The sequence below is a fragment of the Parashewanella hymeniacidonis genome, assembly GCF_016900895.1.
GTDB lineage: Bacteria > Pseudomonadota > Gammaproteobacteria > Enterobacterales > Shewanellaceae > Parashewanella > Parashewanella hymeniacidonis.
On the sequence record NZ_JAFEUN010000008.1, the window covers coordinates 1 to 57,671 of the forward strand.

55 protein-coding genes and 2 pseudogenes (1 of these 57 running past the window's edge) are annotated in these 57,671 nt (G+C 39.5%); 25 read left to right on the forward strand and 32 right to left on the reverse strand.

The window, feature by feature from the left end:
• The 3 genes from JQC92_RS02910 to JQC92_RS02920 all read right to left on the reverse strand — a co-directional run.
• Positions 1–409 (reverse strand): IS4/Tn5 family transposase DNA-binding protein (locus tag JQC92_RS02910; protein ID WP_276315772.1); only part of this gene is annotated, 409 nt, incomplete at its 3' end.
• A gap of 37 nt (positions 410–446) precedes the next feature.
• Positions 447–812, reverse strand: a complete 366-nt coding sequence (locus JQC92_RS02915) for a hypothetical protein (protein ID WP_204998241.1) — start codon at positions 810–812, stop codon at positions 447–449.
• A 180-nt stretch (positions 813–992) separates the two neighbouring features.
• The gene (locus tag JQC92_RS02920) at positions 993–1,181 is read right to left on the reverse strand and encodes a LexA family transcriptional regulator (RefSeq protein WP_239480305.1); all 189 of its coding nucleotides are present in this window, start codon (positions 1,179–1,181) and stop codon (positions 993–995) included.
• A 43-nt stretch (positions 1,182–1,224) separates the two neighbouring features.
• Here JQC92_RS02920 and JQC92_RS02925 point away from each other — a divergent pair.
• A pseudogene (locus JQC92_RS02925) lies at positions 1,225–2,346 on the forward strand (IS630 family transposase).
• A gap of 98 nt (positions 2,347–2,444) precedes the next feature.
• On the opposite strand, the gene JQC92_RS02930 reads toward JQC92_RS02925, so the two are convergent.
• From JQC92_RS02930 to JQC92_RS02940, 3 genes and pseudogenes are all read right to left on the reverse strand, one after another.
• Positions 2,445–2,990 (reverse strand): hypothetical protein, encoded by a 546-nt coding sequence (locus JQC92_RS02930; RefSeq protein WP_204998242.1) that lies wholly within the window; start codon positions 2,988–2,990, stop codon positions 2,445–2,447.
• Between the two features lie 112 nt (positions 2,991–3,102).
• Positions 3,103–3,453: a DUF3147 family protein gene (locus JQC92_RS02935; protein ID WP_204998243.1), complete on the reverse strand. Its 351-nt coding sequence runs from the start codon at positions 3,451–3,453 to the stop codon at positions 3,103–3,105.
• 76 nt (positions 3,454–3,529) lie between these two features.
• Positions 3,530–3,631: pseudogene (locus tag JQC92_RS02940) on the reverse strand (DUF3192 domain-containing protein); the annotation flags it as partial.
• A gap of 20 nt (positions 3,632–3,651) precedes the next feature.
• Between JQC92_RS02940 and JQC92_RS02945 the strand changes: the two are divergent.
• From JQC92_RS02945 to JQC92_RS02960, 4 genes are all read left to right on the forward strand, one after another.
• Entirely contained in the window at positions 3,652–5,223 is a 1,572-nt protein-coding gene (locus JQC92_RS02945; RefSeq protein ID WP_204998244.1) for a recombinase family protein, read from the forward strand.
• Positions 5,224–6,411: 1,188 nt separating this feature from the next.
• On the forward strand, positions 6,412–6,636 hold the full coding sequence (locus tag JQC92_RS02950) for a hypothetical protein (RefSeq protein ID WP_204998245.1): 225 nt from the start codon (positions 6,412–6,414) through the stop codon (positions 6,634–6,636).
• Positions 6,599–7,576, forward strand: a complete 978-nt coding sequence (locus JQC92_RS02955) for a hypothetical protein (protein WP_204998246.1) — start codon at positions 6,599–6,601, stop codon at positions 7,574–7,576. The genes JQC92_RS02950 and JQC92_RS02955 overlap by 38 nt, the downstream gene beginning before the upstream one ends.
• A 3-nt stretch (positions 7,577–7,579) precedes the next feature.
• Complete coding sequence (locus tag JQC92_RS02960) at positions 7,580–8,491, forward strand: GIY-YIG nuclease family protein (RefSeq protein ID WP_204998247.1); 912 nt, start codon at positions 7,580–7,582, stop codon at positions 8,489–8,491.
• A 197-nt stretch (positions 8,492–8,688) separates the two neighbouring features.
• On the opposite strand, the gene JQC92_RS02965 is transcribed toward JQC92_RS02960, so the two are convergent.
• A complete protein-coding gene (locus JQC92_RS02965; protein ID WP_204998248.1) occupies positions 8,689–9,249 on the reverse strand; it encodes a recombinase family protein in 561 nt (186 codons plus the stop codon).
• A gap of 497 nt (positions 9,250–9,746) precedes the next feature.
• On the opposite strand from JQC92_RS02965, the gene JQC92_RS02970 reads away from it, so the two are divergent.
• Positions 9,747–9,893 carry a hypothetical protein gene (locus JQC92_RS02970; RefSeq protein ID WP_204998249.1) on the forward strand — a complete coding sequence of 49 codons (147 nt, stop codon included), beginning with the start codon at positions 9,747–9,749 and terminating at the stop codon, positions 9,891–9,893.
• 56 nt (positions 9,894–9,949) lie between these two features.
• On the opposite strand, the gene JQC92_RS02975 is transcribed toward JQC92_RS02970, so the two are convergent.
• The 4 genes from JQC92_RS02975 to JQC92_RS02990 all read right to left on the reverse strand — a co-directional run bounded on the left by JQC92_RS02975 (position 9,950) and on the right by JQC92_RS02990 (position 14,191).
• On the reverse strand, positions 9,950–10,255 hold the full coding sequence (locus tag JQC92_RS02975; protein WP_204998250.1) for a DUF3192 domain-containing protein: 306 nt from the start codon (positions 10,253–10,255) through the stop codon (positions 9,950–9,952).
• 96 nt (positions 10,256–10,351) lie between these two features.
• On the reverse strand, positions 10,352–11,125 hold the full coding sequence (gene xni / locus JQC92_RS02980) for a flap endonuclease Xni (RefSeq protein WP_204998251.1): 774 nt from the start codon (positions 11,123–11,125) through the stop codon (positions 10,352–10,354).
• A 42-nt stretch (positions 11,126–11,167) separates the two neighbouring features.
• Positions 11,168–12,523 carry a nucleotide 5'-monophosphate nucleosidase PpnN gene (ppnN, locus tag JQC92_RS02985; RefSeq protein ID WP_204998252.1) on the reverse strand — a complete coding sequence of 452 codons (1,356 nt, stop codon included), beginning with the start codon at positions 12,521–12,523 and terminating at the stop codon, positions 11,168–11,170.
• Positions 12,524–12,634: 111 nt separating this feature from the next.
• Positions 12,635–14,191: a GGDEF domain-containing protein gene (locus JQC92_RS02990; RefSeq protein ID WP_204998253.1), complete on the reverse strand. Its 1,557-nt coding sequence runs from the start codon at positions 14,189–14,191 to the stop codon at positions 12,635–12,637.
• A gap of 237 nt (positions 14,192–14,428) precedes the next feature.
• On the opposite strand from JQC92_RS02990, the gene JQC92_RS02995 reads away from it, so the two are divergent.
• Positions 14,429–16,231 (forward strand): M61 family metallopeptidase, encoded by a 1,803-nt coding sequence (locus tag JQC92_RS02995; protein ID WP_204998254.1) that lies wholly within the window; start codon positions 14,429–14,431, stop codon positions 16,229–16,231.
• A 312-nt stretch (positions 16,232–16,543) separates the two neighbouring features.
• Here the strand turns inward: JQC92_RS02995 and JQC92_RS03000 are convergent, their stop codons facing one another.
• Positions 16,544–17,347 carry a DUF4238 domain-containing protein gene (locus JQC92_RS03000; protein ID WP_204998255.1) on the reverse strand — a complete coding sequence of 268 codons (804 nt, stop codon included), beginning with the start codon at positions 17,345–17,347 and terminating at the stop codon, positions 16,544–16,546.
• Positions 17,348–18,242: 895 nt separating this feature from the next.
• Here JQC92_RS03000 and trhA point away from each other — a divergent pair.
• A complete protein-coding gene (gene trhA, locus JQC92_RS03005) occupies positions 18,243–18,899 on the forward strand; it encodes a PAQR family membrane homeostasis protein TrhA (RefSeq protein ID WP_239480307.1) in 657 nt (218 codons plus the stop codon).
• 65 nt (positions 18,900–18,964) lie between these two features.
• Here the strand turns inward: trhA and trhP are convergent, their stop codons facing one another.
• Positions 18,965–20,347, reverse strand: coding sequence for a prephenate-dependent tRNA uridine(34) hydroxylase TrhP (trhP, locus tag JQC92_RS03010; protein ID WP_204998256.1), 1,383 nt, complete (start codon positions 20,345–20,347; stop codon positions 18,965–18,967).
• 279 nt (positions 20,348–20,626) lie between these two features.
• On the opposite strand from trhP, the gene JQC92_RS03015 reads away from it, so the two are divergent.
• Both JQC92_RS03015 and JQC92_RS03020 read left to right on the forward strand, forming a co-directional pair.
• On the forward strand, positions 20,627–21,469 hold the full coding sequence (locus JQC92_RS03015) for an HDOD domain-containing protein (protein ID WP_204998257.1): 843 nt from the start codon (positions 20,627–20,629) through the stop codon (positions 21,467–21,469).
• Positions 21,470–21,596: 127 nt separating this feature from the next.
• Complete coding sequence (locus tag JQC92_RS03020) at positions 21,597–23,132, forward strand: putative bifunctional diguanylate cyclase/phosphodiesterase (RefSeq protein WP_204998258.1); 1,536 nt, start codon at positions 21,597–21,599, stop codon at positions 23,130–23,132.
• On the opposite strand, the gene JQC92_RS03025 is transcribed toward JQC92_RS03020, so the two are convergent.
• The 4 genes from JQC92_RS03025 to ettA all read right to left on the reverse strand — a co-directional run bounded on the left by JQC92_RS03025 (position 23,122) and on the right by ettA (position 26,757).
• Positions 23,122–23,550 carry a thioesterase family protein gene (locus JQC92_RS03025; RefSeq protein WP_204998259.1) on the reverse strand — a complete coding sequence of 143 codons (429 nt, stop codon included), beginning with the start codon at positions 23,548–23,550 and terminating at the stop codon, positions 23,122–23,124. The two genes, JQC92_RS03020 and JQC92_RS03025, sit on opposite strands and share 11 nt — an antisense overlap.
• On the reverse strand, positions 23,550–24,023 hold the full coding sequence (locus tag JQC92_RS03030; protein WP_204998260.1) for a LabA-like NYN domain-containing protein: 474 nt from the start codon (positions 24,021–24,023) through the stop codon (positions 23,550–23,552). Before JQC92_RS03030 ends, JQC92_RS03025 begins: the two co-directional genes overlap by 1 nt.
• Positions 24,024–24,118: 95 nt before the next feature.
• Positions 24,119–24,667: a dienelactone hydrolase family protein gene (locus JQC92_RS03035; RefSeq protein WP_204998261.1), complete on the reverse strand. Its 549-nt coding sequence runs from the start codon at positions 24,665–24,667 to the stop codon at positions 24,119–24,121.
• Between the two features lie 422 nt (positions 24,668–25,089).
• Positions 25,090–26,757 carry an energy-dependent translational throttle protein EttA gene (gene ettA / locus JQC92_RS03040; protein WP_204998262.1) on the reverse strand — a complete coding sequence of 556 codons (1,668 nt, stop codon included), beginning with the start codon at positions 26,755–26,757 and terminating at the stop codon, positions 25,090–25,092.
• Between the two features lie 230 nt (positions 26,758–26,987).
• Here ettA and glyA point away from each other — a divergent pair, with 230 nt between their 5' ends.
• From glyA to JQC92_RS03085, 9 genes are all read left to right on the forward strand, one after another.
• Positions 26,988–28,241: a serine hydroxymethyltransferase gene (glyA, locus tag JQC92_RS03045; protein WP_204998263.1), complete on the forward strand. Its 1,254-nt coding sequence runs from the start codon at positions 26,988–26,990 to the stop codon at positions 28,239–28,241.
• Between the two features lie 77 nt (positions 28,242–28,318).
• A complete protein-coding gene (gene nrdR / locus JQC92_RS03050) occupies positions 28,319–28,768 on the forward strand; it encodes a transcriptional regulator NrdR (protein ID WP_204998264.1) in 450 nt (149 codons plus the stop codon).
• 25 nt (positions 28,769–28,793) lie between these two features.
• Positions 28,794–29,909, forward strand: coding sequence for a bifunctional diaminohydroxyphosphoribosylaminopyrimidine deaminase/5-amino-6-(5-phosphoribosylamino)uracil reductase RibD (gene ribD / locus JQC92_RS03055; protein ID WP_204998265.1), 1,116 nt, complete (start codon positions 28,794–28,796; stop codon positions 29,907–29,909).
• A gap of 10 nt (positions 29,910–29,919) precedes the next feature.
• The gene (locus JQC92_RS03060; protein WP_204998266.1) at positions 29,920–30,576 is read left to right on the forward strand and encodes a riboflavin synthase; all 657 of its coding nucleotides are present in this window, start codon (positions 29,920–29,922) and stop codon (positions 30,574–30,576) included.
• Between the two features lie 172 nt (positions 30,577–30,748).
• Positions 30,749–31,849 (forward strand): bifunctional 3,4-dihydroxy-2-butanone-4-phosphate synthase/GTP cyclohydrolase II, encoded by a 1,101-nt coding sequence (gene ribBA / locus JQC92_RS03065; protein ID WP_204998267.1) that lies wholly within the window; start codon positions 30,749–30,751, stop codon positions 31,847–31,849.
• A gap of 151 nt (positions 31,850–32,000) precedes the next feature.
• On the forward strand, positions 32,001–32,477 hold the full coding sequence (gene ribH / locus JQC92_RS03070; RefSeq protein WP_129946685.1) for a 6,7-dimethyl-8-ribityllumazine synthase: 477 nt from the start codon (positions 32,001–32,003) through the stop codon (positions 32,475–32,477).
• A gap of 10 nt (positions 32,478–32,487) precedes the next feature.
• On the forward strand, positions 32,488–32,898 hold the full coding sequence (gene nusB / locus JQC92_RS03075; protein WP_129946684.1) for a transcription antitermination factor NusB: 411 nt from the start codon (positions 32,488–32,490) through the stop codon (positions 32,896–32,898).
• Positions 32,899–33,045: 147 nt separating this feature from the next.
• Positions 33,046–34,002, forward strand: a complete 957-nt coding sequence (thiL, locus tag JQC92_RS03080; protein ID WP_204998268.1) for a thiamine-phosphate kinase — start codon at positions 33,046–33,048, stop codon at positions 34,000–34,002.
• Complete coding sequence (locus JQC92_RS03085; RefSeq protein WP_204998269.1) at positions 34,002–34,496, forward strand: phosphatidylglycerophosphatase A family protein; 495 nt, start codon at positions 34,002–34,004, stop codon at positions 34,494–34,496. Before thiL ends, JQC92_RS03085 begins: the two co-directional genes overlap by 1 nt.
• A gap of 66 nt (positions 34,497–34,562) precedes the next feature.
• Here JQC92_RS03085 and JQC92_RS03090 read toward each other — a convergent pair whose 3' ends face one another.
• The 4 genes from JQC92_RS03090 to JQC92_RS03105 form a co-directional block, all read right to left on the reverse strand.
• Positions 34,563–34,964, reverse strand: a complete 402-nt coding sequence (locus JQC92_RS03090) for a hypothetical protein (RefSeq protein ID WP_204998270.1) — start codon at positions 34,962–34,964, stop codon at positions 34,563–34,565.
• Between the two features lie 95 nt (positions 34,965–35,059).
• Positions 35,060–35,464, reverse strand: coding sequence for a hypothetical protein (locus JQC92_RS03095; protein ID WP_204998271.1), 405 nt, complete (start codon positions 35,462–35,464; stop codon positions 35,060–35,062).
• A gap of 29 nt (positions 35,465–35,493) precedes the next feature.
• A complete protein-coding gene (locus JQC92_RS03100) occupies positions 35,494–36,702 on the reverse strand; it encodes an MbnH family di-heme enzyme (protein ID WP_204998272.1) in 1,209 nt (402 codons plus the stop codon).
• The gene (locus JQC92_RS03105; protein ID WP_204998273.1) at positions 36,699–37,412 is read right to left on the reverse strand and encodes an MbnP family copper-binding protein; all 714 of its coding nucleotides are present in this window, start codon (positions 37,410–37,412) and stop codon (positions 36,699–36,701) included. The genes JQC92_RS03100 and JQC92_RS03105 overlap by 4 nt, the downstream gene beginning before the upstream one ends.
• 204 nt (positions 37,413–37,616) lie before the next feature.
• On the opposite strand from JQC92_RS03105, the gene JQC92_RS03110 reads away from it, so the two are divergent.
• Positions 37,617–40,331, forward strand: a complete 2,715-nt coding sequence (locus JQC92_RS03110) for a choice-of-anchor B family protein (RefSeq protein ID WP_204998274.1) — start codon at positions 37,617–37,619, stop codon at positions 40,329–40,331.
• A gap of 303 nt (positions 40,332–40,634) precedes the next feature.
• On the opposite strand, the gene JQC92_RS03115 is transcribed toward JQC92_RS03110, so the two are convergent.
• Complete coding sequence (locus JQC92_RS03115; protein ID WP_204998275.1) at positions 40,635–41,744, reverse strand: anhydro-N-acetylmuramic acid kinase; 1,110 nt, start codon at positions 41,742–41,744, stop codon at positions 40,635–40,637.
• A gap of 19 nt (positions 41,745–41,763) precedes the next feature.
• On the reverse strand, positions 41,764–43,137 hold the full coding sequence (locus tag JQC92_RS03120; protein ID WP_204998276.1) for a peptidoglycan DD-metalloendopeptidase family protein: 1,374 nt from the start codon (positions 43,135–43,137) through the stop codon (positions 41,764–41,766).
• Positions 43,138–43,277: 140 nt separating this feature from the next.
• Between JQC92_RS03120 and tyrS the strand changes: the two genes are divergently transcribed.
• On the forward strand, positions 43,278–44,474 hold the full coding sequence (gene tyrS, locus JQC92_RS03125) for a tyrosine--tRNA ligase (RefSeq protein WP_204998277.1): 1,197 nt from the start codon (positions 43,278–43,280) through the stop codon (positions 44,472–44,474).
• Between the two features lie 114 nt (positions 44,475–44,588).
• On the opposite strand, the gene JQC92_RS03130 is transcribed toward tyrS, so the two are convergent.
• Positions 44,589–45,314 (reverse strand): YebC/PmpR family DNA-binding transcriptional regulator, encoded by a 726-nt coding sequence (locus tag JQC92_RS03130; RefSeq protein WP_204998278.1) that lies wholly within the window; start codon positions 45,312–45,314, stop codon positions 44,589–44,591.
• Between the two features lie 297 nt (positions 45,315–45,611).
• Here JQC92_RS03130 and JQC92_RS03135 point away from each other — a divergent pair, with 297 nt between their 5' ends.
• Positions 45,612–45,854, forward strand: a complete 243-nt coding sequence (locus tag JQC92_RS03135) for a TIGR02922 family protein (protein ID WP_204998279.1) — start codon at positions 45,612–45,614, stop codon at positions 45,852–45,854.
• A 42-nt stretch (positions 45,855–45,896) separates the two neighbouring features.
• On the opposite strand, the gene JQC92_RS03140 is transcribed toward JQC92_RS03135, so the two are convergent.
• The 5 genes from JQC92_RS03140 to JQC92_RS03160 all read right to left on the reverse strand — a co-directional run bounded on the left by JQC92_RS03140 (position 45,897) and on the right by JQC92_RS03160 (position 53,442).
• The gene (locus JQC92_RS03140; RefSeq protein ID WP_204998280.1) at positions 45,897–48,305 is read right to left on the reverse strand and encodes a Lon protease family protein; all 2,409 of its coding nucleotides are present in this window, start codon (positions 48,303–48,305) and stop codon (positions 45,897–45,899) included.
• A 130-nt stretch (positions 48,306–48,435) separates the two neighbouring features.
• Positions 48,436–49,866 (reverse strand): deoxyribodipyrimidine photo-lyase, encoded by a 1,431-nt coding sequence (gene phrB / locus JQC92_RS03145; RefSeq protein WP_204998281.1) that lies wholly within the window; start codon positions 49,864–49,866, stop codon positions 48,436–48,438.
• Positions 49,856–50,809, reverse strand: a complete 954-nt coding sequence (locus JQC92_RS03150) for a YbgA family protein (RefSeq protein ID WP_204998282.1) — start codon at positions 50,807–50,809, stop codon at positions 49,856–49,858. Before JQC92_RS03150 ends, phrB begins: the two co-directional genes overlap by 11 nt.
• A gap of 312 nt (positions 50,810–51,121) precedes the next feature.
• Positions 51,122–52,249, reverse strand: a complete 1,128-nt coding sequence (locus tag JQC92_RS03155; protein ID WP_204998283.1) for a VPS10 domain-containing protein — start codon at positions 52,247–52,249, stop codon at positions 51,122–51,124.
• Positions 52,250–52,527: 278 nt separating this feature from the next.
• Complete coding sequence (locus JQC92_RS03160; protein ID WP_420851287.1) at positions 52,528–53,442, reverse strand: polyprenyl-phosphate transporter; 915 nt, start codon at positions 53,440–53,442, stop codon at positions 52,528–52,530.
• A 137-nt stretch (positions 53,443–53,579) separates the two neighbouring features.
• Here JQC92_RS03160 and JQC92_RS03165 point away from each other — a divergent pair, with 137 nt between their 5' ends.
• Positions 53,580–54,056 carry a hotdog fold domain-containing protein gene (locus JQC92_RS03165; protein ID WP_204998284.1) on the forward strand — a complete coding sequence of 159 codons (477 nt, stop codon included), beginning with the start codon at positions 53,580–53,582 and terminating at the stop codon, positions 54,054–54,056.
• Positions 54,057–54,140: 84 nt separating this feature from the next.
• Positions 54,141–54,479, forward strand: coding sequence for a DUF805 domain-containing protein (locus tag JQC92_RS03170; RefSeq protein ID WP_204998285.1), 339 nt, complete (start codon positions 54,141–54,143; stop codon positions 54,477–54,479).
• An 88-nt stretch (positions 54,480–54,567) separates the two neighbouring features.
• On the opposite strand, the gene JQC92_RS03175 is transcribed toward JQC92_RS03170, so the two are convergent.
• Together JQC92_RS03175 and JQC92_RS03180 are read right to left on the reverse strand one after the other, a co-directional pair.
• Complete coding sequence (locus JQC92_RS03175) at positions 54,568–55,176, reverse strand: short chain dehydrogenase (RefSeq protein ID WP_204998286.1); 609 nt, start codon at positions 55,174–55,176, stop codon at positions 54,568–54,570.
• A 61-nt stretch (positions 55,177–55,237) separates the two neighbouring features.
• Positions 55,238–56,389 carry a WD40/YVTN/BNR-like repeat-containing protein gene (locus JQC92_RS03180; protein WP_204998287.1) on the reverse strand — a complete coding sequence of 384 codons (1,152 nt, stop codon included), beginning with the start codon at positions 56,387–56,389 and terminating at the stop codon, positions 55,238–55,240.
• 203 nt (positions 56,390–56,592) lie between these two features.
• On the opposite strand from JQC92_RS03180, the gene JQC92_RS03185 reads away from it, so the two are divergent.
• Positions 56,593–57,624, forward strand: coding sequence for an isoaspartyl peptidase/L-asparaginase family protein (locus tag JQC92_RS03185; RefSeq protein ID WP_204998288.1), 1,032 nt, complete (start codon positions 56,593–56,595; stop codon positions 57,622–57,624).
• Positions 57,625–57,633: 9 nt separating this feature from the next.
• On the opposite strand, the gene JQC92_RS03190 is transcribed toward JQC92_RS03185, so the two are convergent.
• Positions 57,634–57,671 carry the 3' end of an SDR family oxidoreductase gene (locus tag JQC92_RS03190; protein WP_338049487.1) on the reverse strand. Its footprint extends 229 nt past the window's final position, so only the last 38 of its 267 coding nucleotides appear in the window; its start codon lies beyond the right edge, outside the window — the gene reads right to left on this strand; the stop codon is at positions 57,634–57,636.

Here is a 57,671-nt window from a genome sequence, read left to right on the forward strand (position 1 = left end):
TAGTTTTTGTTGTATAACTGTCTAGTAATAGCGTTGAATGAACCCACCAACCACGGGCTTTATCTTTTACGCTTCCAAGTTTTCCTAACTCTGAGGCGACTTGGTGCTTATAGCTTAATGAGGTCGTGTCATCTACGGCTAGGATTTCTGAATAGGACTGGGCTTGTTCAGCGGTATAATCAAATCCTGAGCAGCGGATAGTTTCTGGGGCAACCTTGTCATTACGTATCAAACGATAAGCTCCTTCTTGTTTTGCTTCATCCCCCTGACATGATAAAGCGATTGATTTTCCGCTACAACGAGCCATATCTGCCGCTGTCTCGACTAACCGTTGAGTTCTTCGTTCATCACCTGTTTTTGCGTTTTCAAAGTGATTTTTTGACCATAGATCTTGGTTGAAAATTGACATGATGCGTTGCCTTATCTAGTGTAATTTACTGATCAGATCAACGAAACGATAATAAGTTCAATTTCCATAATATTTGTGTAGAAGAGTCAGGCGTAGCCGTATAAGATTTTAAGTCAGTTTCTTTTTTCGGTTGTGTTTCCGATTTTGGTTTCGATTCATTCTTAATAGTGTCCTCGAAAAACTTGTTAATGTCAGCTTTTTCAGTACCCCCCAGCTTTACAAACCTTGATGAGCCATCAACATGTCTTAATTCATAAACGTTATCATCAGCTTTCAAGTAAAGCTTTACTATCGCAAATTTACCTACAGCTGCCGATGGTTCTATTCCTGCAGCATTGCACGTTGGAAAGTATGAAGAAGCAGCAAGATCTCTTAAAGAAATTGATGCGCTGGAAGCAGCCATAGTATTAAGCCTCAGTATTGAGTTATGGCCTAAGTATAATTTTCAATCATTCGCTAATACAGTAATCTAGTACCCAAACACAATGAAGATGATCGATTGAACTCACACTAAATCTGGTATTAATTCAGTTGGAACAAGCACTGAAATACTTCGTGCAGTTTTCACTTTCTTTTTGATTAATCATTTATTCTCCAGTGTTTTTATCATTTGATTAACCGTTGGTGGAGTAACACCAAAATAATCTTGAAAATCAGTATGTGCAGGTGGAATTTTATTTAATTTCATGTACATTTTTATGAACGCTAAATACTGACCTTGTTTCTTAGTAAATGGCATTTTTTCTGATACGGGGATCGACTTATTTCTCATTTTGTGATCAATTATGGTGATTGTTAACTATCACCATAATGCCATGAACATCAAATATTTAGTAGAGCTTTCAAATGAAGGAAAAACGTTACTCGTCGACTTGATTGCTAAAGGAAAAACATCGGCTAGAAAATTGAAACGAGCCAACATCTTGTTAATGTCGAACAATAGAATGAGCCAAGATAAAGAAATAGCCTCAGCGCTTAATGTTGGTACAGCAACCATTTATAGAACAAAGAAACGGTTTGTTGAAGAAGGTCTTGACGCTGCCTTGAATGATGGGGCTCGAAGCGGAATGCCTCGGTGTTTAGATGGCAACCAAGAAGCCTTGCTAATTGCCTTAGCTTGCAGCAAACCACCTGAAGGACTTTGCCGATGGACGCTAAGTTTAATCACAGAAAAATTTGTAGCCTTAACTGAAATCGATGACGTTTCAACAGAAACCGTACGAAGACGTTTTAAAGAAAACGACTTAAAGCCATAGCAGAAGAAAATGTGGTGTGTCGGCAATATGAATGCAAATTATATCGCACAGATGGAACACATTTTAGATGTTTATGCTCGGCCTGAAGATTCAGCTGAGCCAGTGGTTAATTTTGATGAAGCGATGAAGCAATTGGTTTCAGATGTTGCGCCGCCATCCCCTGTGAAATCAAGTCAACCCGCTAGAATTGACTATGAATACAAGCGGGTTAGTGTGGCTAATATTTTTATGTTTTTCGACCGTCACAGAGGCTGGAGAAAAGCCAAAGCCACACAGAGTAAGACAGCGGTAGATTTCGCTCAGTGCATGAAAGAACTTGTAGATGAACACTATCCAGACGCACATAAAGTCCATGTAGTAATGGATAATTACACGACACATACGGCAGGCTCTTTGTATAAAGCATTTAAGCCCGAAGAGGCATTAAGGATCTTAAATAAACTTGAATTTCATTACACACCTAAACATGCCAGTTGGCTCAATATGGTTGAAATAGAAATCGGTAATATGAATCAACAATGCTTAGATCGTCGAATTGAAAGTTGGGAAATGCTGCATGCTCAATTATCTGCTTGGGAAGAGCGAAGAAACGATGCTCAGGCAAGCATAAACTGGATGTTTAATGTTGACGGCGCACGTGAAAAATTCACAAAAGCTTATGCGAACCTCAATCAATCATAACTTTTGTGTCGAGGTACTAGAAGTTCTTTCACCGAGTCGATAGTGCATTATATTATTGTAGGAGAAATCGAAATTAAGGAGCGTTAGCTCCTTAATTTTTAATTATCACTAAGCGCTGGGTTGGCGTAATTATTCTCGACAGGCTGCCCTTTAGTTGCGATGGTCACGTTTAAGGTTTCAGCTTTCGTTGATGCTTGAATTTTATAAGTCGTAAACCCTGGTTCTAAACTTGTTATGCCTGAAAAAAAACCAGAAGCTAATTCAGTTTGGAATAGATCTAATTTGGGAGTAACTTTTAAGTTTGGCGTAATTTGAGTATCTCCACACGAGGTTAATCCATCTTTACAACCTTGGGATTTAAATGAGGTGGCTTCGATGTGTAATCTATCCCCTCCTTTAAATGACTCTTTAGTAAAAGGCAAAGAAAATTGGTAGGTTTTACCATTATTGCCATCAAGCCGAAGGCATGAGTTAACAGGGATAATGTATGGTTGATCTGACGTGCCCGAACCTTTTAACCCTTTGAAGTCTTGTGCTTTAACGCAGTTGATTTTTACTGTTGAATCATCAGCCAAAGCTGGTAGAGAAAAAAGTGCTATCATCAGGGAGAATAGCGCTTTTTTATTGGAAGTCGTACGTAACATGAGTCAAATTCCTCTGTTAAAGTAACCAATTGAGTATAGCTATTGAAAGTTGTTTTGCAATTGCAATTAACAGGTTATTTATTGTGATTTGATCATAGTTATAACTGGATATTTACAGCAAATTTATCCCGAATAACTTTACAAATACAGCAAACCCAAAATAACAAACGATAGAAATTAAAGCACAAAAACCGAGTGTTACCCAAAAGCTAAATCTGGCGTGTAAAAACGGAAATGCTAAAAACATGGGGAGGGTAGGGACAACGTACCAAAAGGTGTACCAAGCATGGTTATTAAGTTTTTCTGTGCTCTGGCCTTCTACGTACATCCAGATTAAGGCCAAAATCGTTACCATAGGTAAGGCTGCAAGCAATGCGCCTAATCGATCACTTCTTTTAGCAACTTCGGAAATTGCAACGACCACGGCAGCCGTCAATAGGTATTTTGTGATCATCCAGTACATATTATATCGAATATTGAAAATTAGATATTCAATATAACATGCAGTGATAACCAATAAGCTTAACAGAGTACAACAATTATAACGTTACCTCAGAATCAAGATATTGTTGGTAAGTGTCTTCACCCCATGCAACTAATTTGTCGTTAATGAAAAGCAAAGGCGTGCATTCATCTTTTGATGGTTTCACAATAGAACTCCATGTACAATACGACTTTATTTCAATTTCAGATTAAACTCAAAATGAAGAAAGCATACTTGTACAACAGGGTCTCCAAGCTTCAACAAGCTACAGACGGTCAAGGACTCACACGACAGACTGAACTTGCAATGAATTTCCTGAAACAATTTCCAGAATACACTTTAGCGGACACAATAACAGATAGTGGTAAAAGTGGTTTCTATGGTAAGAACTTAACGGGTGATGGTGGCTTAGGTCAATTTATAGCTTCGGTGAAAGATGGGTCTATAGCTCCTGATTCCTTATTAGTGATTGAAGCTCCAGACAGATTAAGTAGACTTCCAACACGTCAAGCAAGAAAACTTATAACTACATTACTAGAACTAAAAATTAATATTGCAATTGTCAAGTACAATTTGATAGTCAAACACGATGAAGAAAACGACTTGAGCAGTGACATACTTCTGACAGTAGCACTCAATTTAGCTTACAGAGAAAGCCTTCAAAAGTCAGAACGTATTCGAGATAACATGAAACTCAAAAGGGACTCTCTTTCAAATGGTGACAAATTTACAACACAGTCTCCATTTTGGTTGACATTTGATAAAAGGTCTAATTCCTTCCCTCTTAAAAAAGATGCTGCAACTTTAATAGAACGCATATTCACAATGAAAGCTGGTGGACTCGGATTTGAAACTATAGCAAAAACACTAAACTCAGAGGGTATTATTAACATTAGCGGGAGAAGTAAATTCTGGAATAAAACAGGTATTAAAAACTTAATTACTCAGCGCAAAGTCTTAGGTGATTTTCAGCCACACACAACACAAATGAAAGATGGTAAACGCATAAATGTTCCAGTCGGTGATGTCATTCCAAGCTACTTTCCAACGGTCATTTCAGAAACATTATGGCAGTCTGCAAACAGTACAATTAGAAGGGCGACAGGTGGAAACACTGGAAACTATAGAAACTTGCTACGTGGTTTACTAAAATGTCCAGAATGTGGTGATACATTGGTTTTAAAGTCTAAGAATGCTAGTTCCAAAGTATACTTAACTTGCAATGGTAAAAAGTTCAACAAAGGTTGTTCACGTCCAAACACACATTATGCTCCACTTGAAGAATCGGTGATAAAAGCTCTTTCACATTTGACACTTCCAACGGTCGATAACACAACAGAAATTCAGTCAAAAGAGTACGAACTCCAACAGTTGTTCCTTCAACGTGACAACATGGTGACAGCAATTAGTACAGCGTCTGACAGCTCCATATTAACGATATTAACAAACAAGTTGGAAAGTATTCAAACTTCGATTAAAGTCTCTGAGAATGCTCTACAAACGCTTTTAGACACAGATTCAATTAATGGGGTCACTCTCGAACTTTCAGATGATGATAGAGCTAATTTCAACACTACTTTAAAAAGATACGTTGAATACATTAAGCCAACTTCCGAAGACTATGTTATAAAATTTAAGAATCGTGATTGGACTTGCAAAGTAAACATTTCTGACAGTGATATAAACTTAGAAGAGATGATGAAAGATTCCGAAGGACATAATTTAGAATTCGAATTCGAAACAAAGTAAGAAAAAGAAGTTTTTCTAAAATGTAAATTCTGATTGTTAATTTTGAAAGAGTCTAGACGGGGCTTTCGGAAAAGAATTTCTCAAATGAATTGTGAAACAAAAGGGTAGCATTTTTTGAAGTAAAAGTCAAAATTATTTTAAGTTTGCTACTCCTCTCCTTTTGCTGGTGATTCTTCATAAAACTTTTATTTGAACACAGCTACGCTATTTAAGAAGTTCTCACAGCTCCGTAGCGACGCTTTAAGGGCAGTCCTAATGTAATGGTAGTCTAGAGGCCTCTAAAACTCTCTCACGGCTCTCTCAGTGCCTCTCCTTAATTCTCCTTAATTTGTCACACATACTTCTTATGTAATTATTGAAGGAATTAAGGACTGTTCTAAAAGTCTGGCACTCCTCAACATACACTCTCTATAAAAGGGTGGCATTTTCCAACTTTCAATAACTTAGCTACTCCTCTCCTTTCTCCTATATTTTTGATAATTCTTTTATTGGAACACGCTAATGAGGTTTAGGAACACGCTAATGAGGCTTAGGAACACGGTAACGAGGTTTAGGGACACGCTAAATTGCGAGGTGATGCGCTGGACGCCTTGCCAAAACTGGGTTCTTCATTTTAGGAACACGCATAACACGCTCTATTTCAGTGTTAATAATTTACTCTAAAAGTCTACTACTTCTCTTCCTCCTCCTTGTTTTATTGTAAATATTCAGACAGGGGGGGGTGATTTCTGGATTCTTCAATAGTTCCAATAGCTTAACTGAAAAACACGTCAGAATTAACAATAAATTTTACTGTAAAACAGCATATTTAACTATAGATTTACTATAAGTTTACTATAAATAACTATGAAGCTTTATATAAGCAGTCGATTATGCTTTCATAATATAATACTCTGGAATTTATAAAACTTCATTATATTATACTTTACTTCTCGTTTTATATGTGTTAATTGACTTTGACTAAATGCTCTAAATATGAGATAATATTTGCAGATGTTGAGAAAAACTTCACTGTCTCTCTGATGGTGATTCACACTTCAAGCAGTTCCAACACTTAAACATAAAACACTATGTTGCACAATTCAATTCATGAGACTTTCCAATTCTCTGTAAGCCTTGTCATGTCTACGTTACAGCCATTTTTAGGTGAGACAAATTAGTGAGTTTTTCAGAGAAACTGGAAAGCCCTTGAAAGCATTTGCAAACATTCCGAAACAAACAGGAGATAACGATATGATGAAAACCAAGATTCCTCAAAGGTTAGCTGACAAATTAGCTCTAGCAGCCGATAAAGAAGGATGTTCCATAACTCATTTAGTGAACAAACTTCTAGATAAACAAATGGATACTTTCAGTCGAACAGGAGAACTGAACTATGAGAAAAACGAAACTAACAAAAGGTTCTTCAAATAAGAGTCGTAAAAGATGTAAAACATGTCGCAAGAATATTCCTAAAACTTCAAAAGGGAAATATTGCAGTGATGAATGTAGGAAAGGTTCTAAAGCTACTAAAGCTCATGTATGCACAGGTGTTATGGATTTTTCTTGCACTGAGGTTCTAACGTATAAGAATGGAGAACTTACTCCAAGTAAAACAGTCAAGAATGATGGTGATAGATGTCTCACTTGTAAAACGCTTCATAACAGGTTCAACAGGTTCTTCACTTCACGTTACGGACTCGCCATAGTCAGAGAAATTAAAAGGGCTGGACACTTGGATGTGATTCCAACTTTGGAAGATTTCGAACACTACATTCATTTGATGAAATTGCAAGGTCAAGCGAACGCTGTTAGTGGTGGAATGTCCAAACGGAATTTTCACATTAGCCATAAGATAGCGGTGAACGATACTTCCAAAATGGGTCTTCTCAATAAAGATAATTTGGTGTTAGCTCCAGCGGAATTAAATTTGCACTATGGCAACAAGTCAATATTTCAAGGTGACAATTTCGGTTTATTTCTAATTCGCAACAAACTACTTCCAACTAAAATTGATAAGTCCACTAGCACACAATTTATAAAAGACTTGCTATATAAACGCTTCGGACATGAGCTGGTGGTCAAGTGTTATGAGTGGGATTTTCCGAGATATAAGAAAAATACTAACACCGACTTTTCAAAGGATGGTCTGGAATGGTCAGAAGTTGCAGCAGAACAAGCAAGTGATTCAGATATTCCATTCTTAAAACAAGATTCACACTATGGACTAATTCGCCAAGGGATGGCTTTTAAGTGGTTCGATATGCAGCTCAAAGGTTTTGATGCACATAACTTTTATGGTGATGCAGACACTCCAACGCTACTTAAACAAGCAAGACAAAACATAAACTTTCTATTCAAAATGGAGAAATGAGAAATGACAATTAAAACGAAAACATACGAACGTAAAGACTTGAACGGTACTAAATTCAAAGTGGTGATTCAGGAGCCACCAGCAGCACTACACAGCGATAACTTGAAAACTTTATACAAAGGTGTTCTTGTAAATGGTCTTCTAATGACGTGCTATACATGGACAGGAAAACGATGGAAACAAAACACTCCAACGGGTTCTAATTATTTAAGGTTTCCAATAGTTGTGAAGCGTACTCTAAAGAACTCTCCTCATAATTCGGCAAAGGTTATTTTCAAGGTTCTAACAGGTGATGATGCTCAAGAGGTTACTGGTGGTACTTATGGTTATAAAGGTTTTTATTCAGCTTCGATAACGCAAGAACAGAAAGACAAAAGGTACTTACAAAAGTATGGCGGTGTTTACGTGCTTTCTTCTAATGTTCCATTTGGTGATTATGGTTGTAGCATAAATTACATTGGTTCTAGCTACGACATTGAAGGAAGGTTCAAGCAGCATAAGCAAAAGCTCGATAAGAACAAACATTCTAATGATATGCTTCAAGACAGGTTCAACGAACACGACAACTTTAAAAGCAACTTCTTAGTACATGTTCCAAAGTTAACTAACGATGATGGTGATTGCACTCTGGTTAAGCTGGTGGAGCGTATATTCGAAGATACATACATTCGATATTCGATGTCCGATTTAGGTAATGATTTCTTCCTAACTGAGAACGGTCAAAGATTTAAAACTGCTTCACTTTCTGCAAACAAACGAACAGAAGTAACTTTGTCTCACGATTCACAATTAGCACTTTTGAAAGATTACGCAGACAGATTAAAAAGTACACATGGTCACGATTTTAAAGGCTCCATTGATAGATGGTCTTCACTTCAAAAACGAATTGACTTTGCAACAACTTCCAAAACATAAACACTATGTTGCACATTGACTTTCATGAGAAATGTAAATTCTCTGTAAACCTTACTACGTCTACGTTACAGCCATTTTAGGGTGAGACAAAATACTCAGAACTAGGTGCAAAGATGGTGATAAACTTGTGTGGATATTCCAAAATGAGAAGAAGGAGCGATAGTCCGAAAAGACAGCTCCATTCCTCAAGTAAATTCCTACTTCTTTTCGAAACGATAGTATTGTGTGCGACTTAAGCCAACAGTTTTCAGTGCTTTTGTAACAGACATTGCTTTAGACTCCACAATTCTTTTCACGTCCTCATACTTGGCAATGGTTTCAGGTGATGCTTTTCTTCCAACATACTTTCCAGCAGCCTTCGCCGTAGCAATTCCGATTTTCTGCTTTTCTAACATTTCTGTACGCTGCATTTCTGCAATACTCGCCATAGTAGTTAAAATTAACTTTCCAGTTGGTGACGTAATGTCCACACTGTCAAGAGTCTTGATAACAACACTAACTCCTTTCTTCTGTAACATTTCCACTAGCTGCAACACTTCTAATGTATTCCTTCCAAGTCTCGATACGTCATAAGCGATGATAGTGTCTCCACTGATAACACGTTCCAACAACTTGTTAAGCTCAGGACGGTCTAGGGTCTTGCCACTAAACTTGTCTTCGAATACGTGATTAAAGTCTGGGTATGACTTCTTCAACACTTCTGTTTGCTGTTCTGCATTCTGTTCAACTGTACTAACTCGGCTATAGATATATTTCATGTGATTCTCTCCTGTTTGGGTGATTGTTTCTTTTCAACAGGGGTCATTGTGTACTATTCCTTTTAAGTTGTCAATAGGTTTAAAAGGAACAGTTTAAGCATATTCCTAAGTTGTTCCTATAGGGAGTGCTCAAAAGGTACATGTTCACACATGCTATAGGGATTTTAAATTCTCTACGGTTTTATAGATGGGTAGGTATAAATGCCTTGATGCTCCGGCACATATTCCTGAAAATTCCAAATTGTTAAAGAGCGTTCATTGAGTGATTGAATGATGGAATAGATGATACATAGATTCACTTCGGATGTCTAGACGTCTATACGGATTTTATACTCAGACATAATGATGTGATAAAACATTCATAACTGCTGGTGGGGAAAATTAGGTGATGAACACTATTTATGCTCTCCTACGTGAATACTTTGAAAGTTTGTGGGGATTTTCTCACAGAATTTAAATTTCAGAGGTGGTTCTTTCATTATGGTGGGAATTTCTCAATGAAAGATACGGATTTTATTCTCAAACAGAATGATGTGATAAAAACATTAATAGTTGCTGGTGGGGGAAATTATGAAACTGATAAAGTTTCAGGTGAATTTCTTATAGTTTCGGTGATTGAATACTTTTCATGCTCTCCTACGTGAATTCTGTAAAAGTTTGTGGGGATTTTCTCACAGAATTTAAATTTCAGAGGTAGTTCTTAGGTATTTACAACTTTTGTTGTTTTTCCATCACCCTTTTTATGGTGAGTACGGTAAAACAACACCAATAAGTTTTTTTCACCAGACGTTTTCGCTTCACTAAAGTCTGCACCACCTAAAGATTGCCTTACAGAGTCTATTGATTGCCCTAAATTTAATAGGGTCAGGCTTTGTTGATTGTGAGATTGTCTATCTTCCCAATCCATATCTTCTAATGTTGGTTCATGAAAAAACATCGTAATGCCAACAAACATTAAATATGAAATAAAAACGAAACCAATCACAACAGGGGCTTTAGAGTTCATCTTTCGATGTGTCCTTTTACGAAAGCAGATAAAATAATATTTTAAATGCAGATTCACATTCGGACAACAATATAACAAATTTAGTTACAACTAAGATCAGTTTTTACTGGTTGGATCAGTCAATCTAAACTGATTTAAACTTACTTTTAGAGGCATGTCTGTTTTTAATTGAGCGAGTTTATAGCTCAGTCTTGCCATTTCTTTTCCTGCTTCCAGTTTTTGAGCTTGTTTCTCACCCAGTTGTTCAAGAGAACCATAGATGTTTTTCACTGAGCGGAAGGTACCGAGGAGTTGGGCTGCTGATTTAGGGCCAATACCGGGAACTCCCGGGATTCTGTTGCCACTAGAGCCTGCCAGTGACCAATACTCTAGAAACTGTTCTCTTTCGACACCGAGTTTTTGTTCATAGGCTTCGATGTCAAAAAAGTGCTTTCCGAAGTGATCCCATTGAGACACCATTGGGTGATTGAGTTGACTGTAGCCATTATCTGTTGAAACGATAATAGCTTGGCCGTTTTTAGAGGCAAGCTTCATGGCCAGAGTCGCAACAACATCATCGGCCTCAGAGTCAGCATCAATATGTTGCCACTTTCTGTCGGATAACTGTTGCTTAAGTTTATCAAGCCCCTTTTGAAGAGACTCAGGCATCGGTTTTCTACCCTTTTTATAGTCTTCATAAAGGGCTTTACGCCAAGAGTCTCCATCTCCATCCCATACTAAAACCATGTGGGTTGGTGCATGGAATTTTATCAATTTATTAATGGCTGATGAGATACGAAGTTCAAGAGCATCCATATCACTTTCGTCAGGCTGAGTTGCATGCATTCTTCTAACAAGATTCAGCGCATCAATAATTATTAAACGGTTCACTCTCTCTTTCCCTACCTTAAACTCGTAATACCAATTTCGCTTTTACGAGTGTGTTACGTTATAGCAAGGAACGTATTCGCTCCCCGGTAGTTTCATTCTTTGCTGAGCCACAAATGCTGAAAGTAGATTATCCATCATTTCCATTAACTTAGCATCACCATTAATTTCAAAAGGACCATGCTTTTTAATCAACTGGATCGTTTCACCTTTCACATTACCTGCAACCACAGCTGAAAATGCTCTTCTAAGATTTGCAGCCAGTTCTGGTTTATCCATATCAAATTCAAGTTTCAATTGTTTGACATTTTCATGATCGGGCACAAAAGGGTGTTGGAATGGAGAGTCGATTTTTAGAGACCAAGCATACTGATAGGAGTCGCCTACGGTGCGACGAAAAGCTTTACTGTCTTCCATATTCTTCGACATATAACGAGCAACTTGTTGAGGATCATCAATAATAATTTGATACTTGTCTTGGGCTTCTTTACCTAGAGTTTGACCAATAAATTTGTCGATTTCTTCAAAGTAATTAGCTGCTTCTTTAGGGCCTGTCAGTACAACAGGAATGTGATATTCGGCATTATCAGGGTTAAGTAAAATGCCTAACAAATAAAGGAGCTCTTCAGCTGTGCCTGCACCGCCAGGAAAAATGACAATGCCGTGTCCAATGCGTACAAAAGCTTCGAGTCGTTTTTCAATATCCGGCAAAATGACTAATTCGTTTACGATTTGGTTAGGTGGTTCTGCGGCAATGATGCTCGGCTCAGTTAAACCAATGTAGCGTGCATTTTTAATACGTTGTTTCGCATGCCCAATGGTTGCCCCTTTCATTGGTCCTTTCATCGCACCGGGGCCACAGCCTGTACAAATGTCTAGCTTTCTCAGCCCCATTCGATAGCCGACTTCTTTTGTATAAAGATATTCATTTTGACGAATACTGTGACCACCCCAACAGACCACGATATTTGGCGTCGCTGATTTTAGTAACTTCGCATTTCGAAGAATGTCGAAAACAACGTTAGTAATATGAGTGGAGTTATTAAGATCTAGATTTTTTAGGCTGTCATATTTATTACTGAGATAAACGATATCTCTAAGAACTGTAAACAGTAGCTCTTGTGTCCCTGCAATAATTTCGCCGTCAACGAAAGCTTGTTCTGGGGGATTTACAAGCTCTAACTTTACTCCTCTGGCTCGCTGAGCAACATGGATTTCGAAATCTTGATGTCCAGAAAATAAATCTTCATCACAGTCTGATTGAACTCCAGCACAAAGCACGGCAAGCGAACAACGACGGAATAATTGATATAACTCACTTGAAGCGCGTTTTTGTAGGCGTTGGACTTCAATTTGAGAAAGTTGCTCCATGCTACCGCGTGGACTAACAAATACATTCATATGTACCTCCCACTGTAAACTTGAAAGACCGTGACATATAAAAGATACAATTTAAGGCTATCACGGGGGCAGAACACCCCCTTAAAACGAAAGAAATGAGGGTGTTATTTGTTAACTATCAACAACCACCCTATCACGATTTTGATCTTTTGCTCTATAAAGTGCAGCATCTGCACGATCAAAAGTATCTTCAATACGTTCTTTTTTATGTACTTTTGCAGCGCCAATAGAAATAGTTACCGTAATACGTTTGTTTTTAAACTTAAACGGAATGGATTTAATTCTTTCTCTCACTCGGTTAAGTATGGCTTCAATATCAGGCTCTAACACATGAGGTAACAATAAGACGAATTCTTCTCCACCGTAGCGCGCAATAAACTCTGTATCACGAATTGAGCTTTTAAGTGCTTTAGCGATGACCTGTAGCGTTTTATCGCCAATACTGTGTCCAAAATTATCATTAATACTCTTGAAGTGATCGATATCGGCGACAACGACCCACAGTGAATTGTTATTTTTTTGCAGTTTTTGATGTTCGAATGCCATTCGATCTTCGAGAGCTGCTCTATTTGGCAATTGGGTTAATGAATCGGTAAGGTTTGATTTTTGTTGCTCAAAGAGCTTCTCTTTATAATCACCGACTTCTGACGTTAAGCTGCTCAGCTGTTGTTCCATCGTTTGTATCGAAAGATGTAACTGTTGTCTTTCTCGCTGCTCCAACTCTTCTTTTTGTGCCAAAGTTCTGCGCAACTCATGCAATTGGTGACGAACTTGTGATTTAAGTTCTTCAGCATCATTAAGTACGTGCAAAGAGAGATCGACATTATCTACGTGATTTTGAATGGTGCTATTGAGCCTTGCCTTATCGCTCTCATTTTTATCACTTTGTGTCTGCATGGTGGTGGTAATGTCACCAACCGCAGACAATGTTTCATTCAATGCCACTAAAAATTCTTGAGCAGAACTTTTTTCGTGTAAGAGGTTTTCAACCACTAAAGTCAAAATCGCTTGGTAAGCACTTAACAGAGAATTGACGCTTAAGTCATTACTCAGTACGGCTTGAACAGTACAAACTTTATCGTGGTTTTCTGGCAAGAATACGATGTCATCGATCAGTGACAGTAATTCATCAGCGAGTACTTTATGTTTTGATTCAAGTTCTAAATATTTTGCATCAGAAAATTGCAGTTCTAAAACTTGTTCATAATGTTCAATCAATTGCTTTATTTTGGGAATGTAGTCCCAGACGGTATGAAATGGTTTCGCAAGTTCTTGCTTAAAATAGCTCAATTCACGTTTGGTTTTTTCCGGTAACTCTTTTACTCGTTGCAATTGAGCCACAACACGGCTTAAACCATGACGACTTTCGTTAAGTTGAATCGTGATGTGACGATATTGAGATTTAAGAATTTTCTCAACTTCGCATATGCTTTGCACTGCATCAGAAAATGACTCGCTATGAGGCAGTAACCTTCGTAGTTTTGCGAGTTTATTATCAAGCTCAAGATTTTGCCCTTTACAGGCAAAGCTTAGCTGTGAAACAAAACCTAATAAGACTTTGAATTTTTCATCATGCTCTTGTTGAGCGTGTTTCAGTTCAGCTGTAGCCGTGTTTAGGTGTTTTTGTAGTTGCTGAACTTCTAAAGTTGAAGATGTAGATCCCTTCATTTTTGTATGTTTCCCTACCGAAAAATGCCCATAAGAATGCAAAAAAATTAAAACAAATAAACGGGAAAAATTTTTTTGATATGTTATCGCATAGTGAGTGTCTAGCCAAAGAACAATTTGTCATATTTGTTTATTTTTTGTTGGGTTATTTGTTTTGTGATCCCTGCTGTTGAAACTTAGTTGCGGTTGTTATAATGCGAATCGCACAATAAATAATAATTAGACAAAGGAAGCACAGTGAAAGCGAATAATCTTGCTTGGCTAACAGCAGCTACACTTTTTTCTGGCGCAGCATTGGCTGACGTTAACTACAAAATTGATCTTACCCAGTCTCCTGAGCATCACCTTGCGAATGTAGAAGTTGTATTTCCAAAAGCGGATTCAGATTCTCTAACAGTTAATTTACCAATCTGGCGTACTGGTAAATACACAGTTTTACCAATATCTGATGGCATTCGTAAGTTCACAGCGAAAGATTCAAAAGGTAACGAATTACCGTGGCAACGCACTGAAACCGGTGAATGGCAGGTTAAGTTATCAAAACCAACTCAAGTGTCTGTGAGCTACCAGTTATACGCTAACGAATTAGGCTCACGTACTCGACATATCAGCGCCACTCACGCTTATTTAGATGCGAGTGCTGTTTTCATGTATAGCCCTACGTTTCGTAATGATGATGTTAACGTTGAGTTAGAAGTGCCTAACGGATGGCGTAGCTTTTCTGGTATGGACTATGGTTCAAACAAGCACAGCTTTACTGCACCCAATTATGATGTATTAGTAGATTCGCCAATTGAAACCGGTATTAACAAGCACCGTGAATTTACAGCTGATGGTCGTAGTTATGAATTAGTGGTTTGGGGAGAAGGTAACTACGACGTTGATCAAATCGTTACTGACTTAAAGAAAATCAGTAGCCAAGCGGATCGTTTATGGGATGGTTACCCATTCAAACGTTATGTCTATATGGTACATGCAACCAGTGGCGCTCGTGGTGCTACTGAGCATTTAAACTCGACCATTATTCAGCTGCCACGTTTTATGTTCCGTGAGCGTAAAGATTATTTACGTTTTATCAGCACGGCTTCTCATGAATTCATTCATACATGGAATGTAAAAGCTTACCGCCCAGAACAGATTGCAACTTACAATTATCAAAAAGAAGTGGTCACGCCATTACTTTGGTTAGCAGAAGGCTCTACCAGTTATTTTCAAAACCAGCTGTTGTTGAGCGGCGGGGTGATGAAGCCAAAAGAATTCTTTGCTGACTTATCTAAACGTATTCAAGGCAATGAAAACAAACCGGGTAAAGAAACGCAATCTGCAGCAAGTACCAGTTTAGGTACTTGGGCAAGCACAGGTGGTGATTATGCCCATAACTTCAGTGTAAACATTTATTCTGAAGGTTATATGGTTTCAATGGCGCTTGATCATAAGATAATGGAGCAAACGGATTTAGCGAAAAGTTACCGTGATGTGCAACGAGAGTTATATCGTAACCATAAGGTACCAAAAGGATATACCTCTGAAGATGTAAAAGGCATTGCGGAACAGTTAACGGGTAAGTCTTATGATACTTGGTGGACTAAGCATATTGACTCTCCAGTATCTTTAGATTTTGACGCTTTACTTAAACACGCAGGTTTAAAGTTAGACCGTGGTGCTAAGACAGAAGTTTACACTGGTATTAAGCTTGGTCGTGGTGATAACGGGTTAGCGTTAAGTCGTGTTCAAAAAGACAGTCCAGCTTGGAAAGCAGGCATTGGTGCTGGTGACCAATTAGTTGCTATTAATGGTTTAAAAGTTACGGGTAAAGGTTTCCAAAAACGTTTGGATGACTTTAAAGCTGGTGATGTGGTTTCGGTGACACTTTTCCAAGATGACCAATTGAATACGGTTAAGCTTAAGTTAGCTGAAAAGGCAAAAGGTAAGTATTCGATTAAGTCTGTTGAGAAACCGACTAAGCATCAAAAAGCGTTTTTGAAAATGTGGCTAGGTATTGAGTGGCCATTCGATGAAAATGGCAAGTTCATTAAGTAATTGGTTGTTTTGATTGTTGATATTATAAGCCCAGTTTAGCTGGGCTTTTTATTAGCTTTTTTTGGACAAAAGCTGGATAGGGATAGATGTTATAAAAGGAGCAAATAGCTTTGTCATTGACGGTTAAGAGTTCAAAGTACGTTTCCTGTTTCCCACATACTTTTTGTATTGAGTAATAATTTCTTTAGAGTTACCAATAAGGTGTGTGTCAGCATTAGTGGCAATTTTCGTGTTTAGCTCGCCCACTATATGTTTATCAATAGTCTGTATTCCGTCTTTAAATCGCCCAGACTGACTTATAATATATCCAATTCAGGGTGAAATAGGGAAATAGTTATCACAATGAATAACTTGATCGTTTATGCTATCAAGAGTTAATGATGGATGTACGTTAATAGATGGATTATCAGATGTTATAAATGCTATATCTGTATCGTTGACCAATAAAGTGTGTGTATCTTCATGTCTAGTTGTAAAGAATGAATAGCCAATATTGATACCTATCATATAGCTTATAATCCAGGAACATTCGGCTAGAAGCTTTTTATACCAGTCAGGAACAGCACTGTTATTATTCGTGAATAAATTGCGGAAGCTTTTTGTTCTTGTTGTCTGATGTCCAATAAATAGCATGAATTTTTCCATGTTATCTTTGTCATTCAATACTGATATATCTTCATTAGCCAAAGAATCTATAATTGGTCTTACGGCGTTTTCTTGGTCGGTGTACATTTTTTCCATTGTCTTAGATTCAAGAGCAGCAAACACTTTGTTGATTAGCACGTCTTTTTTGTTGCTTTGGTGGTAGTGGTTTTTAAGAGTTTGAGTTTCTGGGAATACAGTAAGATCGTCTTTATGTTTTTCTTGAAGAAATTCAGGGCTACAACCGCTAAAATCTCTGATAATATTCATGTGAGCTTGGGTAAGAGTTACTGACTTATAAAAATCTTGTTCAACATTTATAGCTTTTGTACCAACTTGGTGTATAGCACCTCTTTGATCAAGATGCCAAACTTCTTTTGGTTTGTCTTTAGAGGCCCAAAACTTCATGTAATAAGACCATACATAATGATGATTTCTTTGAACCTCCAAATCTTTGTCACTGAATTTTGTCATAGTATCTCCATGTTATTGATCTTCTATTGTAACTAAAATGAGTTAGCGAAAAGAATTATTCTGGCTCATTAAAAAGTCACATATCCGACAGAATAAATTAATTTTCTAATTAACTTTAATTAGGCTACTAACCAACTTTGGGGCACTTATTGGAAAAGTGCTTCGCACTTTAAAAAGTCGTGGGCTTTCCGCCCACACCCGAGCAAGAAGGAATTCTCCAGCAAATCCCTTCTTGCATCATCCCGTGCCGCCCCACAAAGTTAAACGTAATTCCTCTTATTGCAAAAAATACCTAACGCTTCCGATGGTACATCCATGTACCTCGGAAGCTAGCGCAGCGTCCATGCTGCGCTTACGATATTTTTCACCAACGCTGAATTACAACTGTGCCATGGGGAACCGTTGTAACCTGAGAGGTTATCGGTTATTTCTAAATAAACTTAATGTTATGTTCGAATGCTTTATTCGAGCATCTATCGCCTTTGTTCGAATAATTAAAACAGGATAAAGACGATTTAGAGAGTCAAATATCGTTTAAGGGCTGATGGTTCCCATTGAAGCTGTTGAAGATATTATTGAATGTGAAATGACATGAGCCTGACATGGATGTCAGGCTAGGCTCAGTGGTACATGGATGTACCATCTGAGACGTTAGTCATTTATTCAATTATATCTGAAACGCTCAGCTTCGTTGGGGCGGCGTAGGGGATTCATAAGGGGAAATCGCTGTAGATTTCCTCTTGTGGCGGTGTGGAGTGCAACTCCACGATCTTTAAACTTCGTAGAAGTTTTCCCTAATCGAAAACACGATTAACCAAAAACCTGGTTAGACCTCTTCTATTCCCGACCAACCCTTGTTATAGTTTCAGCGAACATGTGTAAGCTGGAATTTTATATGATGTCACAAAGCGCAATAACTCAATCACAGGTCGATGGCTACAGTGTAAAAGAAGAAATACTTAACGCAGTTACTCATGCTGTTGGCGTCATTTTCAGTATCATTGGGCTGATTAGCCTTTTGGCAACAAATACTGTTGGTGAGTTTGGTAAACAGGTGTGTTACAGCATCTATGGTGCATCCATGATTGCGTTATTTACTGCTTCAACTCTATATCACGCAGTCACTCACCCAACAGCAAAATCTGTTCTGAAGATGGTCGATCACTGTGCCATTTATTTATTAATTGCAGGTTCTTATACACCATTACTGTTCGCTTTGCCGTCGAGTAAAGTGGGTAACATTATGTTGGTAATTATTTGGTCATTAGCGGCCATTGGTATTGCATTTAAGTTAGTGTTCAAAAGCCGATTTAAAGTCGTGTCATTAGCAACGTATTTAGGGATGGGGTTTGCAGCAGTATTTATCTTGCCTGATATTTATCAAATGCTACCTGCTGGTGGTTTATGGCTGTTAGGGCTTGGCGGTGCAGCCTACACCTTTGGGGTGTTCTTTTATGTACAAAAGAAAAAACAATATACCCATGCAATATGGCATCTATTTGTATTGGCAGGGGCAGGCTTTCACTACGGATTGATTTTTAACTATGCTTGACGACAGGCAGTAACTCCCGCTAAACGGGAGTTAGATGCCTGCTTTCTCTGGTGTGACTGGAAATATTAACCAGCTTGCTCATGCGGGTTACGGGTATCTTTTCCTTGAGGTAAATTTCTCAATAAAATAGCTTTATCTAAGTCTACTTCTTTCGGTATATCTAAATACACGATGTGACCGTTACCTTTACCGGATTCTACTGCTTCACCTTTGCGGTTCTCTAAACCGTCAATTTTAAGGTTCATGTTACCTTGAGGTGTCATCAGTTCTACGCTGTCACCCACTGAGAATTTATTTTTAACATCAATTTCTGCCAATCCAGCGTAGTTACGTTCGCCCGTTAATTCACCACAAAATTGTTGTGAGTCACTGACCGAATATCCATAGTCATAATTCTGATATTCATCATGGACGTGACGGCGTAAGAATCCTTCGGTGTAACCTCGGTGTGCAAGACCTTCGAGTTGACGCATTAGGCTTGGGTCAAACTCTTTGCCTGCAACGGCATCTTCAATTGCATTACGATAAAGCTGAGCAGTACGCGCTACGTAGTAGAACGATTTAGTTCGGCCTTCAATCTTTAATGAATCAACACCCATTTTCGTTAAACGCTCAACGTGTTGGATTGCACGAAGATCTTTTGAGTTCATGATGTAAGTACCATGCTCATCTTCGAACGCTGGCATGTACTCACCTGGACGGTTGTCTTCTTGCAGAAGGTAGATGTTATCTGTTGCAGCGCCTTTACCTAATGTTGGCTCAGGTGTCTGGATTTGAACGGTTGGGGCTTCTGGCTGAACGGCAACAACATCGCCTGTTTCATTTTCTTTTGCTTCATGTACGTCATATTTCCAACGACATGCGTTAGTGCAAGTGCCTTGGTTAGGATCTCGTTTGTTGATGTAGCCTGAAAGTAAGCAGCGACCTGAATACGCCATGCATAATGCACCGTGAACAAATACCTCGAGTTCGATATCTGGGCAGCGTTGACGAATTTCTTCAATTTCATCCAGTGATAATTCGCGAGAAAGGATGACACGCTTGATGCCTTGCTGCTCCCAGAATTTTACTGATGCCCAGTTGATGGCGTTAGCCTGAACAGATAAATGGACTTCTTGTTCAGGGAAAGCTTCACGCACCATCATAATCAAACCGGGATCCGACATGATTAAGGCATCAGGTTTCATGTCAATTACAGGTTGCATGTCCTTGATGTAAGTTTTTAATTTTGCGTTGTGTGGAGCAATGTTACTGACCACGTAGAGCTTCTTACCTAAGTCGTGTGCTTCTTGAATACCTTGGGCTAGGTTTTCAAGTTTAAAATCATTATTTCTTACACGGAGGCTATACCTTGGCTGGCCGGCATATACCGCATCTGCACCATAGGCAAACGCATAACGCATGTTTTTTAGGGTTCCGGCAGGAGACAGAAGCTCAGGCTTAAACATATTTACTCTCACATTTACTCAAAATAATCATTGCTGGGTATTGATCAACAATGAAGAAATATCGCTATCGAGTTTTAATCAATAACAACGCAATAGTTCGTTACTACTTTATGGGTAGTAATGGGCGGCGTATTTTACTGGTTGAGGTGAGCGATATGCAAATTAATTGAACAAACAAACCATGGTTAAGTCACGATTTGAAAATAAGAAAAATTATCGAAAGTGTCTTATCCTTAAATATCCACAACAAAAATTGATTGATAATAGGGATGTTTATCAATGGACGTTGAACGTATCGTTACCGAAGAGCTTTTTCGAAAGCTTCAAGAAGACTCACTTATTTTACCATCTTTGCCTGATGTGGCCATTGAGGTTGAAAACGTGATGAATCGACCAAGCTCTAACATTAAGCAAGTGGTTGAAGTGGTAAAAAAAGACACGGCCATTACGGCAAAAGTCATCCGTGTTGCTAACAGTGCAATGTATTGTCGTGGACGTCGGGCTGATAATTTACAGGCCGCCATCATTAGGATTGGTTTCGACCAAATTAAGTCAATTGTGACGTCATTGGCACTTGAGCAACTGTTTATCTCCAGTAATGAGATGGTCTGGAAGGTGATGGACGAGGTTTGGAACTGTTCCGTCGAGATTGCAGCCGCTTCATGCTCTCTATTAATCCAATATCAAAAAAATAACCAACAAAGTAAGTTGGATGTTGAAACGCTTACGCTTGCGGCATTAGTGCATAACATTGGTGCATTGCCTGTCTTGGCTGAGGCTGAAATTCACCCGGATTTATTTGAAGATGTTTCAGTACTCAGAAAAGTAATTCAGCATGTGCAAACACCAATCGGAACTGCGATTGTAAAATGCTGGGATTTCACAGATGAAATAATTGAAGTAATAGAACATTTGAGTGATTTTAGTTACATCACCGATGAAGTAACTTATTTAGACTTTATCAGAGCCGCAGCACTTTACTTAGGAATGATAAAGTCGCAACAATCCATTGCAAGTAAGATGGACTTCTACACCATAAAAGGTTTACCAACCAGTGGAGAAGAGCTTGCAAGCGATGCCTTTTTAGCTCAATATCGAGACATAAAGAAAAGTTATCAATAAGTTAACGGTAAGTTGCTGGTAAGTTTGTGTTAATATTTACATTAACGTAATCGTTTTATTATAAAATAATCATAAGCTACGAAAATGCAGTACATTTTTTAAGGTGCCGAAAAATAAGGATAATGGCATGCTTTTTTATGGGAGTATTTCAGCGTTAATTATCGTCTTGTTCAGTTATGTCGTCATTGCGTGGCGTATAAATCGAATAGCAAATGAGGAAGATGAATTTATTAATCGACTTTCTATGAAGGTCTCTTCTCAGATAGATAAACGCTCAAAATTAAATTTATATGATGTGCCTTTTCGCTTTAGAGGACTTTATAACTCTATCGATGGTTTACTGCGCGTGCTACCACCACCTACAGGCCTCGATAAATTGACTGGTGTTATGAATCGGTTAGGCCTTAAACGTCGATTGGCGATGTTGATGCCGATTCAAACGGGTGTTTTTATTTTAATTGATATCCATCGCTTTCGTTACGTGAATGACTTGTTTGGGTTTACACTCGGTGATCAACTGCTCAAGCGCATGTCAGAGCGTTTAAAGTGCCTACCTCAAAAACCAAAGTTATTAGCTCGAATGAGTGGTGCTGAGTTCTTTATGTATTTAGATTCAGGTACAACTTACGATGAACTTCAGTCTCTTCAACACCATCTGCAATCCCCGTTCGATATAAAAGGCACTCCCATCAGTGTTCGCCTTAAAATCGGTGTACTTGATGTAAATGAGCATTTTTCAGATGTGAGTGTAATGCTTAAAAGATTAGATTTAGCGATCAAAAAAGCCAGTGATCACCCAGAGCTTATCGCCAGCTATCGTGAAGGCGATGATAGTGTGCAACTGAGAGAACTTGAGATCATAGGTTCAATACCCAAAGCGCTAGAACGCAATGAACCCTATATTGTGTTTCAGCCCAAAGAAGAGCTAATTGATGGTAGTTTTAGACAAGTTGAAGCATTAATTCGTTGGGAACATAAAAAATTTGGCCCACTTTCTCCTTCTGAATTTATTCCATTAGCTGAAAGAGCAGGGATTATTGATCTCATCAGTCGTTGGACGCTTGAGCAGGTTTTTATTCAGCAACGAGAGTGGCGAGCTGCTGGACTCTACACTTGCGTAGCCGTTAATTTATCTTCTGAAGATTTATGCAGTGACACTTTAGTCGATGATATTAAATCTGGATTTGAACGTTATAAGCTACCCTCTGATTGTTTAATGATCGAAATAACGGAAAGTAGCTTGATGGAAGACACCGCTAAGGCGATTCAAATCTTAACCTCGCTTAGAAGTCTCGGGGTAAAAATTGCGATGGATGATTTTGGCACTGGTCATTCATCATTAGCGTATTTGAAAAACCTTCCTATTGATGAAGTCAAAATTGACCGTTCTTTTTTGTCGGGAATCTTTAATGAAAAGGCTTCACTCTTTATCCTTGAAGCAAGTATCAGCCTTCCTAAAAAATTAGGGCTAAATGTGACCGTTGAAGGTGTAGAAACGGCAAAGGTTCGTGAATTAATGATACGGCTTGACGTCGATAAGATTCAAGGCCAATTTTATGCTAAACCCATGCGTCCATTCGAGTTAGAGCTAAAGTGGAATGAACTTAATCGACAAACAGGCATAAATAACCCCGTTGTATTAGATTACGGATTTAATGGCTGATTGCTGTTGACAGTTCTTTTAGTAAAGCTTCAGGCATAACTGTTAATTGACGTTGCGTATTCATACACACCATTTCAATAACACTCGTTACAGCAGGCTTTTTAGCATGAAGGCGCCAAATCTCTTGATGCCAAACAGTGCGATACTGGCTTTCTATATAAAAGCGAGTTCTTACATCAATAATATCAGCAAACTCAACGCCTTCACTGCAAGTCATTTCTGTTTTATAGACTGCAAACCCTAACTTCTGTTCGAGCCAAAGCTCATTAAGCCTGTTTGCACCGATGACATGTTCACGAGCTCTTTCAAAGTATTTTAAAAAGTTAGGATGGTACACCACACCAGAAAAGTCCGTGTCTTCATAATAGATTTGGACAGGAAAGTGAAATGTGTTGCTGAAGACATGTTTGCTATTCATTATCTTAATAATTCGGGAGTAATTTCATGAAATCGGGTGGCTGAGTCTATGAGTGATTTTGCTGTGAGTGTTGGAACCCCGTAAACTTGAGTTTCTACCTGAAATTTCTCAGTTACTTTTTGCAGTAGCAAACTAAAATCGCCATCGCCGGATAACAAGATAACAGTATCAACTTCAGAGGCTGCTTCTAACACATCAATCGTGATGCCAACATCCCAATCACCTTTTGCGCTTCCATCAGCACGTTGAATAAAAGGTTTCAGTTTGACATTAAAACCTATATGCCTCAGCGCATCTTGAAACTTAATCTGGCCGTCGTCCTGTCTTGCAATTGCGTAGGCATTAGCATGAACGATATCACCTTCATAGCTCAAAAACTCCCAAAGTTTACGGTAGTTAAATTGGCGATTAAAAGCTTCTTTAGTCGTGTAATAGATGTTTTGTACATCTACGAATATCGCAATTTTTTTCAAAAGATACTTTGTGTTTGAATGTTAGGCACAATTCTGCCTTGTTCCTTTTCAAATCGCCATCTTATTTTGAATTCAGTAAGATAATTGCTCTGAGTCTACTGTCTGTATTTAAGGAGAAAGTTTAGATAGGACTGATAACCGTTTGGATCATAGTTTTCTGAGTGTTGATTCATAAAACCATGTAAATATGCTGCCTTAGTCATTTCAAGCTGCGGTTTTTGCTTGAGTGCATCCATTAATTCGTCAATATCAAAATGTGCTTCTTGTTTGGGAAAGATAAGGTGAGTTGGTATTGATGGCTCAATCTCAGTCGCTTTTCTAATTTGGGAACCATAAAACCCGATGAATTTATTACAACAAAGTTTATGAAGTTGCTCAGACAGTTTCCATACTGCACTGGCTCCCATGCTAAAGCCAATTAATACATAAGGTTCTTTTTGATTTTCAAGTTCTTTACGTAGATGCTCGACATACTTGTTTAAGCCAATGTTTGTTTGGAAGTAATTGTAAGCTTCCTGTTCTTGCTTAAACCTAAAATCTATTCCGGTGTAGGGGTCGATAATTCGCGCATTATTGAAGGATTGCGCTAGCTTTTCTGTAGCAGGCGTTCTCCCCCAGATATCAGTGATAATTATTCCTTTCATTAGCAATCCATGTATCGAATTTAAAATTTAGTCTAGAAAAAACTCTACTTAAAAGTTTACTGAGCCAATTTAAGAGTTGCTACACCAGCAACGATGAGCAATATCATAAGGTAGCGACGACAATACCTGTAATCCTTGTTTCATTTTCTTGAGCCATTTTTAGGTCGACTGGCTAACCTGTCTCGAATAATCTCACTAAAACATGATAAATCAAAAGCATGTCAATCTTCTAGATGTTTATTAATACGATATATAGCTTGAAAAGGCGGTTTATAAAATAGCATTTTTATGGTTGAGGATAGATTGTTGAATAACTAAAAGTTGATGAGTAGAGGAGGTTGAATTTGAAGAATAACAATAGGGTTTGAAGTCATTTAGAGGGAAAGGGCAGAGATGACTCTGCCCTTATTGCACAGGAGTTGTTATTTACTGATTCGCTTGTATTTAAGACGGTGCGGCTCAATTACGTCCGTACCTAGATGCTCTTTCAACCAAGCCGAGTATTCTGTGTAGTTACCTTCATAAAAGTTCACTTGTCCTTCATCACGGTAATCAAGAATATGAGTACAAATACGGTCTAAGAACCAACGGTCATGCGAGATCACCATGGCACAACCGGGGAACTCAACAATCGCTTCCTCTAGAGCTCTTAGCGTTTCAACGTCAAGGTCGTTGGTTGGCTCATCGAGAAGCAATACGTTGCCGCCAGACTGGAGCAGTTTTGCTAGGTGCACTCGGTTACGCTCACCACCTGAAAGTTGGCCAATGATCTTTTGTTGATCGCCACCTTTGAAGTTAAAACGGCCTACGTACGCACGACTTGGGATCTCGGTGTTGTTGATGTGAATGATATCTTGACCGCCTGAGATTTCTTCCCAAATGGTGTTTTTATCATTCATTGAATCACGGAACTGCTCAACAGAAGCTAATTGAACGCTATCACCCAGTTCAACCGTACCACTGTCTGGTGTTTCTGTACCTGAAAGCATACGGAATAAAGTCGATTTACCTGCACCGTTTGCACCAATAATGCCAACAATGGCACCTTTAGGTACACTAAAACTTAAGTTATCAATGAGCAATCGATCGCCATAAGATTTCGATAAGTTATTTACTTCAATAACTTTATCGCCTAAGCGAGGTCCTGGTGGAATGAACAACTCGTTGGTCTCGTTACGTTTTTGGTAATCGTTAGTATTCAGCTCTTCGAAGCGAGCCATACGTGCCTTACCTTTAGATTGACGTCCTTTACTGCCTTGGCGAACCCACTCTAATTCTTTAGCAATGGTTTTTTGACGAGCAGACTCGGTTGCCGACTCATGCTTTAAACGATCATCTTTTTGCTCAAGCCAAGACGAGTAATTGCCTTCCCATGGAATACCTTCACCACGGTCAAGTTCTAAAATCCAGCCAGCAGCGTTATCAAGGAAATAACGGTCATGAGTAATTGCCACAACAGTGCCGTTATATTCGTGAAGGAAGTTCTCAAGCCACGCAACAGATTCAGCATCTAAGTGGTTGGTTGGCTCATCAAGCAAAAGCATTTCTGGTTTTTCAAGCAGCAAACGGCAAATAGCGACACGACGACGCTCACCACCGGACAGAACTTCAATTTTTTGATCCCATTCAGGTAGGCGAAGTGCGTTAGCTGCACGTTCTAGAACAGTATCCAAATTATGAGCATCAGTTGCTTGGATAATGGCTTCGAGTTGGCCTTGCTCTTTAGCTAGAGCATCAAAGTCTGCACCTTCTTCAGCGTATTCTGCATAGACTTCATCAAGTCGTGTTAATGCATTTTTCGCTTCAGAAACCGCTTCTTCAATAGCTTCACGCACGGTTTGATTTTCATCAAGTTTTGGTTCTTGAGGTAGGTAACCGATCTTGAGACCGGGCATAGGTCTCGCTTCACCTTCGATCTCGGTATCCAATCCTGCCATGATTTTAAGCAGAGTGGACTTACCTGAACCATTTAAACCAAGTACACCAATCTTTGCACCGGGAAAAAAGCTTAAAGAAATGTCTTTAAGGATTTGCTTTTTTGGAGGGACAACTTTGCCCACTCTCAGCATGCTATATACAAATTGAGCCATAAGTAATCAATCTTGTGGTTAAGTTCTTGACGCAGATTGTACTTTAAGGGCGGAAGAACAAAAAGATTTATCCAGTAAAATTTTATGGTTAGATGCTTGGGTTGTAACCTATAACCAAGTAGAATACGCCCAGCTAAAAATACAAAGCCCTTAACCCTAGTAAGCTGCTCATTGATCTCATCACTGAGCAGACATGTATTGATAAAAATATCGGTTTACCGGAGTAAGCAATGCTAAAAAAAGATATGAATATCGCTGATTTTGATCCAGAACTGTTTGGCGCAATGGAAAAAGAATGTGTTCGTCAAGAAGAGCACATTGAATTAATTGCTTCGGAAAACTACACCAGCCCACGTGTAATGGAAGCGCAAGGTTCAATGCTTACCAATAAATACGCAGAAGGTTATCCAGCTAAGCGCTATTATGGTGGTTGTGAATACGTTGATATTGTTGAAACGTTAGCAATTGACCGTTTAAAAGAATTATTTGGCGCAACTTACGCTAACGTGCAGCCTCATTCTGGTTCTCAAGCAAACTCTGCAGTTTACATGGCATTGCTACAACCGGGTGATAAAGTGTTAGGTATGAACCTAGCGCATGGTGGTCACTTAACTCATGGCTCTCCAGTAAACTTCTCTGGTAAGTTATATGACATCGTGCCTTATGGTATCGATGAATCTGGCCAAATTGATTATGCTGAGCTTGAACAACTTGCATTAGAACATAAACCAAAAATGATCATTGGTGGGTTCTCTGCGTTCTCAGGCGTTGTAGATTGGGCCAAAATGCGTGAAATTGCAGACAAAATTGGCGCATACTTCTTTGTTGATATGGCACACGTTGCTGGTTTGATTGCAGCAGGCGTTTATCCAAACCCTGTTCCACATGCACACGTTGTAACGTCTACTACGCACAAAACATTAGCTGGCCCTCGTGGTGGTATCATCATTTCAGCTGCTGATGATGAAGCTTTATATAAAAAGCTTAACTCTGCAGTATTCCCAGGTGGCCAAGGCGGTCCGTTAATGCACGTTATTGCGGGTAAAGCCGTAGCATTTAAAGAAGCACTATCTCCTGAATTTAAAGCTTACCAAACTCAAGTGTTAGTTAACGCTAAAGCTATGGTTGAAGTATTCCAAGAGCGCGGTTACAAAATCGTTTCTGGTGGTACTGAAAACCATCTAATGCTCGTTGATCTCATCGACAAGGGCATTACAGGTAAAGAAGCTGACGCCGCATTAGGTCATGCAAACATCACCGTTAATAAAAACTCAGTACCTGATGATCCACGTTCACCATTTGTAACATCTGGTATTCGTATCGGTACGCCTGCAATTACTCGCCGTGGCTTTAAAGAAGCTGAAGCAAAGCAATTGACTCAGTGGGTTTGTGACGTGTTGGATGACGTAAACAACCAAGATACGATTCAAACTGTTAAGTCAAAAGTGCTTGAACTTTGTTCACGTTTCCCGGTTTATGCTTAATTCAGTGGGATTTAGGCTAAATCTAAGTTAAAATTTAATGGCTGCATTTGCAGCCATTTTTTTAGCAGGAGACGCTAGTGCATTGTCCATTTTGCAATACGACCGATACAAAAGTCATTGATTCTAGGCTGGTTGCGGACGGTCATCAGGTTCGCAGACGTCGTGAATGCCTCCAGTGCCATGAACGTTTTACCACTTTTGAAGGCGCAGAGTTAGTGATGCCTAGAGTGATAAAAAGTGATGGTTCTCGCCAGCCGTTTGACGAAGATAAATTACGCCGTGGTATATCAAAAGCAGTAGAAAAACGTCCGGTCTCGATGGATCAAATTGAACAAGCACTGACTAAAATTAAATCTACTTTACGTGCGACGGGTGAACGTGAAATCGGCTCTGAGATGATTGGTAATTTGATGATGGAACAACTGATCGAATTAGATAAAGTTGCTTATATTCGTTTTGCTTCGGTTTACCGTGCTTTTGAAGATGTTTCAGAGTTTGGTGACGCTATTGCGAAGCTAGAAAAGTAATTCTCTTTTAGTTAACGGAAATTTTATGTGGTCAACCTTTGATAGACAAATGATGACCCGAGCAATTCAACTTGCTCGCCAAGGCCAATATACCACCCGGCCTAACCCTAATGTGGGTTGTGTGTTCACAATAGATGAACAGATTATTGGTGAAGGTTATCATCAAAGAACAGGGCAACCTCATGCAGAAGTTAACGCTCTAATCGATGCAGATTATCGCGTTGAGGGTGCTACCGCTTACGTTACCCTTGAACCATGCAGTCATTTTGGTTTAACGCCTCCTTGCGCTCAAGCGCTGATTGATAACCAAGTTTCCCGTGTAGTTATCGCTTGCCAAGATCCGAATCCACAAGTATCTGGGCGTGGTATTTCCATGCTGAAAGACGCTGGAATCCAAGTAGATATTGGTTTATATGAGCAAGAAGCCGCAAGTCTCAACCTTGGTTTTTTAAAGAAAATGGCGACAGGTATACCATGGGTTACCGTTAAAATCGCAGCCAGCCTTGATGGTAAAACAGCGTTAGCGAATGGTGTTTCAAAATGGATTACGGGTGCTGAAGCTCGCCGTGATGTGCAGCGTTTGCGTCTTAAACATTGTGCTGTTATTACAGGTATTAATACTGTATTGGCCGATGATTGCAGTCTAAATGTTCGTAAATCGGAATTAGGTTCAATTGCAGAACATCTTGATGAAGTGCTACAACCATTGAGAGTCGTTTTGGATTCGAATTGTCGAATGCCTATCGACAGTAAAATGCTTGAAATTGAATCGCCAGTGCTTTTAGTGTCGACTCAACCTTATCCTGATGACTTCACGAAACAATTACCAAATTATGTGACGATGTTGACACTCAATGCGGTAAATAAGCGTATTGATTTAAACGCATTGCTCAGTTATCTAGGTAACGGTTGCAATTCAGTATTAGTTGAAGCTGGAGCGACACTTGCGGGTAGTATGATGGAGCATGATTTAGCCGATGAATTGGTGTTATATCAAGCGCCTAAAATATTAGGCAGCCATGGTCGTAATATGCTTGAATCGCCAAATTATACCTCAATGACTGAAATACCGAATTTAACCTTAATTGATGAACGCAAGTTAGGTGATGATACCCGCTTTCGTTTTCATTTGACCAAGTAAGAGAGTGAAGATGTTTACTGGAATTGTTGAAGCTGTAGGTCACATCGGTAAAATTGAACGCCAAAGTGATGATATTCGCTTAACGATAAGCAGCGACAAACTTGATTTAGCCGATGTGAAATTAGGTGACAGCATTGCAACCAACGGTGTTTGCCTAACCGTGGTGAAAATCAATGCTGATGGTTATGTTGCCGATGTTTCTGCTGAAACCGTAGCACTCACGGGTTTTGCAAATTATCAGGTTGGACAAAAAGTGAACCTAGAAAAGGCGGTAACACCGACAACTCGTTTAGGCGGGCATATGGTGTCAGGTCATGTTGACGGTATTGCGACCATTAATCAGCGTGAGTTAAGAGGCAAAGCCATAGAGTTTTGGTTAGAATCACCAGCAGAATTAAGTCGATATATTGCTCATAAAGGTTCAATCACTGTCGATGGCGTGAGTTTGACGGTCAATGAGGTTGATGGAAATCGTTTCCGTTTAACCATAGTACCGCACACTGCAGATGAAACCACACTAACCAGCTTACAAGCTGGTGATAAAGTGAATATTGAGGTGGATTTGATTGCTCGCTATTTAGAACGATTAATGCAAGCAAAGACTGAACCACAGCAGAGCAGCGGCGTAACCCTAGAAACGTTGGCGAAAGCCGGTTTCATGCGCTAATAAAGTATTAAGTGAATAACCGTCACTCCCATCTATTGTTAGAGGGTAATGGTAGTAACGACAATTTTTTTTGTCGATATTCCAGTGATTTTGTGTTGCACAAAAGTCATTAGACTCCCGCTTACGCAGGAGTGGCGATAAGAATTTAAGTAGTAAATAAGAAGGTCTGAAAATGGCGTTACACAGCATAGAAGAAATCATCGAAGATATTCGTCTGGGTAAAATGGTTATCTTGATGGATGATGAAGACAGAGAAAATGAAGGCGACCTGATAATGGCTGCCGAGCTGGTGACTCCAGAAGCCATTAACTTTATGGCAACACATGGTCGAGGCTTAATTTGTCAAACCATGACTCGTGAGCGTTGTGAGCAACTGAACTTGCCTTTAATGGTCAGTAATAATAATGCGCAGTTCACGACGAACTTTACTGTGTCGATTGAAGCTGCTGAAGGTGTGACTACAGGAATTTCTGCGCATGACCGTGCAGTAACAGTGCAAGCGGCTGTTAAAAAAGACGCCAAGGCAGCAGATTTAGTTCAGCCAGGTCATATTTTCCCGTTGATGGCACAAGAAGGCGGTGTATTAGTTCGTGCAGGCCATACCGAAGCGGGTTGTGACTTAGCACGCTTAGCAGGCCTAGAATCATCTGGTGTGATTGTTGAAATTCTAAACGAAGATGGCACCATGGCGCGCCGTCCAGATTTAGAAGTTTTTTCAGAAAAGCATGGCGTTAAAATTGGTACCATTGCAGATCTTATTGAGTATCGTAACACCAAAGAAACGACAGTGGTGCGTGAGTCTGAATGCAAATTACCAACTCGTTTTGGTGATTTCCAAATGATTACCTTCCGTGACACCATTGATAACCAAGTGCATTTTGCATTGGTCAAAGGTGAAATTACAGAAGATGTACTTGTACGTGTTCACCTTCAAAATGTAATCAATGATTCATTATTCTCTGAACGTAACCAACAACGTAGTTGGCCATTAGATCTTGCTATGGAGCGTATTGCCGATGACGGTGGTGTGCTTGTGTTATTAAGTAGCCATGAAACTGCTGACGAGCTATTGGCAAAAGTCAGAGCATTTGCCGCTGAGGATGAAGGCCAACCCGCTGCTGCAAAATGGCAAGGTACATCTCGTCGAGTTGGTGTAGGCTCACAAATTTTAGCTCAGTTAGGCGTGACTAAAATGCGTTTATTGAGCTCTCCGAAACGTTATCACTCTTTGTCAGGATTTGGCCTAGAAGTGACAGATTACATTTCTGAGTAAAGATTTTGAGGATGTTTCTCTTGTTAATAAACAAAGAGAGACAGAGCACAAATTATTAATTAAATTGCCGAAGACTGGCTGAATAATTATGGTATCATTGCGCCAAATTTTCAGCCCTGTCGTGGCACAACGTAACTTCGTAGGTAAAAACATGAACGTAGTTCAAGGTAATATCGAAGCCAAAAACGCTAAAGTGGCTATCGTTGTTTCTCGTTTTAACAGTTTCTTAGTTGAAAGCTTGTTAGAAGGAGCTATCGATACGTTAAAGCGCTTTGGTAATGTCAGTGAAGACAATATCACAGTTGTACGTGTTCCCGGCGCATTTGAGTTGCCATTAGCTGCACGTCGTGTAGCTGCAAGTGGTAAATTCGACGGTATCATCGCACTCGGTGCTGTGATCCGTGGTGGCACACCACACTTTGATTTCGTTGCCGGTGAATGCAACAAAGGATTAGCTCAAGTAATGTTAGAGTTTGATACGCCAGTTTCGTTTGGTGTGTTAACAACAGATACTATTGAGCAAGCAATTGAACGCTCAGGAACTAAAGCGGGTAATAAAGGTGGTGAGGCTGCTTTAGGAATGCTGGAAATGGTTAACGTCTTAGACGAACTTGAGCAACAGTTGTAAAGGACAAAGCATGAAGCCTTCAGAGCGCCGCAAAGCACGCCGTCTTGCGGTACAAGCCATCTATTCTTGGCAAATAAGTGGCAATAACACTGCCGATGTAGAACACGAGTTCTTAACCGAGCAAGAAGTTAAAGGTGTTGATATCGCTTATTTCAGAGAGTTATTCTCTGGTGTAGCGACTCGTGCAGCACAGTTAGATGAAGCCTATGCTCCGTTTTTAGACCGAAAAGTAGAAGATGTATCTCCGGTCGAAAAAGCGATTGTACGTTTGGCTTCATTTGAATTGACTTATCGAAAAGATGTTCCATTTAAGGTTGCAATTAACGAAGCAATCGAATTGGCGAAAGCCTTTGGAGCAGATGATAGTCATAAATTTGTGAATGGTGTGTTAGATAAACTGGCCGCCAGTCAGAAAAAATGAATAGAAAAAACGGTATCCTAGGATACCGTTTTTTTATGCAAGAATATTGTATACACAAGATTTTAATTTTTGGATTTATCGGCAAAAATTTAAATCTCGTCTATATTGTTGTTTTCCGAATTTTCTCTGTATGTAACGGACTTCGTAGTGAAAGAGTTTCAAATAATCGAAAAATATTTTTCTGAGCTTGGGCCAAAGCGCAAGGATGTAGAGCTTGGAATTGGGGATGACTGTGCACTCGTTAACCCTGTAGATATTAAAGCTATAGCGATCTCCTGTGACACTTTAGTGGAAGGTACTCACTTTCTGCCACAAATGCCGGTTGAAGATCTTGGTTATAAAGCGCTGGCAGTAAACTTATCTGATCTTGCTGCAATGGGTGCAGAACCTGCTTGGATGACGTTAGCATTGACCTTACCAGAAGTTGATGAACAATGGCTTGAAGCCTTTACCAAAGGCTTATACGAAATCGCTGAGTATTATAGTATTGCTTTGATTGGCGGAGATACGACAAAAGGCCATCGAAGCCTTACTATCACCGTGAATGGCCAAGTGCCGCCTAAACTGGCATTACGTCGAAGTGGGGCACAAAATGGTGACTGGATTTACGTTACAGGTACTTTAGGTGATTCGGCGTTAGGTTTGGATGTTCTGCTTGATAATCGAGATGTACCACCTGAGCATAGAGATTACTTGGTCAAGCGTCATTATCGACCTACACCAAGAGTATTTGCTGGGCAGTCGATTAGAGGTTTAGCGACCAGTGCAATCGATTTATCTGACGGTTTAGTGTCAGATATTAATCATGTTCTGAAAGCGTCTGGCGTTGGTGCAAATATTGCCGTGAATGCGTTACCGTTATCTGATGAATTGATCGATTCAGTGGGTAAAGAGCATGCCATTGAATATGCGTTAGCGGGTGGTGAAGATTACGAGTTACTGTTTACCGTGCCTGATGATAATACGGGCGCTTTAGATACGGCTTTGAAGCAAACTGGTGTAAGTTATACCAAAATTGGTCAAATTACTGCAGATGGTAAGTTGACATTAAGGCAGGGAAAGAAAGAATACATACATCATAAACAAGGGTTTAAACATTTTTGATGTCATTTATCTCTCAAGATCCAAACCTTAAAAAGCTTTCTTTATCCAATCCAGTGCATTTTCTGGCACTGGGTTTTGGCAGTGGGTTAGCAGCTAAAGCTCCAGGTACATTCGGAACAGTGGCAGCATTGCCAGTGTTTTGGTTAGTAAGTCAGTTATCACTTACTGGATATCTAATCTTTACGCTTATCGCTTGTGTTATTGGTATTTATATTTGTGATAAAGCGTCGAAAGACATGGGTGTTCATGATCATGGTGCCATTGTTTGGGATGAAGTTGCAGGTTTACTGATTACTTTAATCGCCGTTCCTGCTGGATTACTATGGGTATTACTAGGGGTTGTATTATTTCGCTTTTTCGACATTGTCAAGCCTTGGCCAATCAGGTGGCTAGATACAAAAGTATCAGGTGGTTTTGGTATTATGATTGATGATGTCGTTGCGGGGATCTTTTCGTTTATCTGTCTTCAAGCAGTGTACTACTTGACGCTCTAAACTGCGAAACAGACTGACTTTAGTCCTCTAGAATAAAAGCGAGAGCAACAGCTCTCGTTTTTTTTGTTACTGTTTCGATTCAATCGGTTCAAAACTCGGCTTGTTCTTATAAAAATAAAGCACATTCACCACCCAAATGATCGGGCTTAAACTGCAAATTGTTCCAACAAACCAAGCCGTTTTATTTCTTTGTAATATTAGAAATGAGCAAGCGAATAGAACAACATTCACTACTAACATAAATATTGCTCTCTCTAGGCTTTGATACATACTCTCAGCTATGGTGATTTCTCTTGCTTCTAACGCCAAGAAGAAGACTGACTGCAGACGAATGCTGAAGGCAAACCAAGTTAACCAGATTTGCGAGTATTGATTGGTTTGCTGCTCTTGTTCGAGTTTATCTAGGTAATTACAAGTAAAGAAATAAGCGAAAAAAAAGCAGGCGATTGAGATATATGCGTGAACCATTTTTGACTCCATCCTTGAGATATCAAAACAATACTTATCTCAAAATAGTGTAGTCTGCATGTCATTAGCCTACCACTTACATGGTGTTGAAAGTACTATCTCATAATGTTCATATTGGTATTAACAGTAAACCAATTTATCACCTTTTTACTGAAAGAAAACCAAAGCTGCAGTGCGCAAAAAACACTTGCTATAGATATTGCTAAAACATCGTAACTTGAATTAAATGCGATAGAGGGTGGTAGTTTTAACAACTGACTAATGGATTCGCTATCCTGGCTAAGGATAAAAGGAAATAGGGATAATGTGATACCTTGTAAGATAGCAAAAGCACGCAACATATTCAGTGCCGCTTTTTGCTTGCCGATCATTGCAACAGTTAAAATGATCAGCAGTACGCCTGCAATGACGCCGATTTTTAATACGAACAGGCTAATAGCAGTAATTAGGTAAATAGAAATCAAAAAGAGTAATCGTTTGGGCATTTTTAGTTTTTTCATTAGAAATATTGCTGCCGATGCTATCCATTTTAATCTTTAGATTCAACCGTTCTATACTGCCTTTGCACTTTCCACGGGTCACTGTGTGCTGGCATCGTGATAAACGTTTCGTCAGTTAAGGTTTTTAAAAAGGTGATGAGTTGTTGTTTTTCTTTATTGGTTATTTCAAAGCCTTTCACAAATTGGCTTTTTAATGGGTTTTTTCGGCCGTCACCTTGATGAAGGCCTTGAGTTACATTTCTTCCACCTGCAGCATAAATATCTATCACTTCTTCTAGGGTAGTTACACTGCCATCGTGCATATATGGCGCCGTAAGTTCGATGTTTCTTAGTGTGGGTGCACGGAAGCGACCATCATCAAGAAAGTTGCCAGTGATACCGGCAAGACCAATGTCTTTTTCTGGGTAACCCATACTGACTTCTCCTTGGTCGAGCTTGGTTAATGTTAACTTCTTACGCTCAGTGAAATACAGCCCTGTATTGTGAAACGGTCTTCGATCTAAAGGCTGCTTTTCATGGCTGGTTGATTGAGTGAAGTTAAACCCACCATGGCAATGATGGCATTCAAGTTTTTCAGAAAAAAATAAGTTCATGCCGGCTAAAGCATCTTCTGATATTGCATCGTCGATTCCTTGATAAGCGTACTCATCAAAAGGTGTGTTTAATGAAATTAAGCTACGAGTGAAGCTTGAAAGGGCTTGAACAATCTTATTGAAATCTGGCTCTGAATCACCAAACGCTTTTTTGAATAATATAGGGTAAGGCGCTCGCCCAAATCGATGAAGGATTTTGCTCTCATTTCCTGTTGCACCAAGCTCTAATGGGCGCTCACCAAAAATCGGAAGCAGTAATTGCCTTTCTAATTCAGTAAGGCCGTCGTGCGCCCAAGTGAGTGTTTTATTGTAAGCAATGTTTACTAAAGCGGGTGAGTTTCTATGGTGTGCTTCACCTGTACTACCGATGGAAACTTTTAAAGGCTCAGCAAAAGCATGTTTTTGTATATGGCAACTTGAGCAGCTTTGTGACTGATTGCTTGAAAGAGCTTTGTCATAAAAAATGTGACGGCCAAGCTCTATTTTAGCTTGCGTCATGGGGTTCCTTTCAGGAACAAAAGGTTTTGGAAAACCCGTTGGTACATCCCACGAATACTCTTGCTCTTGAGTACGTTCTTGCTGATTGAAGCACGACGTAACCAATATTGATGACAAGAGAAGGATGACACCTTTAATTACGTTCATTTCTGCTCCCCTCGCCAAATCGAATTTGTTCCAAGCGTGTTAAATAACATCTGACAAACGTGGTTTTGAGATTCGGACATGCAGGATTGAGAATAAAATGCTTGGTTACTCAGCACAGTATCGAGAAGCGGTTTTAAATCAAGAATCAGTGTATTACTTGTTAAATTTACGTCATAAGCAAAACGGTTGGGTTGTGTACACCTTTGTGAAGGACTTCTCATAACACTTGCAGATTTACATCCGGTTGAACCTAAGTGGAAGTGCCAACCTGTTTGTCGATTTGCTGGGTTATTATTTTTTAGATCTAATCGAAGAAACTTGTGGCCCAGTTGCCAATTCCAAAACATATCACTTTGATTCAAAGGACTGTCTTGAGTCAGCGGGTTTTTATGGTTTTCAGTAAAAGGAACGCCCAAATCAAAGCGTAATTTACCCTTACTAATTTTGTTTGATAACAAGAGCGTTAAATTATCTGGTGACTCGCTATGACAGAGTTTACTCAACAAAGCTGTCGTTGAACTTTGATTTTTCGTCTTTTTGAGGTTTAAGGGGGCACCATTAACACTAAAGTTCGATAGAAAAAACTGAAGCTGTTCAAGTTGGAAGTCAGAATGTTCGTTTATTGGGACATTGCATTCAAGTTTTGTTGAGCCATATTTTAGAATGATATTAATTTGTTGATCTTGCTCTGAACTTCCACAGCTAGACATGAGAAGAGCAGCTCCAACTAACAAACATTTTTTGATCTTGTGTTTTATTGCAACAGCATCTTTAACTAAAAATGAAAATGGCATCATTGTTATTATTTTGTTTGTTATTTGTTATATTGCCGATTCTACAAATAAAAACTAAGAAATGCACGAGCCTAAATGTCGTGGGGAGTAATTTAAGTTCGAAGCAGCTAGGAGCTACAAATGAAATTACGGAATGCAGTTATATTCTCTATTGCTGCAACGGCGGCAATGGCACCTCTCGATAGAGTTTTGGCTCATGCAGAGCATGATAAAGCTCGATTTGTTTCCACATCGGGCAAAAATATCGGACGTTGTGATAATCCTCTAAGACCTTGTGAAACCATAGCGTATGCGGTCAAACATGCCAATAAAGGCGATAGAGTATTAGTGTCTGGTGGGCAGTACGATTTTAAAAATTCAGAAGATGTCTTTCTTCTGACTAGCGATTTGGTCCCCGTTTTAGGAGGCTACAATAAATTTGACCATTTTTTAGCTCAAGCACCGCAGCATAATCCGACTTTATTGACAGGCATACCGCAAGCATTCGTTTCAGGTTTAGAGTCAAGAGGATTTAAAATTCTCAATGATGGTATTGCTCAGTATGGAATTGAGTTGTCTCAAAAACTTGAACAAAATATGGCGCTAGAGCGAAGCCAACCGGCAACTGAATGTACCAACGGTACAGCAGGTAACTTCAGCTGTAACAATATTGATTTAGTAGCTCATATGGCATTGGGCGACTTTTCAAAATCACCTAGTTCGGGCAATGATATTTGGGGGCATGTAGATCTTAATACTGGTACTGAATACGCCATTATGGGGTTCAATAATGGTACATCTGTCATTAATCTATCTGATCCTGAAAATCCCGCTGAGGTAGGGTTCATCGGCGGAACAAGAACGACGTGGCGAGACATAAAAGTCTATCAGTGGTTTGATTCCGAAGCGTTGCGTTGGAAAGCACACGCATATGTCACCTCAGAGGGGGCCGATAATGTTCATATTATTGATTTGAGTGATTTACCAGATGCTATTTCAAAAGTCGCTACGGATAATGCAAGCACAAGTGCTCATAATGTTTATATTAGTAACGTGGATTACACGACCAACTCAGCACTGACAGGATTAGCTCCGTCTTTGCATTTGGTCGGTCAGAATGTTGGGGGTGGTGCATTTCGTAGTTACCACTTAACAAATCCTGCCGCCCTAGGGGCCGAGTTTAATCATACTGGATCTGCACGTTCTGATTATGCTCATGATGTTTCATCTATGGTTGTAACTGACAGTAGGGCACAGAGTAGTTGTCAAACGTCAATCTGTACCGTGTTGCTTGATTTTAATGAAGATGAAATGCGCTTATGGAATATCTCTGATCAAGCTGTTCCCGATGAACTGTCTAATACGACTTATACCAATGCAGAGTACGTGCATTCGGGTTGGTGGAGTGAAGATAAACGATACGTATTTGTCCATGATGAGCTTGATGAACAAAGCCATGGTTTAAATACAACATTACGAGTATTCAACGTCGATAACTTGCAGGCTCCTCAACTAGTTAAAACATGGTCTGGACCAACAAAAGCTATTGATCATAATGGCTTTGTTCGTGGTAATCGATATTATATGTCAAACTACCAACGTGGAGTTACGATTTTAGACATTACTGATCCTTCTTCACCTTCAGAGCTGGGATATTTTGATACGTTTCCTGCCTCTGATGGCAATGCATTTAACGGTGTATGGGGTGTCTATCCTTATTTACCATCAGGGCTGATTTTAGCGAGTGATATCAATAGTGGTTTGTATATTCTACGTGATAAAACTCATACCCAAATTCAAGGTTCTATCTCTTTCAGTGAATCAGAAAGCCGAGGGAATCCAGGAGATACAATCTCTATTTCTGTTCAGCGTCCACAAGGTTCAGGCGAAGTCAGCGTTGCTTATGAAGTGGTAGACGGGAATACCGAGCTCGGCATTGATTATCAGCCAATCTCTGGTCGTTTGACATGGACATCTAATGACAATGCAGTTAAAACGATAGAGTTGGTTACGTTAAATGCAGATAAGGATATAGAACGCCAAGCATTTGTGAAGCTACATGACCCAAGAGGAGGAGCTTCAATAGTCTCACCAACTTATCATGTGGTGAAGTTTGGCGAAAATGCACCGAGACCCGGTACGTTGGCTTTCGAGGAAACCTCAGTAACTTTCATAGAGAATGTGCAGGATGCTTCAGTAAATGTTTTACGCTCAGGTGGAACATCTGGGACAGTCAAAGTGAATTACCAAGTTGCTAGTGGGACGGCTGAAGTCGGAAATGATGTAGAAGATATTTCCGGTGAATTGGTCTGGCAAGATGGTGATTCGGACGCTAAACCAATTCAAATTAAGTTAATTGATGACAGTGAAGTTGAAGAGAATGAGAACTTCACTGTTCAATTAATGAGCGTGGATGGTAGTGTTCTCGCTGCAAATGAGTTAGTTGTCACAATATCTGATAATGACAGCGTGAACAAAGCTCCAGTAGTTTCGGCCGGTGACAATCGTGATGTTAATGCTTCAGAGACAGTAACATTAACTGCCACAGCGACTGATGCAGATGGTGATAGTGTTTCTTATCAATGGAAGCAAGTTAGCGGTACCAGTGTAACGCTGAATAATGCGAGTACTCAGGAAGCACAATTTGTCGCACCAAATCAAAATGGTGTACTTGTGTTTTCAGTTGTTGCTACGGATGCAAAAGGTGAAAGCAGTGAAGCCGAAGTTTCAATCAATGTAGTCGTTCAGCAAGTGCCGGAGGATGATGATTTTGAGGAATCTGGTAGTTCTGGAGGAGGAAGCTTAAGTTTTATCAGTTTGGTATTAATTCTTTTGATTCGAAGAAAACGAATTTAAAATGATATAGGGCAGTATCCACTGCCCTATATACCCATGATACCTGAAGATGCATGTTTCAGGACTTTTTCAGCGCCAATTCTTTGAGGCGCATTAGCGAAGGAATATCGGGATTCTTTCGAGCTAATGTAACAAAGAAGAATTGGTGCTGAGAAGTCCACGCAGTGCGAGTTGCACAGCGTGTTACTCTGTGTTGCCAGTGCTAACAATAGCTCACTATTGCCGCACACTGTCGCCTTGATTAACAAGCTGTGCATTCTCGCTGAAATCGAGCATCTTCAGGTATCATGGGTATAGATACATTTATTTCGCAGGAAATCGAGCACCTAAAATGGCTTCTCGGCTCGCTCCTGTTACTTCAGGTAAGTTTGCTGGTAAATGATGTTCAAAGCGATAAGCAAGCCAAGCAAAAGCAATCGCTTCAACCCATTGTGGGTCAACACCTAATAAACTCGTAGTCTCAACTGTATAAGTTGGGAGTAATGCCTTTAAACGTTTCATCAATTCTGTATTTTTGGCACCGCCACCACAAACAAAAAGCTCTCCTGATTGAGATAGTTTCAAAATATCATTGGCAATACTGTGGCAAGATAAATCAAGTAATGTCGATTGAATATCTGCAACCGATAAGTGTGAATATTCACTTATCTGCTGTTCTAACCAATTTTGACTGAATAGTTCTTTACCTGTGCTTTTAGGGTAGGGCTGAGAAAAATAAGTATGAGACAGTAAGTGCTTCAATAGCTTTTCGTCAGAAGCGCCTGACGCTGCTAGTTGGCCATTGTTGTCATAAGGTTCTTCTTGTGACTGTTGAATCCAAGCATCCACAAGTGCATTCCCAGGGCCAGTGTCGAAGCCTAAAACAGGTTGTTCATCTTGCGGTAAATAAGTGATATTTGCGATACCACCAATGTTCAAGATGACTCGATCAGCTGTTGGTTTAGAGAACACTTGCTGGTGAAAGGCTGGAACAAGAGGAGCACCTTGACCGCCAAGGGCAACATCTTTGCGACGAAAGTCAGCGATAACATCAATGTCCGTCTCAACGGCAATGGTATTCGGATCACCTATTTGGGTTGTAAAAGCTACTTCGAGGTTCGGCATATGTCGCACGGTTTGGCCGTGGCTGCCAATCGAAATGATATCTGATGTCGAAACGCCTGCCTTTTTTAAAAGCCCATTTACTGACTTTGCAAAGGCTTGCCCAACTTGACGGTCTAAACGTCCTAGTCGATTAATTTCGTCATTACTCGGCTGGCTGAGTCGTTGTAGACCTTTAAAGAGGTGAGACGGAATTTCTTCAGTGTAGGTTTCAATTAATTGTGGATTTCCAGAGGAAAAATCAACAAGCACAGAGTCGATACCATCCATGCTTGTTCCTGACATTACGCCGATATAATAATTCTTGGACATAATTGTTAAATTACTGCCTTTAGATTGTGCCTGCTAAGTGTAGTTGTTTTTTGTGCTCAAGTTCTGCCATGATGTTTGAACTATGAGCTAAAAACACTTGTTTTTGTTTCTTAGCAATAGGGTTAGATTTTGGCAGCTTAACAGTCCTAGGGTTTCTGTGCACTCCATTTACAATGAACTCATAATGAAGATGCGGTCCAGTAACACGGCCAGTACTTCCCAATGTTCCAACTATTTGACCCTGTTTAACAGATTGCCCTTTTCTTACTTTACGTTTCTTAAGGTGTAAATACTTAGTCGTATAAGTATCATTATGTTTGATGAATACGTAATGACCATTGTATTTATTGTAACTTGAGGCAATCACTTTTCCACGGCCAGCGGCTTTAATTGGGGTACCGACTTTTGCAACATAATCCACGCCACGGTGAGGTTTTACGCGACCTGTAACAGGGTGCAGACGTCGAGGGTTAAAGTTAGAGCTTACACGGTTAAAGTCTACTGGTGAGCGCAAAAATGCTTTACGCATACTGCGGCCTTCATCTGAGTAATACTCACCGTCTGAGTGACGAATTGCAGTGTAACGATCTCCCTGGTTCGTAAACTCTGCGGCAAGAATATTACCGTTTTCTAAGAATTCACCGTCAGTAAATTTTTGTTCGAAAATGAGTGCGAAATTATCACCTTCACGAATGTCGAGGGCGAAGTCGACATCCCAACCAAATAAGGTTGCTAGCTGCATAATTTGGTTAGCGGTTAAATCTGCATCTACACCAGCATTCCAAAAGTTACTGGTGATTGTGGCCGCAGTGAAGCTTTTACGAACATTTACCCGTTTCTTATGAACCTGTTCTTTATAGTCATCACCATTATGAGAAATCTCAAGTGATGTAATTGGGTCCATTTGATAAAAGAGATTGATGAAGTTGCCTTGTGAATCCTTGGTAAGCCCAATGGTTTCACCAGGAATTAATTTTAATAAATTCTTCTTGGCGAGCGGCAACCTTGACACTTCATAAACATCACGTGAGGTTAAGCCTGCACGATGGAACAATTTTGCAAGCGTGTCGCCAGAACGAACCTTAAAGGTTTCTATGTTCGCAATTTCTTGTTTCTTTTCAGGCTTAGGCGCAGTAATGCTTTCAATATTTTTTGTTGTTGAGGGTTGAGCATTTAATGATGCTCCATTGAGCTGAGGTGGCTCTGGCGTACGAAATGCCAAAGGTACCGTATAGCGTTTATTCGGTTGGTACTGATTTTCCACAGTCTGTCTAGACGCTTGTGCATCTTCAGAAGGCAACATCACAATAATAAGAGAGACGACAGTCAATACACTTAGAATAATTTTGTGTGTTTTTGGTAATAATTTAAATAATGTGACAACTCTTAACATCGACCCTGATACCAAATTGCAATATCTCTATTACAACCAAGTTTACACGCTTTCAATTGTTCTGGCTAACAAGTAACATTACAACCTTCAAATTTTGAGATTTAGGCACAGTTCCTAATTATAACGAGGTCGCATAGGCAATGGCTGATTTAGATAAAGCTTTAGCTGAAATAAAACGTGGTACAGATGAGATATTGCTAGAAGCTGATTTAATTGAAAAATTAAAATTAGGACGTCCACTTAAAATAAAATTAGGGGCAGATCCTACCGCACCTGATATTCACTTAGGTCATACGGTAATTTTAAATAAGCTGCGTGCATTTCAAGAGCTTGGTCATGAAGTGATCTTCTTAATTGGTGATTTCACCGGCATGGTTGGAGATCCAACCGGTAAAAACAGCACACGTCCACCATTAACCAAAGATGATGTGATGCGCAATGCTGAGACCTATAAAGAACAAGTTTTCAAAATTTTAGATCCTGCTCGAACTCGTATCGAATTTAACTCTAGCTGGTTAGAGCCGCTAGGTGCGGCTGGTATGATTAAGTTAGCGTCAAACCAGACTGTGGCGCGTATGCTAGAACGTGATGACTTTAAAAAGCGTTACGGTTCTGGTCAACCTATTGCTATTCATGAATTCATGTACCCACTGTTACAAGGTTGGGATTCAGTAGCATTGGAAGCGGATGTTGAGCTTGGTGGTACAGATCAAAAGTTCAACCTATTAATGGGGCGTGAGTTACAAAAATCTGAAGGTCAAACGCCTCAAACCGTTGTTATGATGCCACTGCTTGAAGGTTTGGACGGTGTTAAGAAAATGTCTAAGTCAGCTAATAACTATATTGGTATTAGCGAGCCTGCGGGTGAGATGTTCGGCAAGATTATGTCTATTTCTGATGAGTTAATGTGGCGCTATTTTGAATTGTTATCTTTCCGTCCATTAGAAGAAATCGAAGCGTTTGAGCAACAAGTTGCTGAAGGTGCAAACCCTAGAGATATTAAAATTGCCTTGGCAAAAGAGATTATTGCTCGCTTCCATGATGAAGCAGCTGCTGAAGCGGCTCATCAAGAGTTCATCAATCGCTTCCAAAAAGGTGCAATTCCAGATGATGTACCAGAAATGGATATTGATGCAGCTGAGGGGATAGGTTTAGCTAACTTGTTAAAAGAAGCTGGTCTAGTTGCATCGACATCTGAAGCCATGCGAATGGTTAAGCAAGGCGCAGCAAAATTAGATGGTGAAAAACTGGCTGATGCTAAGCAAGTTTTTGAAGCTGGTACAGTTGGTGTTTTCCAAGTAGGTAAGCGTAAATTTGCTAAAGTAACACTTAAGTAAAATCATTCTCCTACGAATAAAAATGGCGCTCAATCATGAGCGCCATTTTTATATATTCATTAAAACAACACTGAGTACTATCGAACTTTGCTTAAGTAGAGCAGAGGCTCAATATTAATCTTGAATTTCTGCGTTGTGATAAACATTTTGTACGTCGTCACAATCTTCAAGTGCTGCAATTAATTTATCAAATTGCTCAACTTCTTCCGCATCTGTAATCTCTGTCATGGTTTGTGGTAACCAAGAGATATGATCAACTTTAAAGTCAATATCTGGGTATGCGTCTGTTAATGCAGTTCGAGTGTTGTTGAATTCAGTATGAGGTGCATAAACACTGATTAGCCCATCTTCCAACTCAACATCAGTTACATCAACATCAGCCATCATTAATATTTCTAATACTGCATCTTCATCGTCACCTTCAAATACAAATGCTGCAGCATGATCGAACATGTGGGCACAAGTACCTGGACCACCTAATTTTGCATCATTTTTAATGAAAGCCTGTCGCACTTCAGTGTATGTACGTTTAACGTTGTCAGTTAAGCAGTCAACAATTAGCATGCAATTGTTTGGACCAAAGCCTTCGTAGCGAGCGACTTCATAATCTTCACCACCACCACCTCTGGCTTTATCAAGAGCTTTTTCAATAACGTGAGCTGGAACTTGGTCTTTTTTTGCTTTTGCAATCAAGTGACGCAGGGCTAAGTTACCATCAGGTTCTACACCACCATTTTTCGCACAAACGTAGATTTCTTTACCGTAACGAGAATAAATCCGAGTTTTCATACCAGCTGTTTTAGCCATTGACTCTTTACGGTTTTGATACGCTCTTCCCATCTTAATCTCTAATCTTGTGACAAAAATTCTGATTGATTTTAACAGGATTAGATGAAAACCCAAGAGCCTGTTTAAATTGATATTAGGGAATTTGAAGTATTTCCCAACATTGTTTCTTAAATGGGGGGACTCGTCATTTCACAAATTGTGCTTATATCCATGTGAATTTAGCGATATAAAATCAATATCGGGCTGATTTATTGTTACAAAAATAAAAGATTTTAATTACAACTGCTCAAAACTTTCTGAGTGAGCTATAACTAGTTATGAAGGTTAACAATTTATCGAGAAATTAAGATGAAATCTCAAGTAGCTACTGTAATTAGTACTAAAACAGTAACAGTACTCTTCTATGATGCACCAGTAGGTCTATTAATGCGAAGTGAAGTGCTTCGTGATTTGTCTGTTGGAAGTAATGGTCGTGTAATTATCCCTCAATGCTTTAGACAACATAAGTCAATCGTTGCTATTTTAGAGGGCGATTGCAAAGTCTTAAATGCACTAGGTGATAGAGCAGCAGAAACGGCAGCGAATGAGTAACTAAACGAAATTACTCATTCACTACACTATTTTTTAGGGCGACTACTGAGCGTCCTTTTCATGTTCTTTTCTGAGTTTATCTAGCTTAACTCTAGCGGATTCGTAAATTGAACCTCGTGTGAATTTATCATTTTTAAGGGTTCCAGCTTTCTTTTCAGATAACAATTCTATGGCATCTGAAACATGAGTAATCGCCCAGATATGGAACTTCCCTTGTTTGACATCTTCAACAATGTCTTTTCTCAACATTAAGTTGCAGACATTACTGTTCGGAATAATCACACCTTGAGATTCTGATTGCCCTTTTATTTTACAAATATCATAAAACCCTTCGATTTTTTCATTAACACCACCGATTGGTTGAGCAACACCAAATTGATCCATCGAGCCAGTAATCCCGATATCTTGTTTGAGTGGAACTTCACTGATAGCAGATAACACAGCACAATACTCCGCCATTGAAGCGCTATCACCATCAACACCCGAATACGATTGTTCGAACGTGATGTAAGTAGTCAGCGGTATCTCTGCTGACTTTCCTAATACAGAAGCCAGGTATGAGGTAAGTATGAGTACTCCCTTAGAGTGAATTTGCCCACCGAGTTGTACTTTATGCTCAACATCTAACACTTCGCCTTGTCCGAAAGCCGTATTGGCTGTGAAACGACTTGGCAAACCAAAACGATGATCCGCAGTGGAGACGACAGTTAGTGCATTAACTTGTCCAACTTTTGCTCCTGAAACATCAATGATTGTTTTTCCAAACTGAAAATCTTCTTTCATCAAATCCTGCAATTTAGAGACTCGATGAATTTGATTGCTAAGCGCTTGTTCGACATGCTCTGAACGAATTGTTTTTGCTTGCTCTTGTTGGGCAACGAAGTTTGTTTCACGCAATAAGTTAGCGACGTCAGCGGAGTAAAGCGATAGCTTATTTTGATCATCGGCTTGTCTAGAACTGTATTCAACAATGCGTTCAACAGCAGATATATCACACTCGAGCATATTTTTTTCGCTGACAATACAAGAAATAAAACGAGCGTACTGCTCTTCACTTTCAGAGGTTCTAGGCATGCTGGTTTCAAAATCAGCGGTTACTCGGAAAAGCTCACTAAAGTCAGGGTCATAATGTTGCAATAGTTGATATGTTTGATGATCGCCAAACATGACGATTTTTACGTCCAGTGGGATAGGTTCAGGCTCCAGCGATATAACGCCTGATAGCGAAACCTCACGTTCCAATGAACTCAAATCTAACTGTCGTGAACGCAGGGCTCTTTTTAACCCGTCCCATACATAAGGGCGCTCCAGTACTTTCGTTGCATCAATCAGTAAAACACCGCCATTGGCTTTGTGAAGATTGCCAGCACGAATAAGAGAGAAGTCAGTGAACACCGTGCCTTTAAACGTTGCATTTTCGATGTAGCCGAATAAGCTGTGATAACTTGGGCTCTCTTCTACTCGAATTGGAAAATGGTCATCAGATTGTGGAACGAGCACATTAACTAAATATCGCCTTGGCAGCTTTTTGTCTAACGTGGCATAAGCGAGCCCGAGTTGCTCTTCTGTTTGCTCTAAAAAGATATCAACATTGGTGATCATATCTTTTTGCATTGCCTTTAAATGCTCTACAACTTCGAGATCTTTTTTATATTTTCTAGTCAGTGGCCTTATAAAGTGGCCAATAACGTCTTTCGCTGTTTTTTCCGTATGTTGTTGCAGCTTGTCGCTATATTCCTCTTCCCACTTAGTGAAAGTGCGTACGACTTTTCGAAGATCTGACTCAAGATCACGAATTATTTTTTCTATTTCGGCTCGTTCTTCTTCTTGCAGAGCGTCGTAGGATTCTTCTGTGTGCTGCTCTTCACCATTCATTGCGATGAGTTGATAATCACCTTGAGTAGTGACTGCTAGTTGCACATGCTGCTCTTTGGCCTTTGCAGAAATATCGGCTAACTCAGCCTCTTGTTTTTCAGCCAATTGCTTTTTTAGTTGTTCAGTGCGGCTGTAATAAATTTCATTTTCAAAAGTCAGAGGAAGTGATTTAACCAGTTTGACGACCAGTTTTTCGATATCCTGGCTAAATGGCTCTCCTTTACCGCACTCAAGTTTGAGTACTTTTGGTCGCCGTGGGTTTTCAAAGTTGCTGACGTAACACCAGTCATATAGTTCTGATTGGGTTTCCAGCTTTTTGAGATAACGCAGCATCATGGTGCGTTTACCTAGGCCATTTTGGCCAATCGCATATATGTTGTAGCCCTTTTCTTTAATGCCCATGGCAAACTCAACCGCTTTTTGGGCGCGAGTTTGTCCAACAATTTCAGTGATAGGTTGTAAGTCAGCAGTGGTTTTACAATTTTTTAATGAGTCAGAAAGCGAGCAAGAACGGTAGATATCACTTTCGGTTAATTTAGTCGTTTTGTTATTTAATGATGCATCTAAGGCGGTCATAATCCTTCCTGAAAAATTGACGAAAAATGAATGATGTCGTCGAGTTCGCCATTCCTTTTAGCGCCGGGCATTGACTGATGATTAGAGGGTTCCTAAATATTTTTATACCATAGAGTTTAGTAATCTCCCATTACTTTTGAGAGATTACTTTCATGGCTTCGAGTGCTCTACTTCTTGCAAGTTTGTGCTCGACAATAGCGACACAGTAATTGTTTGAGATGGCATGGTCTTCAGGTTCTTGAACTACTAAATTAGCTTGATGCAGTGCTTTAGTTGAGACCGACGATAATTCGGGAACAAAGTGATAGATGAATGCACCTTCGTTATCAAACTTTTTACTTTGCTCTATTGGATTAAAAATTCGAAAATAAGGTTGTGCATCACACCCTGTGCCAGCAGACCATTGCCAGCCACCATTGTTGGCGGCCAGATCACCATCGATTAAATGTTGCTTGAAATATCGCTCCCCCCAACGCCAATCTATCAGCAGGTGTTTACTCAAAAATGAAGCTGTAACCATTCTCATGCGGTTATGCATCCAGCCTGTTTGATTCAGCTGGCGCATTGCAGCATCAACAACAGGATAGCCAGTTTTACCCTCACACCAAGCTTTAAATTCGGCTTGGTCATTTCGCCATTGAATCGCATCAGCATTGCTTTTGAAGTTTTGGTTCTTACAGAGCTTTGGAAAAGCAACAATAAGATGGCGATAAAATTCTCGCCAAATTAATTCGCTTAGCCAAGTTTCAGCTGGTGTTGTGGCCTCAACTAGGGCTTGCGGGAAGTAATGCAAAATTGCATAAAGGCATTGTTTAGGGCTGAGCACACCCATCGCCAAATAAGGCGAAAGTTGACTAGTACCTTTTAATGAAGGGAAATCTCTTTGCTCTTTGTAACTTGTTAGCTGAGATTCACAAAAACGCTTCAGAAGACTGAGCGCCGCTTTTTCTCCTGCTGGCCAATCGGAACTCTTTACCTTAGCAGCATCGATTTGAATCTTCTCTGGAACAATCTCTTTTTGATTTAATTCAACCAGTTCAGCCTTTTGAAGGTGGTGTTGACTAACCATCTCACGCCATTTTTTTTTGAATGGTGTGAACACCTTGAACATCTGCCCTTGTTGATTGAGCACTGTACCAGGAGCCAAAATACAATGCTCATCAGTAAATTCTATCGGAAGGCCATGAGATATTAATTGAGCGTCACGTTGTTTTTCATTCCATTCAGGTTCTTTGCCAGCGAATATTTGAATCACTTTATTTTTTTGACAGAATTCAGTTAGGAACTCAATTTGATCTTGAAATGTAGGCGTTTGAAAGTGTTTAAGTGGAACGCCGAGTTGAGCTAACTCAACGGCAAGATGGTTTAAATTACGTTCTATAAAGTCAATCTGAATAGGCGCTACATCATGACTTTGCCATTGCTCTGGTGATGACAAATATAGAGCAATAAGCCGACATTGCTTTTCGGCGGCAAACCGAAAAGCGCTAGTAACACTTTCATTCTCTCTGATTCTTAGGTCTTGGCGGAACCAAATGACAACAATGTTATTAGAATCCATATCTTAATTTCAGCTCTTGAGGGTGAGGGTTCAAGTAAACTTGATCTTGGATGTATTCTTTCGGGTGTTCTCGCAAGTAATGATTGATCAATGTTATGGGAACCAACAGTGGTGTGAGGCCTTGATTAAAATTTAAAATACTTTCTGTCAACTCGGCTTTTTGCTCTTTGTTGAGTTCGTTTTTAAAATAGCCCTGAATATGCTGGAGTGTGTTGGTATGAGAGCGTTTTGTTGCTGAGCATTTTAGCGCAGTCATAAATCCATCAAAATATTCATTTGCTCTGGATTCCAAGTCTGATAAATCAGCAAGAATAGGTCCTAATTTTCGATACCATTCAGTGCTGTGTGCCATGATTAAATACTTATAACGTGAGTGAAACCGAATTAACTCATGTCTGGTTAATCCTGTTTGTTTCATGCTCATCCAGTCATGATACGCATAGACCCGTGTAAAAAAGTTCTCTTTGAGGTTTGGGTCGTGTAATCGACCTTCTTCTTCAACAGGTAACAATGGATAACGCTCCATCAGAGCCTTAGCAAAAATACCAACACCAGATTTTGTTGCGTTGTTGGTACCAATTTTATATTCGAGCACTCTTTCCATACCGCATGTTGGAGATTTTGCGCAAAAAATATAACCACCAAGTGCTGAGAGCTGTTTTACTTTTTCATTACTAAAGTTTACTAGGGGTTCTGTAACATCGAAGCTTTCGTCTGAAGTGAGTACCCGTATTTGATTTTCATCTCTTACAAGGCGTATTGTTTTTCTCGGGGTACCAAGCCCGATTGCCATTTCAGGGCAAACGGGTACAAATTTAAATAATTCACTTAAATCCCGTGAACAATATTTAGAGTTTTTATGCCCGCCATCGTAACGAACTTTTTCACCAAGTAAACAGGAGCTTATCCCAATTTGAATTTTGTCTTTGTTAAAAGGCATCATGCCAATAAATCCTCTTAAGGGGTATTCATTAATAGTACGACAAAAATAACAAAGTAGATCTTAAAGTGAGTGAAAATAAAATCTTTCGATGAAATCGAGAAGATCAATGCACGAATTGAAACGGTTAAATTTTCTGAAATTGGTTGTTTTGTCGGCAATGAGTGCAGGCGAGGCCGGTTTTGTTTAGGTGTTTGTTTATATTATGGGTGAGGGCTACTTGATATTATGAACGACTTACTTTAGGTAAATAAATCGTTCATAGAGTCAAATTCTAATTAGAATTTACGCAGCATAGTGCGGCTTAGTTATTTTCTAATTGATTTGAGCTAGGTAAGTGATCTGTGTTGGCTCAGGGTTTCCTTCTTTCTCTACAATATGAGAAACAATCATTTGATTGTTCTTGGCATCAAATGCTTGAGGAGCCCACCCTGAAATAAAACCATCATCTAGTTTAGTATCGCTGTTGAGTTTGATATCTTCTACATTTGGGCTAATTATATCTCCACCTGTCACTTTAAATTTACCGATGTCCAGAAAAAGTAAATTCTTCCCTTTATTGATGACGTAAACGGGTGATGTGAAGTGAGTGTGGGGGGTTGTATCATCATAACTACATGCTTCCCAAGTCTTTCCATAATCTCGGCTGTACCAGAGTAAAGAGGACGTTTTTGAGTCAATATCAGCTTCTGTGTCTACAGCATAAACTTTACTATTATCGTTCGGGTCAAAGCTTATACTTAATGTATCATAGCTACTAGGTAACGTTTTAGGATCTAAAAATTCTGCACGTTGCCAACTTTTTCCATGATCATTTGACCGCTCAATTTTCCCGTTTGAAGCAGCAAGGATAACGTCACCATTATTCGAACTTGTGATTTCCCAATTCCCTAAGCCATTATTAAGAGTACTTGGTTGGCACGTTTTACCTTGGTCAGTCGAGACGTACATTTTATCTTGACTGCCCGTTGTATGCTCTAAAAACATCATACTCGATGAGCCTGGGATAAAGGTGATTCTGCCCCAGTTTTTCTTTAAATTAACATCCATATTGCATGTCGAGTCAATGTAAGGGCTCCATGAAACTCCAGCATCAGTGCTTTTTGAGAGTCGATTTTTTATTAGAGCAACAGCGACGTCAGGTTCCCCTTTTTGTTGCTCAAAAGCGATTTGATCCCAACCTGTTTTTTGATTCTTAACGACTTCGCTCCAAGATTCTCCATTATCTGTAGATTGCCAAACACCTTGTCTTGGTGCCCCAGTGTTATCAGAGTCGTAAGCTAAAAGCACATTAGACAGAGACCTTTGGTAAAGCATTAAAGTGGATACTTTGTCATTAATTTTTAATGGCGTTAAGGTGAGTGAATGTTCAGTTGTTGCAGCTGAAACATTGGACATTATGAGTAGTGGCGTAATAAGTGACACGGCTATTTTTATGCGCATTATCTTTACCTTATATTAAATAAAACGGTAATAAGAGCAGGTCTAATACTGTCCTTGTAAGTAATGATGCAAGATGGAGCTACTTATTATTTTTCACTAACATCAAGGTTAGTGCTTGTTTTTATGACAACTAATTTTAAAGATGGTCTTTATATTGAGCATTTTTTGAGAGATAAATAGAATTTATAATTATTCTAAGAGTGGCAAATAACATACTCTGAAAATATAAAATGAGTATGTTATTTGCGCATTATACTAGACTGTTTTGCATTAAATCATTAATTCTTTCTAGCAAACTTCTCCAGTCCCCAAACCAAAGCTATTGCAGCAAACATACAGGCAATAGCTAGCCAAAGTTGGTGTGGTTGCCCCGTAATTTGTTCGTAAGCAAAAGGCGATAACGGTTTTTCAAGCAGTGGCACTTTGTCACCGTGTGAATTGATGCGCCAATTTTCAGCAATTTTCCAAGGCCAAATTTTTCCGAGTGTTCCAAGCATTAACCCTGTTAAAAAAGTGAGCGTTTCGTTGTGCCATTTTTTTAACAACGCACTGAGTAAACGGCTAAAGGTTAACAAACCAGTGAGTGCACCAGCAGCAAAAATGGCAAGGATACTAATATCAAAGCCTTTCGCTGCGCCAAGCACAGTAGAGTAGAGACCTAATAAAAGTAAAAGAAAACTACCGGAAATTCCCGGAAGAACCATGGCGCAAATCGCAATTGCACCACCAATGAATAAGGACAATGTATTCACTTCTGTTGGCGCAGGAGAAAGCTGGGTTATCGCATAAGCTACAAACATACCCGCTAAGAAGGTAACCCCTCTAACAGCAGTAAACCCTTTAACTTGCTTAAGTACGTGAACCACTGAAATTAAAATTAAGCCAAAGAAAAAAGACCAAATGGGAACTGGGTGAGCAACGAGTAACCACGAGATCAGTTTAGCTAATGAAAATATGCTGGTTAATATGCCGGCGAATAAGCTGATTAAGAAACCACCATTAATGTGATTAAACGCAGTTTTAAACCCTTTTTCTTTAATCAACTTAAATAATGAAGGTTTAATTTTATTAATGCTTTCGAGCAAGGTATCTAATATACCTGTGATAAAGGCTATTGTTCCACCAGAAACACCAGGTACAACATCGGCTGCTCCCATAGCAATTCCCTTTAAATACGTTTTAAATAAACTCACATGGATTTCCATAAATTACTTTCACATGAGTATATCGAAAAAATGTTCCAAAGTGCTTTGATTATTTCCATTGTTCAAAAATACTGCTAGTCTCATCTGACCAGTATATGGATATGATGATAAGAGACGTTAAGCTAATGAACCAACGTGAAAACTATGCCCTCAAGATGTTCAATAAACTCAAGAAATACCCACTAGGGAAGTGGCTATTCTCTGTTTATATCAGTTTTAAAGCACCATACTTTGGTACCATTCGACCAATGATCCGAGTATTACGTAAAGATTATTGCGAATGCTTTTTAAGAAAACGTTGGCGTGTGCAAAACCATATTGGCACTGTTCATGTTATTGCGATATGTAATGGATTAGAGATGGCGATGGGTGTACTTGCAGAGGCATCGATTCCAAAACATTTAAGATGGATCCCAAAAGGAATGACGCTCGACTATACCGCTAAAGCGGGCAGTAATATTCGCTGCGTGGCTGAGGTAACGCAACCATGGCAGCCTGGCGATTTGATGGTAGAAGTTACAGCGTATGATAAAGATGACGTTGTTGTGGTGAAAGGTCAGATAAAACTCTGGATTTCTGAAAAGAAAAATAAACAAAATTAAACCGTTTTAGGTAAAAACTTGATATAAAGAGGTATTGATTGTTGATGTTTGTCAGTACCTTATAAATTTGATGTTGGAGTAGTAATGAAGTATTTTATTGGCGGAATAAAGAAGTATGCTGATTTCACGGGAAGAGCAAGACGTGAAGAGTTTTGGATGTATACCCTTATTTATTTTGTATTTAACATAGTTATTGGTACGTATGAGTACGTATCAGGTTCCAGTTGGTTAGGTTTTGTTTTTGCTATTTTTATGTTTTTACCAAGTATCGCAATGGGTGCGAGAAGGTTGCATGATACAGGTAGAACCGGCTGGTGGCAGTTAATTGGTATTATTCCTTTAATTGGTCTAATTGTACTGATTATCTTCTATTGCCAAGATAGTCATGACGATAATGATTACGGCCCTAATCCAAAAGCTTGAGATAAGTGATCACTATACAGTATTGAAAACCCGTATTAATAACTTGAATACGGGTAAAATAAATCTTAAGAACATTATCGTTAGATACTCATGCGCCGTTAAAGGCTCTAATAACCTGTCCATTTTCTATACCCAAGACTGATCTTTTGTAATACTCAGCGACGCACTTCCCGTCGATGGGAATGAAACCAGGAAAGAAGTCTTCATACTTGTTCACGGATTCCGTAAGCATTGTTGGGCTAACAATGTTTATTCGTTGTTTGTTTGGTAGTTCCAATGAGGCTGCTTGAACAAAATGTTCTAATGCGCCATTGACTGTGGCTGCTGCAAGGCCATATGCGATGGGACGCTCAGAAATAATCCCGCTCGTAAGTGTTATGCTGCCACTGCTATTAAGGTAGTTGCTGCCGACTTGTGCAATATTGATTTGACCCAACAATTTATTTTTGAAACCTAATTCCCAGTCGTCGTCAGTTAATGCATCAAATGTTTTAAATGCGACCTTGCCTGTTGCTGAGACAATAGCATCTACCATTCCTATTTTTTCGAACACTTCCCTAATCGCTGATTTGGAACCAATGTCTACTTTATAATCACCACTCGAATTACCGATTTTTATAATTTCATGTTGTTCTGAGAGCAGTGTCGTAACTGCTTGACCAATAGTTCCTGTCGCACCAAATATCACTATTTTCATTTATTACCTCAAGGAGTTTGCTTACCCGATAAAGTTAGTCGTCGGGTAAGCAAAATGGCAATTAATTATTGTTTAAGGTCTTAGATAATGAAAAACGCTCAAATTTCATTGAAGAGCTATCTTTCATTGAAAAGTGCATAAGCATGGCTATACCAGCTTGATTTTCATAGGAGAAATTATTAATGCTCCACACGTTATATGCATCATCGTTGGACGTATCGCTTCCTAAAGGCGTTGGAGCAAATGTAAGGTTACTTAAATCACCACTGGCTTGCCAAATCCCTTTATTTCCGTTGGTAAAAAGGAAGTAATTGATAGAGTTAGGGACCGTTACTCCTAAGCTGAAGTCCATATTTTTGTGTGGGGCAGACTGCCAAGATTTACCAGCATCCAAGGAGTACCATAACCATGAGTCATGGTGACCATCGTCGTATATTGCGAGTACATTATTTGTGTTAGTCGGGGAGAAACTAATAGAGAAAGTGGTATTTCCATGCAGACCATCATCTGATTTTGTTGTATCTAAATTTACAGAAGTCCACGATTTACCGCCATCAATTGAACGTTCGACTTTACCGCTAAAACTAGAAGCTAAAATTACGCTTCCATCTTTTGATGGAGAAAGTACCCAATCTTCTGAAGTGATGTTTGTTTGATGACAAGTTTGGCCATTATCTGCTGAATAATAAATGCCAGTTCCGCCTAAATTGCTTAATACGAGTTGATTATCGGAGTTAGGTATATAGGTAAATACATCTTCAACCCCACCAGAATCTTTACTTATTGGACAGGTTGTGGATATTTCGCTCCAGTGTGAGCCTGCGTCAGAAGTTTGATATAAATGAGGGGTATTTTTTTCTGAACTGGATGCTGGACCGAATTGTAAACCTAAGGCTTGCGCTGGATTTTTAGGTGAAAACTTAATATTCGCCCATTGTTTTTTGGACGATGAAAGTAATGACCAGGTAGCGCCTTTGTCTACTGATTGCCAAAGTGATACACCTTCTTGATCATTGGCTTGGTAATTGAACGCCAGCATCGTGTTGCCATTATTGTTCACGGCAAAATTCATTAGATGATCATCAAACTTAGAGTTATTAAGAGGAGAGTGTGAAAACGTTGGTGTTGCAGCAAAAGCAACGGTACTTAATGAAGCGGTTAAAAGAAAACATCCTGTTACTAATACTTTCCCTGAAAACGTTGAGTTATTCATGATGTTCCCAAGAGAGCTAATAAAGATATGAAAAATATCATTTCGTGGCTTGTTTCACACTTTTTATGCTATTAATGTTCAGTAAAACTTAAGCAATAGATTTGTAGATGTTCAAAACTTTTTTAGAGCAGGTTTTCTTTATTAAGCTTATGAATGTATTGTTTTATAAATAAATCCGTTCATCGAAAAATAAAGGATTATTGATGCCTTCAAAATTTAATATTTTGTTAATTTCTTGTTTGTTAACATCGTTTTCTTCATTTGCGACTCAACATTTTGCTATCGCCATTCACGGTGGTGCAGGAACCATTTCGCCGAGTACTGTATCAGCTGATAAAATCAAACTTTACGAAGCAAAACTTAAACAAGCTACAGATGCTGGCTATGCCATTCTAGAGCGGGGGGGATCAAGTCTAGATGCTGTCAACACCGCAGTGAATATCCTTGAAAACTCAGAGCTGTTTAATGCAGGTAAAGGCGCTGTGTATACGTTTGATGGTATGCATGAATTAGATGCTTCTATTATGGATGGCCGTACTCGTGAAGCTGGAGCAGTTGCGAGTGTTAAACATATAAAAAACCCAATTAATCTTGCACGTTTAGTAATGACTGACTCTGTTCATGTAATGTTGTCAGGTAGCGGAGCAGAGGAGTTTGCCTTACAAAAAGGCATGGAGCTGGTTCCTAATCGCTATTTTGACACGATTTCGCGCTACCAATCACTTCAAAAAGCAAAAGAAAAAATCAGAAAGTTAGAGAGTGCCTCATCCACCGCCAGTGCTTTTCGTGCGAATTATGTTGAGCTCGACAATGAATATAAAATGGGAACCGTAGGTGCTGTTGCTTTAGATAAACAGGGTAACCTTGCGGCAGCAACGAGCACCGGAGGCATGACGGCGAAGCGTTACGGACGAATTGGTGATTCACCTGTTATTGGTGCTGGAACGTGGGCAGACAATGAGTCATGTGCCGTATCTGCGACTGGGCATGGGGAATTTTTTATTCGATATAACGTTGCAGCAGATATTTGTGCCAAAGTGAAATACCAAAAAAAGAGCATCGAAAAAGCCAGCAATGAAGTTATTTTTGGGCCAATGCATAAAGCGGGTGGTACAGGTGGGGTTATCGTCATTGATAATAAAGGAAATATTGCGCTAACCTATAATACCGTTGGCATGTATAGAGCCTCACGAAAGCAAGGTGAAGATGCTAAAGTCGCTATCTTTGCAGATTGATTAGTTTTCTTAACAATCTTCCAGTGCACCTAAAGATTTAGGTAAGG

Bases quoted from the DNA above. Each gene is read 5' to 3' on its own strand.
- JQC92_RS03155 (WP_204998283.1), bottom strand. From the start codon at position 52,249: ATGCGCATAAAAATAGCCGTGTCACTTATTACGCCACTACTCATAATG.
- ppnN (WP_204998252.1), bottom strand. From the start codon at position 12,523: ATGAATGTATTTGTTAGTCCACGCGGTAGCATGGAGCAACTTTCTCAA.
- glyA (WP_204998263.1), top strand. From the start codon at position 26,988: ATGCTAAAAAAAGATATGAATATCGCTGATTTTGATCCAGAACTGTTT.
- JQC92_RS02960 (WP_204998247.1), top strand. From the start codon at position 7,580: ATGACAATTAAAACGAAAACATACGAACGTAAAGACTTGAACGGTACT.
- JQC92_RS02915 (WP_204998241.1), bottom strand. From the start codon at position 812: ATGGCTGCTTCCAGCGCATCAATTTCTTTAAGAGATCTTGCTGCTTCT.
- JQC92_RS02955 (WP_204998246.1), top strand. From the start codon at position 6,599: ATGAGAAAAACGAAACTAACAAAAGGTTCTTCAAATAAGAGTCGTAAA.
- JQC92_RS03015 (WP_204998257.1), top strand. From the start codon at position 20,627: ATGGACGTTGAACGTATCGTTACCGAAGAGCTTTTTCGAAAGCTTCAA.
- JQC92_RS02935 (WP_204998243.1), bottom strand. From the start codon at position 3,453: ATGTACTGGATGATCACAAAATACCTATTGACGGCTGCCGTGGTCGTT.
- JQC92_RS03165 (WP_204998284.1), top strand. From the start codon at position 53,580: ATGAACCAACGTGAAAACTATGCCCTCAAGATGTTCAATAAACTCAAG.
- JQC92_RS02975 (WP_204998250.1), bottom strand. From the start codon at position 10,255: ATGAACTCTAAAGCCCCTGTTGTGATTGGTTTCGTTTTTATTTCATAT.
- JQC92_RS03170 (WP_204998285.1), top strand. From the start codon at position 54,141: ATGAAGTATTTTATTGGCGGAATAAAGAAGTATGCTGATTTCACGGGA.
- JQC92_RS03090 (WP_204998270.1), bottom strand. From the start codon at position 34,964: ATGGTTCACGCATATATCTCAATCGCCTGCTTTTTTTTCGCTTATTTC.
- JQC92_RS03060 (WP_204998266.1), top strand. From the start codon at position 29,920: ATGTTTACTGGAATTGTTGAAGCTGTAGGTCACATCGGTAAAATTGAA.
- nusB (WP_129946684.1), top strand. From the start codon at position 32,488: ATGAAGCCTTCAGAGCGCCGCAAAGCACGCCGTCTTGCGGTACAAGCC.
- JQC92_RS03130 (WP_204998278.1), bottom strand. From the start codon at position 45,314: ATGGGAAGAGCGTATCAAAACCGTAAAGAGTCAATGGCTAAAACAGCT.
- trhA (WP_239480307.1), top strand. From the start codon at position 18,243: ATGATGTCACAAAGCGCAATAACTCAATCACAGGTCGATGGCTACAGT.
- ribBA (WP_204998267.1), top strand. From the start codon at position 30,749: ATGGCGTTACACAGCATAGAAGAAATCATCGAAGATATTCGTCTGGGT.
- JQC92_RS03105 (WP_204998273.1), bottom strand. From the start codon at position 37,412: ATGTCTAGCTGTGGAAGTTCAGAGCAAGATCAACAAATTAATATCATT.
- JQC92_RS03140 (WP_204998280.1), bottom strand. From the start codon at position 48,305: ATGACCGCCTTAGATGCATCATTAAATAACAAAACGACTAAATTAACC.
- tyrS (WP_204998277.1), top strand. From the start codon at position 43,278: ATGGCTGATTTAGATAAAGCTTTAGCTGAAATAAAACGTGGTACAGAT.
- ribH (WP_129946685.1), top strand. From the start codon at position 32,001: ATGAACGTAGTTCAAGGTAATATCGAAGCCAAAAACGCTAAAGTGGCT.
- JQC92_RS02945 (WP_204998244.1), top strand. From the start codon at position 3,652: ATGTACAATACGACTTTATTTCAATTTCAGATTAAACTCAAAATGAAG.
- JQC92_RS03135 (WP_204998279.1), top strand. From the start codon at position 45,612: ATGAAATCTCAAGTAGCTACTGTAATTAGTACTAAAACAGTAACAGTA.
- JQC92_RS03185 (WP_204998288.1), top strand. From the start codon at position 56,593: ATGCCTTCAAAATTTAATATTTTGTTAATTTCTTGTTTGTTAACATCG.
- JQC92_RS02990 (WP_204998253.1), bottom strand. From the start codon at position 14,191: ATGAAGGGATCTACATCTTCAACTTTAGAAGTTCAGCAACTACAAAAA.
- JQC92_RS02965 (WP_204998248.1), bottom strand. From the start codon at position 9,249: ATGAAATATATCTATAGCCGAGTTAGTACAGTTGAACAGAATGCAGAA.
- JQC92_RS03180 (WP_204998287.1), bottom strand. From the start codon at position 56,389: ATGAATAACTCAACGTTTTCAGGGAAAGTATTAGTAACAGGATGTTTT.
- JQC92_RS03035 (WP_204998261.1), bottom strand. From the start codon at position 24,667: ATGAAAGGAATAATTATCACTGATATCTGGGGGAGAACGCCTGCTACA.
- JQC92_RS02930 (WP_204998242.1), bottom strand. From the start codon at position 2,990: ATGTTACGTACGACTTCCAATAAAAAAGCGCTATTCTCCCTGATGATA.
- ribD (WP_204998265.1), top strand. From the start codon at position 28,794: ATGTGGTCAACCTTTGATAGACAAATGATGACCCGAGCAATTCAACTT.
- ettA (WP_204998262.1), bottom strand. From the start codon at position 26,757: ATGGCTCAATTTGTATATAGCATGCTGAGAGTGGGCAAAGTTGTCCCT.
- JQC92_RS03025 (WP_204998259.1), bottom strand. From the start codon at position 23,550: ATGAATAGCAAACATGTCTTCAGCAACACATTTCACTTTCCTGTCCAA.
- JQC92_RS03085 (WP_204998269.1), top strand. From the start codon at position 34,002: ATGTCATTTATCTCTCAAGATCCAAACCTTAAAAAGCTTTCTTTATCC.
- JQC92_RS03150 (WP_204998282.1), bottom strand. From the start codon at position 50,809: ATGATGCCTTTTAACAAAGACAAAATTCAAATTGGGATAAGCTCCTGT.
- JQC92_RS03175 (WP_204998286.1), bottom strand. From the start codon at position 55,176: ATGAAAATAGTGATATTTGGTGCGACAGGAACTATTGGTCAAGCAGTT.
- JQC92_RS03120 (WP_204998276.1), bottom strand. From the start codon at position 43,137: ATGTTAAGAGTTGTCACATTATTTAAATTATTACCAAAAACACACAAA.
- JQC92_RS02970 (WP_204998249.1), top strand. From the start codon at position 9,747: ATGAAAGATACGGATTTTATTCTCAAACAGAATGATGTGATAAAAACA.
- JQC92_RS03115 (WP_204998275.1), bottom strand. From the start codon at position 41,744: ATGTCCAAGAATTATTATATCGGCGTAATGTCAGGAACAAGCATGGAT.
- phrB (WP_204998281.1), bottom strand. From the start codon at position 49,866: ATGGATTCTAATAACATTGTTGTCATTTGGTTCCGCCAAGACCTAAGA.
- JQC92_RS03000 (WP_204998255.1), bottom strand. From the start codon at position 17,347: ATGACAAAATTCAGTGACAAAGATTTGGAGGTTCAAAGAAATCATCAT.
- JQC92_RS02920 (WP_239480305.1), bottom strand. From the start codon at position 1,181: ATGAGAAATAAGTCGATCCCCGTATCAGAAAAAATGCCATTTACTAAG.
- JQC92_RS03020 (WP_204998258.1), top strand. From the start codon at position 21,597: ATGCTTTTTTATGGGAGTATTTCAGCGTTAATTATCGTCTTGTTCAGT.
- JQC92_RS03095 (WP_204998271.1), bottom strand. From the start codon at position 35,464: ATGAAAAAACTAAAAATGCCCAAACGATTACTCTTTTTGATTTCTATT.
- JQC92_RS03110 (WP_204998274.1), top strand. From the start codon at position 37,617: ATGAAATTACGGAATGCAGTTATATTCTCTATTGCTGCAACGGCGGCA.
- JQC92_RS03100 (WP_204998272.1), bottom strand. From the start codon at position 36,702: ATGAACGTAATTAAAGGTGTCATCCTTCTCTTGTCATCAATATTGGTT.
- trhP (WP_204998256.1), bottom strand. From the start codon at position 20,347: ATGTTTAAGCCTGAGCTTCTGTCTCCTGCCGGAACCCTAAAAAACATG.